The sequence below is a fragment of the Nonomuraea cavernae genome (assembly GCF_040655715.1).
Classification (GTDB): Bacteria; Actinomycetota; Actinomycetes; order Streptosporangiales; family Streptosporangiaceae; genus Nonomuraea; species Nonomuraea cavernae_A.
The window spans coordinates 1-57671 of record NZ_JBFAKL010000030.1; the positions used below are offsets into that span (position 1 = coordinate 1).

54 protein-coding genes are annotated in these 57671 nt (G+C 70.7%); 28 read left to right on the forward strand and 26 right to left on the reverse strand.

What is annotated here, in order from left to right; all coding sequences use genetic code 11:
• The coding region (locus AB0I38_RS32940; protein ID WP_358489298.1) for a helix-turn-helix domain-containing protein at positions 1-368 on the reverse strand (368 nt) is incomplete at its 3' end.
• Positions 369-648: 280 nt separating this feature from the next.
• Here AB0I38_RS32940 and AB0I38_RS32945 point away from each other — a divergent pair.
• Together AB0I38_RS32945 and AB0I38_RS32950 are read left to right on the forward strand one after the other, a co-directional pair.
• Positions 649-1053: an ArsR/SmtB family transcription factor gene (locus AB0I38_RS32945; RefSeq protein WP_358489305.1), complete on the forward strand. Its 405-nt coding sequence runs from the start codon at positions 649-651 to the stop codon at positions 1051-1053.
• Complete coding sequence (locus tag AB0I38_RS32950; protein ID WP_358489313.1) at positions 1053-1793, forward strand: cation transporter; 741 nt, start codon at positions 1053-1055, stop codon at positions 1791-1793. Before AB0I38_RS32945 ends, AB0I38_RS32950 begins: the two co-directional genes overlap by 1 nt.
• A gap of 98 nt (positions 1794-1891) precedes the next feature.
• Here AB0I38_RS32950 and AB0I38_RS32955 read toward each other — a convergent pair whose 3' ends face one another.
• The gene (locus tag AB0I38_RS32955; RefSeq protein ID WP_358489321.1) at positions 1892-2761 is read right to left on the reverse strand and encodes a TIGR03619 family F420-dependent LLM class oxidoreductase; all 870 of its coding nucleotides are present in this window, start codon (positions 2759-2761) and stop codon (positions 1892-1894) included.
• Positions 2762-3603: 842 nt separating this feature from the next.
• On the opposite strand from AB0I38_RS32955, the gene AB0I38_RS32960 reads away from it, so the two are divergent.
• Entirely contained in the window at positions 3604-4650 is a 1047-nt protein-coding gene (locus AB0I38_RS32960; protein WP_358489325.1) for a sulfite oxidase, read from the forward strand.
• A gap of 142 nt (positions 4651-4792) precedes the next feature.
• Positions 4793-6373, forward strand: a complete 1581-nt coding sequence (locus AB0I38_RS32965) for a WS/DGAT/MGAT family O-acyltransferase (RefSeq protein WP_358489330.1) — start codon at positions 4793-4795, stop codon at positions 6371-6373.
• Here AB0I38_RS32965 and AB0I38_RS32970 read toward each other — a convergent pair.
• Both AB0I38_RS32970 and AB0I38_RS32975 read right to left on the reverse strand, forming a co-directional pair.
• Entirely contained in the window at positions 6311-6856 is a 546-nt protein-coding gene (locus AB0I38_RS32970; RefSeq protein ID WP_358489334.1) for a TetR/AcrR family transcriptional regulator, read from the reverse strand. The genes AB0I38_RS32965 and AB0I38_RS32970 overlap by 63 nt on opposite strands.
• Before the next feature lie 68 nt (positions 6857-6924).
• On the reverse strand, positions 6925-7905 hold the full coding sequence (locus tag AB0I38_RS32975) for an alpha/beta hydrolase (protein ID WP_358489341.1): 981 nt from the start codon (positions 7903-7905) through the stop codon (positions 6925-6927).
• Positions 7906-7940: 35 nt separating this feature from the next.
• Between AB0I38_RS32975 and AB0I38_RS32980 the strand changes: the two genes are divergently transcribed.
• Positions 7941-8870: an aldo/keto reductase gene (locus AB0I38_RS32980; RefSeq protein ID WP_358489347.1), complete on the forward strand. Its 930-nt coding sequence runs from the start codon at positions 7941-7943 to the stop codon at positions 8868-8870.
• A gap of 115 nt (positions 8871-8985) precedes the next feature.
• Here AB0I38_RS32980 and AB0I38_RS32985 read toward each other — a convergent pair whose 3' ends face one another.
• Positions 8986-10035 (reverse strand): polyprenyl synthetase family protein, encoded by a 1050-nt coding sequence (locus tag AB0I38_RS32985; protein WP_358489352.1) that lies wholly within the window; start codon positions 10033-10035, stop codon positions 8986-8988.
• Positions 10036-10128: 93 nt separating this feature from the next.
• On the opposite strand from AB0I38_RS32985, the gene AB0I38_RS32990 reads away from it, so the two are divergent.
• The 7 genes from AB0I38_RS32990 (at position 10129) to AB0I38_RS33020 (ending at position 17814) form a co-directional block, all read left to right on the forward strand.
• On the forward strand, positions 10129-11526 hold the full coding sequence (locus tag AB0I38_RS32990) for a cytochrome P450 (protein WP_358489363.1): 1398 nt from the start codon (positions 10129-10131) through the stop codon (positions 11524-11526).
• Complete coding sequence (locus AB0I38_RS32995) at positions 11523-12389, forward strand: terpene synthase family protein (RefSeq protein ID WP_358489371.1); 867 nt, start codon at positions 11523-11525, stop codon at positions 12387-12389. The genes AB0I38_RS32990 and AB0I38_RS32995 overlap by 4 nt, the downstream gene beginning before the upstream one ends.
• An 83-nt stretch (positions 12390-12472) precedes the next feature.
• Complete coding sequence (locus AB0I38_RS33000) at positions 12473-13990, forward strand: prenyltransferase/squalene oxidase repeat-containing protein (RefSeq protein WP_358489381.1); 1518 nt, start codon at positions 12473-12475, stop codon at positions 13988-13990.
• 135 nt (positions 13991-14125) lie between these two features.
• Positions 14126-16456, forward strand: coding sequence for a sensor histidine kinase (locus AB0I38_RS33005; protein ID WP_358489386.1), 2331 nt, complete (start codon positions 14126-14128; stop codon positions 16454-16456).
• The gene (locus AB0I38_RS33010) at positions 16453-16872 is read left to right on the forward strand and encodes a roadblock/LC7 domain-containing protein (RefSeq protein ID WP_358489391.1); all 420 of its coding nucleotides are present in this window, start codon (positions 16453-16455) and stop codon (positions 16870-16872) included. The genes AB0I38_RS33005 and AB0I38_RS33010 overlap by 4 nt, the downstream gene beginning before the upstream one ends.
• Complete coding sequence (locus AB0I38_RS33015) at positions 16869-17246, forward strand: DUF742 domain-containing protein (RefSeq protein WP_358489397.1); 378 nt, start codon at positions 16869-16871, stop codon at positions 17244-17246. Before AB0I38_RS33010 ends, AB0I38_RS33015 begins: the two co-directional genes overlap by 4 nt.
• The gene (locus tag AB0I38_RS33020) at positions 17227-17814 is read left to right on the forward strand and encodes a GTP-binding protein (RefSeq protein WP_358489402.1); all 588 of its coding nucleotides are present in this window, start codon (positions 17227-17229) and stop codon (positions 17812-17814) included. The genes AB0I38_RS33015 and AB0I38_RS33020 overlap by 20 nt, the downstream gene beginning before the upstream one ends.
• A 62-nt stretch (positions 17815-17876) precedes the next feature.
• Here the strand turns inward: AB0I38_RS33020 and AB0I38_RS33025 are convergent, their stop codons facing one another.
• From AB0I38_RS33025 to AB0I38_RS33080, 12 genes are all read right to left on the reverse strand, one after another.
• Positions 17877-19487: a solute symporter family protein gene (locus AB0I38_RS33025; RefSeq protein ID WP_358489406.1), complete on the reverse strand. Its 1611-nt coding sequence runs from the start codon at positions 19485-19487 to the stop codon at positions 17877-17879.
• Positions 19484-19813 (reverse strand): DUF485 domain-containing protein, encoded by a 330-nt coding sequence (locus AB0I38_RS33030; protein WP_358489409.1) that lies wholly within the window; start codon positions 19811-19813, stop codon positions 19484-19486. The genes AB0I38_RS33025 and AB0I38_RS33030 overlap by 4 nt, the downstream gene beginning before the upstream one ends.
• A 165-nt stretch (positions 19814-19978) precedes the next feature.
• Complete coding sequence (locus AB0I38_RS33035; RefSeq protein WP_358489413.1) at positions 19979-21466, reverse strand: cation acetate symporter; 1488 nt, start codon at positions 21464-21466, stop codon at positions 19979-19981.
• Positions 21467-21491: 25 nt separating this feature from the next.
• Positions 21492-21938, reverse strand: a complete 447-nt coding sequence (locus AB0I38_RS33040; protein WP_358489417.1) for a hypothetical protein — start codon at positions 21936-21938, stop codon at positions 21492-21494.
• On the reverse strand, positions 21935-22684 hold the full coding sequence (locus AB0I38_RS33045) for a LytR/AlgR family response regulator transcription factor (RefSeq protein ID WP_358489423.1): 750 nt from the start codon (positions 22682-22684) through the stop codon (positions 21935-21937). Before AB0I38_RS33045 ends, AB0I38_RS33040 begins: the two co-directional genes overlap by 4 nt.
• 33 nt (positions 22685-22717) lie before the next feature.
• Entirely contained in the window at positions 22718-23896 is a 1179-nt protein-coding gene (locus AB0I38_RS33050) for a sensor histidine kinase (RefSeq protein ID WP_358489427.1), read from the reverse strand.
• Between the two features lie 25 nt (positions 23897-23921).
• Positions 23922-24374: an HIT family protein gene (locus tag AB0I38_RS33055; RefSeq protein ID WP_358489432.1), complete on the reverse strand. Its 453-nt coding sequence runs from the start codon at positions 24372-24374 to the stop codon at positions 23922-23924.
• 40 nt (positions 24375-24414) lie between these two features.
• Complete coding sequence (locus AB0I38_RS33060) at positions 24415-24843, reverse strand: protease inhibitor I42 family protein (RefSeq protein ID WP_358489436.1); 429 nt, start codon at positions 24841-24843, stop codon at positions 24415-24417.
• Positions 24843-25781: a YihY/virulence factor BrkB family protein gene (locus tag AB0I38_RS33065; RefSeq protein ID WP_358489441.1), complete on the reverse strand. Its 939-nt coding sequence runs from the start codon at positions 25779-25781 to the stop codon at positions 24843-24845. The genes AB0I38_RS33060 and AB0I38_RS33065 overlap by 1 nt, the downstream gene beginning before the upstream one ends.
• A 4-nt stretch (positions 25782-25785) precedes the next feature.
• Entirely contained in the window at positions 25786-26580 is a 795-nt protein-coding gene (locus AB0I38_RS33070; RefSeq protein WP_358489446.1) for a DUF3618 domain-containing protein, read from the reverse strand.
• Positions 26577-26957, reverse strand: a complete 381-nt coding sequence (locus AB0I38_RS33075) for a phage holin family protein (protein ID WP_189127023.1) — start codon at positions 26955-26957, stop codon at positions 26577-26579. Before AB0I38_RS33075 ends, AB0I38_RS33070 begins: the two co-directional genes overlap by 4 nt.
• 82 nt (positions 26958-27039) lie before the next feature.
• The gene (locus AB0I38_RS33080; protein ID WP_358489454.1) at positions 27040-27204 is read right to left on the reverse strand and encodes a hypothetical protein; all 165 of its coding nucleotides are present in this window, start codon (positions 27202-27204) and stop codon (positions 27040-27042) included.
• 118 nt (positions 27205-27322) lie between these two features.
• Here AB0I38_RS33080 and AB0I38_RS33085 point away from each other — a divergent pair, with 118 nt between their 5' ends.
• The 3 genes from AB0I38_RS33085 to AB0I38_RS33095 are packed head-to-tail and all read left to right on the forward strand — an operon-like array spanning position 27323 to position 31790.
• Positions 27323-27988, forward strand: coding sequence for a Uma2 family endonuclease (locus AB0I38_RS33085; protein WP_358489461.1), 666 nt, complete (start codon positions 27323-27325; stop codon positions 27986-27988).
• A gap of 17 nt (positions 27989-28005) precedes the next feature.
• Positions 28006-31002, forward strand: a complete 2997-nt coding sequence (locus tag AB0I38_RS33090; RefSeq protein WP_358489467.1) for a DEAD/DEAH box helicase — start codon at positions 28006-28008, stop codon at positions 31000-31002.
• Positions 31003-31004: 2 nt separating this feature from the next.
• Positions 31005-31790: an SWIM zinc finger family protein gene (locus AB0I38_RS33095; RefSeq protein ID WP_358489474.1), complete on the forward strand. Its 786-nt coding sequence runs from the start codon at positions 31005-31007 to the stop codon at positions 31788-31790.
• Positions 31791-31860: 70 nt separating this feature from the next.
• Here AB0I38_RS33095 and AB0I38_RS33100 read toward each other — a convergent pair whose 3' ends face one another.
• The 8 genes from AB0I38_RS33100 to ctaD form a co-directional block, all read right to left on the reverse strand.
• Positions 31861-32799, reverse strand: a complete 939-nt coding sequence (locus AB0I38_RS33100) for a diacylglycerol/lipid kinase family protein (protein ID WP_358489485.1) — start codon at positions 32797-32799, stop codon at positions 31861-31863.
• Positions 32800-32881: 82 nt separating this feature from the next.
• Positions 32882-35629 (reverse strand): immune inhibitor A domain-containing protein, encoded by a 2748-nt coding sequence (locus AB0I38_RS33105; protein ID WP_358489494.1) that lies wholly within the window; start codon positions 35627-35629, stop codon positions 32882-32884.
• 123 nt (positions 35630-35752) lie between these two features.
• Entirely contained in the window at positions 35753-36094 is a 342-nt protein-coding gene (gene frdD, locus AB0I38_RS33110; RefSeq protein ID WP_358489499.1) for a fumarate reductase subunit FrdD, read from the reverse strand.
• Positions 36091-36480 (reverse strand): hypothetical protein, encoded by a 390-nt coding sequence (locus AB0I38_RS33115; RefSeq protein WP_358489502.1) that lies wholly within the window; start codon positions 36478-36480, stop codon positions 36091-36093. The genes frdD and AB0I38_RS33115 overlap by 4 nt, the downstream gene beginning before the upstream one ends.
• On the reverse strand, positions 36477-37217 hold the full coding sequence (gene sdhB / locus AB0I38_RS33120) for a succinate dehydrogenase iron-sulfur subunit (protein WP_358489506.1): 741 nt from the start codon (positions 37215-37217) through the stop codon (positions 36477-36479). Before sdhB ends, AB0I38_RS33115 begins: the two co-directional genes overlap by 4 nt.
• A complete protein-coding gene (frdA, locus tag AB0I38_RS33125; RefSeq protein ID WP_358489711.1) occupies positions 37210-38934 on the reverse strand; it encodes a fumarate reductase (quinol) flavoprotein subunit in 1725 nt (574 codons plus the stop codon). The genes sdhB and frdA overlap by 8 nt, the downstream gene beginning before the upstream one ends.
• A gap of 14 nt (positions 38935-38948) precedes the next feature.
• Positions 38949-39182 (reverse strand): hypothetical protein, encoded by a 234-nt coding sequence (locus AB0I38_RS33130; protein ID WP_357680262.1) that lies wholly within the window; start codon positions 39180-39182, stop codon positions 38949-38951.
• A gap of 87 nt (positions 39183-39269) precedes the next feature.
• Complete coding sequence (ctaD, locus tag AB0I38_RS33135) at positions 39270-40937, reverse strand: aa3-type cytochrome oxidase subunit I (protein ID WP_358489511.1); 1668 nt, start codon at positions 40935-40937, stop codon at positions 39270-39272.
• A 214-nt stretch (positions 40938-41151) separates the two neighbouring features.
• On the opposite strand from ctaD, the gene AB0I38_RS33140 reads away from it, so the two are divergent.
• The gene (locus tag AB0I38_RS33140) at positions 41152-42357 is read left to right on the forward strand and encodes an aminotransferase class I/II-fold pyridoxal phosphate-dependent enzyme (protein WP_358489518.1); all 1206 of its coding nucleotides are present in this window, start codon (positions 41152-41154) and stop codon (positions 42355-42357) included.
• Positions 42358-42401: 44 nt separating this feature from the next.
• Here AB0I38_RS33140 and AB0I38_RS33145 read toward each other — a convergent pair whose 3' ends face one another.
• A complete protein-coding gene (locus tag AB0I38_RS33145; RefSeq protein WP_358489523.1) occupies positions 42402-42926 on the reverse strand; it encodes a hypothetical protein in 525 nt (174 codons plus the stop codon).
• Positions 42927-43026: 100 nt separating this feature from the next.
• Here AB0I38_RS33145 and AB0I38_RS33150 point away from each other — a divergent pair, with 100 nt between their 5' ends.
• The 12 genes from AB0I38_RS33150 to AB0I38_RS33205 all read left to right on the forward strand — a co-directional run bounded on the left by AB0I38_RS33150 (position 43027) and on the right by AB0I38_RS33205 (position 57632).
• Positions 43027-44388: an FAD-binding oxidoreductase gene (locus AB0I38_RS33150; RefSeq protein WP_358489528.1), complete on the forward strand. Its 1362-nt coding sequence runs from the start codon at positions 43027-43029 to the stop codon at positions 44386-44388.
• Positions 44389-44543: 155 nt separating this feature from the next.
• Entirely contained in the window at positions 44544-46940 is a 2397-nt protein-coding gene (locus AB0I38_RS33155; RefSeq protein WP_358489535.1) for a serine/threonine protein kinase, read from the forward strand.
• Between the two features lie 32 nt (positions 46941-46972).
• The gene (locus AB0I38_RS33160; protein ID WP_358489538.1) at positions 46973-47254 is read left to right on the forward strand and encodes a hypothetical protein; all 282 of its coding nucleotides are present in this window, start codon (positions 46973-46975) and stop codon (positions 47252-47254) included.
• 246 nt (positions 47255-47500) lie between these two features.
• Complete coding sequence (locus AB0I38_RS33165; RefSeq protein WP_358489543.1) at positions 47501-48133, forward strand: TetR/AcrR family transcriptional regulator; 633 nt, start codon at positions 47501-47503, stop codon at positions 48131-48133.
• Positions 48134-48186: 53 nt separating this feature from the next.
• Positions 48187-49719: an acyl-CoA carboxylase subunit beta gene (locus AB0I38_RS33170; RefSeq protein WP_358489715.1), complete on the forward strand. Its 1533-nt coding sequence runs from the start codon at positions 48187-48189 to the stop codon at positions 49717-49719.
• Entirely contained in the window at positions 49716-51746 is a 2031-nt protein-coding gene (locus AB0I38_RS33175; RefSeq protein WP_358489552.1) for a biotin carboxylase N-terminal domain-containing protein, read from the forward strand. The genes AB0I38_RS33170 and AB0I38_RS33175 overlap by 4 nt, the downstream gene beginning before the upstream one ends.
• On the forward strand, positions 51743-52528 hold the full coding sequence (locus AB0I38_RS33180; protein ID WP_358489557.1) for an enoyl-CoA hydratase-related protein: 786 nt from the start codon (positions 51743-51745) through the stop codon (positions 52526-52528). Before AB0I38_RS33175 ends, AB0I38_RS33180 begins: the two co-directional genes overlap by 4 nt.
• 9 nt (positions 52529-52537) lie before the next feature.
• Positions 52538-54364: an acyclic terpene utilization AtuA family protein gene (locus AB0I38_RS33185; protein ID WP_358489562.1), complete on the forward strand. Its 1827-nt coding sequence runs from the start codon at positions 52538-52540 to the stop codon at positions 54362-54364.
• A 63-nt stretch (positions 54365-54427) separates the two neighbouring features.
• The gene (locus AB0I38_RS33190) at positions 54428-55234 is read left to right on the forward strand and encodes a GNAT family N-acetyltransferase (protein ID WP_358489569.1); all 807 of its coding nucleotides are present in this window, start codon (positions 54428-54430) and stop codon (positions 55232-55234) included.
• A gap of 63 nt (positions 55235-55297) precedes the next feature.
• Positions 55298-56317, forward strand: a complete 1020-nt coding sequence (locus AB0I38_RS33195; RefSeq protein WP_358489572.1) for a phosphotransferase family protein — start codon at positions 55298-55300, stop codon at positions 56315-56317.
• A 143-nt stretch (positions 56318-56460) separates the two neighbouring features.
• Positions 56461-56721, forward strand: coding sequence for a hypothetical protein (locus AB0I38_RS33200; protein ID WP_358489577.1), 261 nt, complete (start codon positions 56461-56463; stop codon positions 56719-56721).
• Between the two features lie 59 nt (positions 56722-56780).
• Positions 56781-57632 (forward strand): helix-turn-helix domain-containing protein, encoded by an 852-nt coding sequence (locus tag AB0I38_RS33205; protein WP_358489584.1) that lies wholly within the window; start codon positions 56781-56783, stop codon positions 57630-57632.
• Positions 57633-57671 lie beyond the last annotated feature (39 nt).

The window sequence follows — 57671 nt, forward strand, 5'->3', positions numbered from 1 at the left end:
CCCACCTTGCGGGACAACCGCCGGACGTCACCAGCCTTCACCGCGACGATCCGAAACCCTTCACCCCGCCCCCGCCTGCGCCACACCGGACGCTTATGGGTCCTGCCGAAGAAGCTCGCCATCGCCTGAGCGAAGTCCTTGAGCGCCTGCTGCTGAACGATGATCGACCCTGCTCGCAGCCACTCACTCTCCGCCCGCGCCTGCGTCAACTGGCGGCACTGCTCGGCGAACCCCGGCGCGGACCTACGGCCCGGCTTCCAATGAGCGTGCTGTTCCACGGCCAGATTCCACACGAACCGCGCATGCCCGCAATGCTCCAGCAACGCCGCCTCCTGGGCAGGCGAGGGCTGAAGCCGGAAGCGGGACACGCCGACCAACCTACCGACCACCACCGACACAAACGGGAGACACAAGTGCCCGACCGTTCCACGTTTCCTCCCCGCCCTGAAGGACAGGGCATCCACGCTGTAGGTGCTTGGTGACTTTGGCGCGGTAGCGCTCTGCCAGATCGGGCGTCCCACGCGCTCCGGCGTCCACGCTCCCCGGTCGGCGACTTACCGGGCCAGCTCTCGCAGCCCCTGGCCGCCGGGCGCGAGTTTGCCGGGCACCCCCGACCTTCACATGCTTCATTCGGGCTATCATCGCCACATGGCGATTGATTTTGAGGGTGGGGTGTGCGTCCGCACCGAGGTCGCGGCCGGAATCTCCCCGGCGGCCGCGCTGTTCCACTCACTGGCCGATGAGACCCGGCTGCGCATCGTGGCCCGGCTGGCGCGCGGCGAGGCCCGCGTGGTCGACCTGACCGGTGAGCTCGGGCTGGCTCAGTCCACCGTCTCCAAACACCTGGCCTGCCTGCGCGACTGCGGCCTGGTCGACTACCGCGCCGAAGGCCGCCAGTCCTTCTACTCCCTGACCCGGCCCGAGCTGATGGACCTGCTCGCCTCAGCCGAGCACCTGCTGGGCGCCACCGGGCACGCCGTGACGCTGCGCCCCGCCCACCACCACATGCAGCGCCGTCCCGAGCGCTTGGAGCCGGACCGGCACGTGCGGTGATGGCCACGCTGAACCCGCCCGCGGCGGCCTCCGCTCGCCGCGAGTTGCTGCGGCGCCGCATCCGGCTGCTGGTCGCCGCCACCATCACGTACAACGTGATCGAAGCGGTGGTGGCCATCACCGCAGGCACCATCGCCTCCTCGGCCGCGCTCATCGGCTTCGGCCTGGACTCCATCGTCGAGGTCGCCTCCGCCGCCGCGGTCGCCTGGCAGTTCTCGGCCACCGACCACGAACGCCGCGAACGCGCCGCGCTGCGCGTCATCGCTGTCTCGTTCTTCGCCCTTGCCGTCTACGTCACCTTCGACGCCGTGCGCGCCCTGCTCGGCGCCGGTGAGGCCGCACACTCCACCCCAGGGCTGATCCTGGCAGCCCTGAGCCTGGTCATCATGCCGTTCCTGTCAGCGGCTCAGCGCCGCGCCGGGCGCGAACTCGGCTCCGCCTCAGCGGTGGCCGACTCCAAGCAGACCCTGCTGTGCACGTACCTGTCGGCTGTGCTGCTCGTGGGCCTGGCCCTCAACAGCCTGTTCGGCTGGTCGTGGGCCGACCCGATCGCCGCCCTGGTGATCGCCGCCGTCGCGGTCAAGGAAGGTCGCGACGCCTGGCACGGGGACGCCTGCTGTGCCGTTCCCACCGCCAGCACCCCGTCCGGCAGCGCCATCGCCGGAGCTGATGGGTGCGCGGACGGATGCTGCTCACCGGCACACACCACGCAGAACAACCCGCAGGAGGACACGCGATGATCGGCCGTCCGATGCCCGAGCGGATGCGGGCCGCCTACCGCAGCCGCGTACGGCTTGAGGAAACAACTGGATTCCTCGCCCCGGCTGGAGACAGGAAACTAACTGGGGAGGTGTTCGAGGAGGGCGAACCGCTGGGCGAACGCGGACAACTCCTCGCGTTGCTGGTCTGGTTCGGTGGCGGCGGCACCTATGACGATGCGGGTCACGCCTTGCGCGGCGAATTCCTCGACCTGGTCGACGGTCATGTCGATCGACCCCCATCGCGTGTATTCAAGCGTTTCCGAGCTCCGGCCGGCTTCGATGGCGGTCGATCGGGCGAGGTCCATCTGGATGGTGCGCTCGTTCGGATCGAGCGCGCCACCCGGGAAGTAACCGTCGCCGCGTCGTCCGGCGCGGCGTGCGGCCGCCCGGCTCGATCCGCCGATGTGGATCGGCAGGTGGGTGACATCGTAAGGCTTTGGGAATTGACACAGCTTGTCGAAGGCGAAGAACTCCCCGGCGAAGCTGACACCGTCTTCGCCGCCGGCCCAGAGCAGCCGCATCACGTCGATCGCCTCGTCGGCCCGACGGCCCCGGGTGCTGAAGTCAACGCCCACCGCCTGGGCCTCACCGGGCAGGGTGCCGAGCCCCACGGTCAGCAATCGCATCCGCCCCTTGGACAGCACGTCGATGGTCGCCAGACGCTTGGCGAGGACCACCGGATGGTGGTACGGCAGTAGCAGCACGCCTGTCCCGAGCAAAATCCGTCGCGTAGCCGCGGCGACGAAGCTCAGGCAATCGAGCGGGTCGAAATACGGTAGCGACGGCGGGAGCTCAAAGCGCCCAGCCATCGCACCGGGATACAGCGCGATGTGCTCGGGCAGATAGAGCGACTCGAAGCCGCAATCCTCGGCATGCTGCGCGTAGGCCACGAGCTTGTCAGGGTCGACACCGTAGTAAGGCGTGCTATAGCTGACTGCGAACTTCATCGTCATTCCTCCGGTTACTCGGCCGATGCGATGGATGGGCAGTCGCTGCTCGGCTCGCCCGGCGCTACAGAGGCATCGTGGCGGCCCGCCATGACGTGGCGACCTTCCCCATCCGCCGGTCTTGGGCACCTTAGAACCTTGTCACCGGCGTCAAGGCAACCTGCGCCTGTGCACGGCCACGGACGGATCGTCGATCCAGCACCAGGCGGGACAGGGCCACTGGCGCCTGTCGTCCTTCATGCGTACCGGGAGGCCGTGTCAGGCGCTCCGCCACGGCTACGACGCCCAGCCCGCGCTGTGTCGGAAAGTGAAGGCTTCAGCCTACGGCGGCCGGCCGCGACGTACGGGATCAGGTGCTTCAGCATCGGCGAGAAGAAAGGCGTCGAAGCCTGGCCCGCTCTGCGGTGGGCAGGCAGGACGGCGGGGCGCCGTAGAGCGGAGGCGGGTGGGCGTTCCGGCCGACTTAAGACCGTGCCAAGTACCCCCGCGCCCGCGAGAGGCCGAAGGCGAACATCACCAGACCCCGGGCAATCGTGGTCGGCCGGAACGCCCACCCGCCTCCGCGGCCACCCAGCCCAGCCCGAGCCTGTGGCCACCCAGCCCGAGCCGTGGCCACTCAGGTCAGCCCGGCCTTATGGGCCCTGGGAAGACCATGCGCCGAGCGTCCCGAGGATGAGCATGGGCTCGTCGTAAGGGATGATTCAACCCCGGTTCTCCCTGCGGCCGAGGAGGTGCGACCCGGTCAAATCTGGGCATGTCCCTTCTGGAGCGAGCGCTCGACTACACACGGTAACGATTAAATGGTTTACCAGTAGGAAATAAGGATTAAGGAGGTGACGTCAATGAAGCAAGCACTGGAGACGGTCGTCAAACCCCTGCCGGACCACCTGTTCACGCTCCTCGAGGGCAACGCGGAGATGCGCTGGGAGGCCATGGCGGGCGAGGGCTACCACACTCCCAACGACCGGTTCTTCGTCCGCAATCACACTTCCACCCCCCTCATCGACGCCGCCACCTGGCGGCTGCGTCTGCACGGGCCGGGGGTGCGGCACTCCCGCACGTACGACTACCGGCAGTTGCTGGCCATGCCCGCCCGGACCGTCGACACCGCGATCGAGTGCGCCGGCAACGGACGGCGGTTCTACGACGTCCAGCAGCACGATCCCGTCCCGGGCATCCAGTGGGGCCTCGGCGGCATCGGGGTGGCGCGATGGCGCGGGGTGCCGCTCAGCCACCTGCTCCAACACGCCGGGCTGCGACCCGACGCCGTGGACGTGGTGCCGCGCGGGCTCGACGCGCCGTTCGAGGAGTACGGGCACGTACGCCGGCCGCTGCCCGTCGGCAAGGCCATGGACGACGTGCTCGTCGCCTACGAGATGAACGGTGTGCCGCTTCCGCCCGACCACGGATTTCCGGCACGCCTGGTGGTGCCGGGATGGGTGGGAATAGCGTCCATCAAATGGCTGGGTGACATGGAAGTGACCACCGAAGAAGCCTTCACGCCGTGGAACACCGTCTTTTACCCGGAGGTCACGACCCAGCCGGTGCGAAGCGCTTTCGAAGTCGCCTGGAATGCGACGATCACCGTCGGCGGCCCGCACATCCTGCACGGCAGATCATGGTCCGGCAACGGGCGGATCGTCCGGGTCGAGATCAGCTTCGACGGCGGGCTCACCTGGCAGCAGGCCGAGCACCACGGCCACCACCTGGTCGGCGCCTGGCTGCCGTGGCACATCGGGTGGGCTCCACAGCGGCCGGGGCCGCACGTGCTCATGGCGCGGGCGACCGACGAGTCCGGCGCGACGCAACCTCTGATCACGCCACGGCAAGCTTTCGGTTATCACTTCGACGCAGTCGTGCGGCATCCCGTGCAGGTTGTCCTTGGATAGGGAATTGTTACCGATCCGGGGTGAGCTGCACGTTCGCGAATAGGGTGTCCGGGTTACCCGAATTCATCTGAAAGACTCTCGCAGAAACGCCACAGAAACCGTCTCATGTGAGCCTGACCACACGCTGAGAAAAGGAGGGAAGATGCGCCAGTTGACCGCACTCGACGCGCAGTTCCTCAACGTCGAGTCCGCGACCACCGCCGCTCACGTGGCGGGCCTGGCGATCCTCGACCCGGCCGACGGCTCGGTCAACCGTGAGACGCTCGCCGCGCTCCTGCTGGAGCGGCTCCACCTGTCACCCGCGCTGAGCCTGCGGCTGGTGCGGGTGCCGTTCGACCTCGACCGCCCCTACTGGGCGACCGACCCCGGCTTCGACATCGGCAACCACCTGTTCGAGGTCACCCTGCCGCGGCCCGGCGACGACCGGCAGCTGGCCGACGAGGTGGCCCGCATCCATGCCCGCAGGCTGGACCGCTCCCACCCGCTGTGGGAGATGCACCTGATCCACGGGCTGGCCGACGGCCTGATCGCCGTCTACACGAAGGTGCACCACGCGGCCATCGACGGCGTCTCCGGCGCCGAGACCCTCGCCACCCTCCTCGACCTCACCCCCGACACCTGCCACACCAGCGCCGGGCGCGGCCGGCGCGGCACGGCGGCCACCAAGGCCACCAAGGCGGCCAAAGCGGGCAAGGCGGGCAAGGCGCCGGTCACAGCGGTCGAGACGACGTCGCGTGGGCCGGAGGACGACCAGGAGGCGGTCGGTCCGGGCCTGGTCGAGATGCTGGCCGGCGCCGCCGTGCGAACGGCGACCCATCCCGTGCGGGCCCTGCGGGCGGCGGTCCGGGCGGCCGGCGACCTCGACGCGATCCCGCTCGCCGCGACGCTGCCCGGCGCGAAGGCCATCGCGCAGGCGGCCAGGTTCGTGACGGGAGACCGGCACCACCGGCCCGAGCTGCCCCGGCTCTCCGCCCCCCGCACGCCGTTCAACGGCCCGATCAGCGCCCGCCGCCACCTGTCGTTCGGGTCCGTGTCGCTCAAGGACGTCAAGAGCATCGCCCGCGTCCACGGCATGAGCGTCAACGACATCGTCATGGCGCTGTGCACCTCCGCCCTGCGGTCGTGGCTGATGGAGCGCGACGCGCTGCCCGAGCAGCCGCTCATCGCGGCCGTGCCCGTCGCGGTCCGCACGGCCAACGCCAAGGACCTGGTCGGCAACCAGATCTCCGCCATGGTGGCCCCGATGCCCACCGACATCGCCGATCCCCAGGCCCGGCTGCGGAAGGTGGGCTCGACCATGAACGCGGCCAAGCGCCGCTTCGTCACCGCCCCGGCCGGCTGGCTGCTGGAACTGTGCTCGTTGCTCCCCGCGCCGGTGACCAGCGTGGCGAGCCCGGCGTTGTTCCGGCTGGCATCGGCGGTGCCGCCGATCAACCTGATCATCAGCAACGTGCCCGGCCCGCAGTTTCCGCTGTATCTGTGCGGCGGGCGGATCCTCTCCTACTATCCGCTCTCGGTGCTGACCGACATGACCGGCGGCGTCAACATCACCTGCTTCTCCTACGACGGCATGCTCGACTTCGGCATCGTGGCCTGCCCGGACCGGATGGACGACGTCTGGGGCATGCTCGGCCACCTGCGGACCGCGCTCGACGAGCTGCTAGACGAGCGAGTGGGCGATGAGTTTCGCGACGGCGTCGGGATCGATCTGGTGGCCCGTTAGCTGACACAGGTTCTCCTGGTAGAGCAGCACGGCGGCGAACGTGGCCGCCGCGACCTCCAGCCTGGCCGCGTCGCCCCGGCTGCCCGGCAGGGCCAGTTCGAGCGCGAACTTGGCCCGCCTGATCAGCTCTCCGTTGAGGCGGCCGAGCCGTTCCCTGACCGAGCCGTGCGTGTCGGCCTCCCGGAACAGGATGCGCCGCATCGCCGGCGAGGCGTGCAGCGGCAGCCGGCGCGCCAGCCCGGACAGGGTGCCGGCGGGGTCGCCGGGGACGGCGTCGACCTCGCGCGACTCCTCGATCAGCGTGCGCTCGTCGACGAGCGCCACCAGCACGTCGATCTTGCGTGGGAAGTAGTGGAAGACCAGCCCCTTCGGCACCCTGGCCAGCCGGGCGATGAGCGCGGTCGGGGTGGCGTCGTATCCGCCGCCGGCGAACAGTTCCTCGGCCGCGTCCAGGATGCGCGTACGCGCGTCACCGATCACCACAGCCGCACCCTAACCGGCACCCGCCGGGCACCGCCATGCCGCGAACGGGAGACCCTCGTGACGGTCGGTCACCGGACGCCGATGGCCTCCGTCAACATGGGGTAGGCCCGGTGCAGCTCCCGCTGCCAGGAGGCGTGGTCGTGCCTGCCCTGGTGGAAGTGGGTGCGCACGGGGATGCCCAGCTCGCCGAGCCGCCCGGCGAACTCCCTGGCCGCCCGGTTGGCCAGGTCCTCGACCAGGTCGCCTTCGCCCGCGGCGACGTACAGCCGGACGCCTTTGAGCTTGCCGGCCTGGTCGTAGGGGTTGTGCGCGCGCCAGACGGCGCGTTGCCGCTCGGGGTCGCCCCAGACGCGTTTCCAGTCGGTGCCGAAGCAGCCGACCGTGGTGCCCGCCATCACGGCCTGCGGCACGCCGGGGCGCAGGATGTGCACGGCTCCGCTGAACGAGGCGGCGGCCTTGAAGGCGCCCTTGGCGGCGTACAGCATGGCGCCCTGACCGCCCATCGAGTAGCCGGCGACGGCGCGTTCGCCACCCGCCCGGTAGCGGGAGCGCAGCAGCGGCATCAGTTCCTTGAGGTGGTAGGTCTCCCAGCGGGGCGGGCCGCCGTCGCCGCCGTTCCACCAGTCGGAGTAGCTGCCGCACCTGCCGCCGTCGGGCATCACGACCATCAGGCCGGAGTTCTCGGTGAGCGCGGCGACGTCGGTCCTGGCCGTCCAGGAGGTGTGGTCGTCGAGGCCGCCGTGCAGGAGCCAGAGCGCGGGCCAGTCGCGCCGGGACTCCCATCCCCTGGGCAGCAGGAGGCGGACCTTCGTGGTGGCGTCGAGCGCCCGCGACCTGATCGTCAGCTCCATCCTGCGCTCGTCGAGCCGGTTCTCCTCGACCACCTCGGTGGCGTCCTGGGTCTGGGGCGGCGTCGAGGAGGGGGAGGCTGCCGGAACGGACGGCTCGCCTCCCCACGGGAGCACCGCGAGGAGCGCCGCCACGACGAGCACACAGAGTCCGCCGGCGACGATCGCGCCGACCAGGCATCCACGCAACCGGAGGGCCATGGAGTCTCCTTGTTGGATGCGCGGATAATAGCGCTATGAGATCGATAGGCACCACGGCCCTGTCCGTGTTCCCGATAGCCCTGGGCGCCAACGTCTTCGGCTGGACCTCCGACAAGAAGACGTCCTTCGAGGTGCTCGACGCCTACGTCGAGGGCGGCGGCAACTTCATCGACACGGCCGATTCCTACCCGTACTGGGCGACCGGCGAGTCCACATCAGAGACGATCATCGGCGAGTGGATGGTCAAGCGCGGCAACCGCGACTCCATCGTGCTCGCCACCAAGGTCGGCATGCTGGAGGGGTTCAAGGGCCTGGCGCCCGCGAACATCCGCGCCGCGGTCGAGAGCTCCCTGCGCCGGCTCCGTACCGACCGCATCGACCTTTACTGGGCGCACATCGACGACCATGACACGCCGCTGGCCGAGACGCTGGCCGCGTTCGACGCGCTGGTGCGCGAGGGCAAGATCCGCTATATCGGCGCCTCCAACTACGAGGCCGACCGGCTGGCGGCGGCGCTGAAGATCTCCGACGACGAGGGCCTGGCCCGCTACGTCGCGCTGCAACAGCAGTACAACCTGGTGGAGCGCGGCTACGAGGGTGCCCTGCGGGAGGTGACGGCCCGGGAGGGGCTGTCCAGCACGCCGTGGTCCTCGCTCGCGCGCGGCTTCCTGACCGGCAAGTACGTCCCGGGCGTCACGATCGACAGTCCCCGTGCTGGAGGGGCCGCCGGATACCTCCAGACCGAGCGGGGGCCGCGGACCATCGAGGCGCTGACCAAGGTGGCGGCCGAGCGCGGGGTCGAGCCCGCCTCGGTGGCGCTCGCCTGGCTGGCGGTCCAGCCCACGGTCGCCGCGCCGATCGCCAGTGCCCGTGACGTCACGCAGCTCCAGCCGCTCCTGGCTGCGGCCGGGCTCAAGCTCGGCGCCGAGGAGCTCCGGCTGCTCGACGAGGCCTCCCGCCCCTGACCGCGCGTGCGCGGAGACGCCCCCGATCACGCGGGTACGCGTACGGCGGCCCGCGTGCGTGAGACGCGCCCGGCTCTGCTCGGTCCAGGGCCGGGCGGGGTGTCTCACGACCAGGTCAGTGGCTTCGCTCGACGAGGGACAGGCAGAGGTCGCGTAGTTCGGTGGCGTCGGGCAGGCACTCGCCGGCGATCTCCATGGCCGTCGTGAGGTGGTGCCTCGCCTGGTCCAGGGCCGCGTCGCGACCGCCCGCCTCGGTGACGAGCCCGGCGGCGAGGCGGACCTCGTCGTCGTCCAGGGCGCCGGAGGCGAGCAGGCCGGACAGGTCGCGGGCGGCCCGCCCGGCGGGGCGGGCCTCGGCGAACGGCGCGGCCGGGGCGAGGGCGGCGAGGACGGGGAACGTCTTCTTGCCGCGACGCAGGTCGTTGTGGATGGGTTTGCCGGTGACTGCCGGGTCGCCCCAGAGGCCCAGCAGGTCGTCGACGATCTGGAAGGCGACGCCCAGCTCACGGCCCATCGTCCACAGGGGTTCCGACAGGCCGGGCGCGCCGCCCAGCGCGACGCCCGCCGCGGCGGCGGCGCCCAGCAGGCCGCCGGTCTTGCCCGCGGCCATCTGGGTGTATTCCTGGACCGTGACCTCGCCGGGGCCGGTCCACGGGCGGTTCTCGAAGGCCATGTCCTCCGTCTGGCCCCGCACCAGCTCGATCAGGGCCCGCGAGAGGTAGCGCATCGCGACGGGGTGGTCCGTCAGCTGGTCGACCGCGAGGGCCAGCAGCGAGTCGCCGGCCAGCAGCGCGGGGCCCACGCCGTAGGCCTTCCAGAGCGCCTCGCGGTGCCTGCGCCGCTCGTCGTGGTCGATGATGTCGTCGTGCACGAGCGAGAAGGCGTGCACCAGCTCCACAGCCACCGCCCCGGGCAGCGCCGCCTCCGCGGGCGCGCCGACGGCCTCGGCGCAGAGCATGGCGATGGTCGGCCGCAGGTGCTTGCCGCCGCCGACCGGCTGGGGTCCGCCGTCGACGTCGGACCACCCCAGCGCGTGGGCGGCCATCTTGGCGCCCCACGGGTGTAGTGCGGAGACCGCTTCTCGAAGGGCTGGTTCGAGCAGTCGCCGGCAGCGCGCTATCGCATCGCCGGAGGGGCTTCCCGCTACCTGATGGCTGACGTCCACGTGGTGCTCCTGCCGAAGTGCGATCTTGAATCTATACGCACGATCATGTGATAATCCACCCCAGAAACGCACTTTTGCGCGAAATATCCCGTCATGCGTGACGGACAGGTCGAAGGAGCATACGTGCCCATTGGGGGCATTTCGACACGTAAAGCTACCAATGTCCCCTTTTTAGCCTCTTTGACCAGGAACGCGCGCACGCCGATCAACGCCTTCGCCGAGGCGAGCGAGCGGGCCGGCGGCGAGATCGTCCGCCTGAACATGGGCCCGTTCCGGCCGTACCTGGTGACCCACCCCGACCACGTCCAGCACGTGCTGATCCAGAACCAGCCCAACTACGTCCGGGAAGGCATGTTCTGGGAACCGCTGGCGCCGCTGCTCGGCGAGGGCATCCTGTCGGACGGTGAGACCTGGGCGGAGAGCCGGCGGATCCTGCAGCCGCTCTTCACGGCCAGGTACGTCAACTCGCTGGCCGAGCAGATGGCTGTGATCATCAACGAGTTGATCGAGGAGACGATCACCCCCGGCCTGCCGTTCGACATCTCCAAGGGGATCTCGGCCATCGTGCACCCGACGATCGTCCGGTTGTTCTTCGGCTCGAAGATCTCCGTGGCGGACATCCAACGGCTGGTGCCGGCCTACGATGTCGCCGTCACGGCCAAGGCCATCCGGCTGCTGATGCCGTTCGTGCCGGAGAGCGTGCCGATGCCCGGCGACCGGGCGTTCCGGCGCGCGATCAAGGACATCGATGGGGTCGTCTATCCCCGGATCCGCGAGGCCAGGGTGCGGGCCCAGGAGGGCCTGGGCGAAGAAAGCACCGACGTCGTCTCGCGCCTGGTCAACGCTCGCCAGGACGTGGCGGGCGAGGAGGGCGATCGCCGGATCAGGGACGACCTGGTGGCCATGCACGGAGCCTCCACCGAGACCTCGGCCACGGCGCTGACCTGGGCATGGCTGCTCCTCGACGCCCACCCGGGCATGGCCGCGAAGGTGTACGAGGAGATCGACCGGGTGGTCGGCGGCGACCCGGTCAGCACCGCGCATCTGCCGCACATGCCGTACCTGCGGATGTTCGTCCACGAGCTGCTGCGCCTCTACCCACCGGGCTGGATCCTGCCGCGCATGGCGGCGGCCGCGGACGTGGTCGGCGGGGTCGCGATCGAGGCCGGCTCCACCGTGCTGCTCAGCCCGTACCTGACGCACCGGATGGCGGAGTTCTGGGACTCGCCGTCGGTGTTCGATCCGGACCGGTTCGCGCCGGGGTGGGAGGCGGGGCGGCACCGGTACGCCTACTGGCCGTTCGGCGCGGGCCCGCACGTGTGCCTGGGGCAGCATCTGTTCTCGATGGAGGCGCCGCTGGTGATCGCCGGCATCCTGCGCAAGTACCGGCCGGTGATGAGCCTCGACCGCCCGGTGACCCCGCGGCTGGCCTCCTCGCTGCGGCCCCCGTCCGGGCTGACGATGACCCTTGTGCCGAGGGGGCGCTCGTGAACGATCCTGGCGCGTTGCGCATCGCCGGGCGGACGTGCGCGCTCGCGGTGGCGGGCGGGCGCGAGCTGGAGCGGTGCGCGGCAAGGTACGACGGCCTGTTCCCCCGTGAGTCCTTCGACTCCGGCCTCTACGGCTCGCTGGCGATGGCGGGGGCGTTCGGCTCGCCGTGGGCGAGCGTCGCGGGGCTGCGCGTGGTCAACCGGGCGTCATTACTGGTGTTCGCGGTGGACCGGCTGTTCGACGAGGAGGCGGCCTCGTGGGACGACGTGGCGGCGCTGACGGGAACGTGCCTGGCGGCCGTGGCCGGCTCGGCACCCGTCTCCCCCGTCACCCGTTTCCTCGCCGACCTGCGCGCCGAGCTCACCACCGCACCCGCTTTCGCCGCGCTGGAGGCGGACTGGCGCGACCGGCTGGAGCGCATGCTCGCCGCGATGGCCCGCGAGTGGGAGTGGAGCCGGGGCGCGAACAAGCCCGCCCGGGAGGAGTATCTGGCCAACGCCGACAGCAGCGGCGCCCTGTTCATCGCCGTCTCGCACTGGATCTACACCGGCGAGGTCACGGCTCCCGGGGACCTGGCACGGCTGCGTCCGGCGAGCGAGACGGTGCAGCGTTACCTGCGGCTGCTCAACGACCTGGCCACGCACCGCAGGGAGTCGGCCTCCGGTGATGTCAACGCTCTCACGATCGGCATGACGGCGGACGAGGTGAGCGCGCGCATGGCGGAGCTGTCGAGCGAGGCCGCCGCGCTGATCCAGCCGGTGCGCGGCGACCATCCCCGGGCCGCCGAGTACCTCTGGTGGCAGCTCCACTACAGCGCCGGCTTCTACGGGCTGTCCGACTTCTGGGCTTCGAAAGAGCACTGAGCGAGAGCACTGAGCGAGAGCACTGAGCGAGAGCACTGAGCGAGAGCACTGAGCGAGAGCACTGAGCGAGAGAGCACTGGGCCATGAGCACTGACATCGCACGGCGTGCCGCCGATCTGATCGCCGGCCTCATGGCCACCCCGTGGGGCCAGGTGTCCCCCTCGGTGTACGAGACGGGGCGGCTGGTCACGCTGGCCCCCTGGCTCGCCGGCCATCCGGAGAGGATCGCCTTCCTGCTGGCCGAGCAGGGGGAGGACGGCTCGTGGGGCCAACCGGGCGGGTACGGTCTCGTACCGACGCTGAGCGCGACGGAGGCGTTGATGAGCGCGGCGCGCGACGGCGACCGCGAGGTGCTCCTGTCAGCCGCGAAGGCGGGGATGGAGGCACTGCGTCGCATGCTGACGCAACCGGCCGAGCTGCCTGACACCCCGGCCATCGACCTGATCGTGCCGTCGCTGGTGGCGCTCGTCGACGCGCACGGGTTCGGCGAGCCGCTGCCGCGTCCGCCCGGGCTGGACGGGGCCCGGCTGGGGCTGGTCAGGCGCATGCTGGAGTCCGGCACGAAGCCACCGCAGAAGGTGTTGCACGTGCTGGAGGCGATGATGCCGCAGCGGATGGACGGCATGCTGCCCACGCCGATCGGCACGGTCGGCGCCTCGCCGGCGGCGACGGCCGCGTGGCTCGGAGGCTCCGCGCCGCCCGATTCGGCCGACTCGGCCAGGCACCACCTGGAGGCGGTGGCCAAGCGGTTCGGCGGTCCGGTACCCGTCGGGCTGCCGATCACCGTTTTCGAGCGCGGGTGGGTGCTGAGCTGGCTGGCCAGGGCGGCCGTGCCGGTGGAGGCGCCGCCGGAGATGATCGCCGACCTGCGGGCGGCGATCGCTCCGGAAGGCGCGCCGGCGGGGGCCGGGCTGCCCGCCGACGCGGACACCACCAGCGTCGCCCTCCATGCGCTGGCCCTGCTCGGCGCGCCATGTGACCCCGCGTCGCTGCTGCTGTTCGACACGGGCACGCACTTCTGCACCTGGCAGGGCGAGGACGGCTTCTCGCCCAGCGTCAACGCGCACGTGCTGGACGCGTTCGGCCAGTACGTGCGGGCCAGGCCCGCCGCCGCCGGGCGGTACGGGCCGGTGATGGCGCGGGTGGCCGGGTGGCTGGCCGGGCGGCAGCGGCCCGACGGGAGCTGGGAGGACCGGTGGCACGCGTCGCCCTACTACGCGACGCTGGGCTGCGCGCTGGCGCTGGGCGAGTTCGGCGGACCGGAGCACGCCGACTCCGTGCTGCGTGCCCGGGAGTGGGTGTTGGCCACCCAGCGGGACGACGGGTCGTGGGGGCGGTGGACGGGCATCGCGGAGGAGACCGCGTACGCCGTACAGACCCTGTTGCTGTCAGGACCAGAGCCGGACGAGCGGTGCAAGCGGGCAGCGGGGCGCGGATACGACTATCTTCTACAGGTGGGCGATCTACCGCATTTCCCACCAATGTGGCATGACAAGGACCTATACTCACCGACAGCAATTGTGCAAGCCGCGATCCTGGCAGCCCTACACGCGACAGAACGCCATCTACAACACGAATTTAACCGGCAAAACAGGACATAGCGGCCTAATGGTGGCGTTTTGTGTTGAGGGAGTAATAGCGCATTGCTAGGGTGACCCGAGTGTCAGATTCCTGGTATGCCCCTTTTGCCGTCTTGACAAAGCATGCTTACGGCGCTTTTCCGCTGGGTGGGCCCAATGCGCTTCCGTAACGCCAGCGTCCGGTCCAAAATCACGGCCCTGATCGTGTCGCTCACCCTGTTGTGGGCGTTCGCCGCGTGGGTGACGCTGCGGGAGGGCGTCAACCTGATCGGGGCGGCCGCCGTTGACGCCCAGTTGGTCGAGCCGAGCGAGCCGTTGCTCGTCGAACTGCAGCGCGAGCGCCGCCAGACCATCGCCCGCGTGGGGGGCGGAGCCAGGATCGTCGACAAGGCACTGCGTGACCAGCGCGCGCGCACCGACGCGGCGCGCGCCGAGTTCACCACCTCCCTTGACAGCTCCAGCTTGGCGCTGGCCGCCGACGACGCGCTGATCGCGCGCGCCAGGGATGTGCTGGACGAGCTGACCAAGCTGGACACGGCCAGGAAGGCGATCGACGCGGGCCGGGGCAGCGCCTCGCAGGCCGTGGCCACCCCGTACAACGATGTGATCGACTCCCTCTACCGCATGTACGACTCGGTGGCGGCGTTCGACGACAAGGAGATCGCCAAGGACGGGCGGACCCTGTCGGAGATCAGCCGCTCGCGCGAGTGGCTGGCGCGCGAGGACGCGCTCATGGCCGGCGTCTTCGCCAGAGGCGTCTTCACCGGGGACAGCCACGCCGAGTTCATCTCCACTGCGGGCATCTTCCGCCACACGCTGGCCGAGGCCATGTCCAAGCTCCCGAAGGAGGACTGGACGGCCTTCGACCGATGGACGAAGAGCGCGCACGCCACCCGGGTCCGGGCGATGGAGCAGCAGCTCATCCAGCACGAATCCGGCACCGGCCCGCTGCCTGTCGATGCCGAGGAGTGGCGCAAGGCGACCGAGTCGACGCTGACGGACATGCAGGCGGCGACGCTCGCGGCGGGCGACCGCCTGGCGGAGCGCATCGTCCCGATCGCCGTGGGCGTCGTCATCCGCCTCCTCCTGGCCGGCGGCCTGGGCCTGCTGGCGGTCATCGCCTCGATCGTGCTGTCGATCACCACGACGCGGCAGTTGCTCGCCCAGCTCAAGAAGCTGCGCGACGCCGCACATGAGCTGTCGGACGAGCGGCTGCCGAACGTGGTCGACCGGATCGGCCACGGCGAGGTGGTGGACGTCTCCAAGGAGGTGCCCGACCTCGACTTCGGCGACGACGAGATCGGCCAGGTCGGCCAGGCGTTCAACAGCGTGCAGCACACCGCCGTCAGCGTCGCCGCCGAGCAGGCCGAGCTGCGTCGCAGCATCCGCGACATCCTGCTCAGCCTGGCCCGCCGGACGCAGGGCCTGGTGCAGCGGCAGCTCACCGTGCTGGACGTGATGGAGCGCCGGGAGACCGACCCGGAGGAGCTGAAGGAGCTCTTCCGCCTGGACCACCTGGCCATCCGGATGCGGCGCAACGCCGAGAACCTCATCGTGCTCTCCGGCTCCTCCCCTGCCCGAACCTGGCGCCGCTCGGTGCCCATGGTGGACGTGGTCCGCGGCGCGCTGGCCGAGGTCGAGGACTACACCCGCGTGACGCTCATGCCGATGGGCGAGGTCGTGCTGGTGGGCCGGGCCGTCGGCGACGTCATCCACCTGCTGGCCGAGGTGATCGAGAACGCGGTCTCGTTCTCCCCGCCCTACACCTCCGTCCAGGTCAGCGGCCAGCTCGTGGCCAACGGCTACGTCATCGAGATCGAGGACCGCGGTCTCGGCATGAAGCCCGAGGACCTGGACGCCGCCAACGAGCGCATCGCGGACCCGCCGGAGTTCCGCATCACCGGCACCGCGCGGCTCGGTCTCTACGTGGTCAGCCGGCTGGCCGAACGCCACGGGATCCAGGTGGTGCTGAAGTCCTCGCCGTACGGCGGGACCACGGTCGTCGTGCTGCTGCCGCCGGAGCTCGTGGAGCAGGACGAGGCCCCCAAGCCTCCCGACGACGTGCCGCGAGCCGGTTTGCCGCGCAGGCCGACGGCCGTCGCCACGGCGACACGTCCGGCCTCGGCCGAGAACGTCCGCACGCTCAACGTCGCCTCCTCCCGCCGGGCGCTCACGCTGCGGCCCGACGTGCCCCAGGAGCAGGCGGCGCCCGTCACCCGCGAACCGGAGCCCGAAGGGGAAAGCGATGTGAAGCCGGCCGCCGAGTTCACGCCCTCGGGCCTGCCGCTCCGGGTGCCTCAGGCCAACCTGGCGCCCGCCCTGCGTGAGGAGGCCCCTGCCGTACAGACCAGCGACGAGGAAGACGATGACGCGCGCTCACCGGAAGAGATCCGGGCCATGATGGGATCCCTCCAGTCGGGCACCCGGCTGGGCAGGACCGAAGCCGCCAAGCTCGTCGAGGACCAGCAGCCGGGAGGCTCCACGTGACACCGACTTCCGGCACGGATCTCAACTGGCTCCTCGACGACCTGATCGGCCGGGTCAAGGACGCCGAGCACGCCATCGTGCTGTCGTCCGACGGGCTGCTGATGGCCTCGTCGGCGGGGCTCGAACGAACCGACGGTGAGCACCTGTCGGCGGTCTCCTCCGGGCTGCAGAGCCTGGCGAAGGGCGTCTCCGAGCACTTCGGCGGCGGCGCGGTCAAGCAGACGGTCGTGGAGTGGCGCTCGCAGTTCCTCATCGTGACCGTCGCGGGCGACCGTGCCTGCCTGGCCGTGCTCTGCGCGCAGAACGCCGACATCGGGCTGATCGCGTACGAGATGGCCATGCTGGTGGCCCGCGTCGGCCGGTATCTCACCTCGGCGGCGCGCACCGGTGAGGCCGTCGCCGGGAGCGACCGGTGAACGGCCCGGACGAACCGGGCGACGACCACTGGATCGACCCGGAGATCATCCGGCCGTACGTCGTGACGCGCGGGCGCACCCGCCCGGCCCACGGAAGGTTCGATCTCATCTCCATGGCCCTGGCCGTCGGCCATCCGCCGGGCCCGGATGCCGGCCTCGACCCCGAGCATCTCCGCATCCTGCGACTGTGCCGGGAGCCGAAGTCGGTCGCGGAGATCGCCGCCCATCTGAACCTGCCCGCGGGCACGATCCGCGTGCTGCTCGGCGACCTGTTCGACAGGGAACTCGTATCGGCCCAGGAACCGCAATCCGAGGTGGACATGCGTGACATGAAGATGTACAGGGCGGTGCTCGATGGTCTTCGCTCGCTCTGACCGCCCGCGGATCCCGACAGCGATCAAGATCCTGATCGCCGGCGGTTTCGGCGCGGGCAAAACCACGATGGTCGGCGCGGTCTCCGAGACCCGGCCGCTGCGCACCGAGGAGGTGCTCACCGACCGGGGCGTCGGCGTCGACGACCTGACGGCGGTGGAGGCCAAGCGCACCACCACCGTGGCGATGGACTTCGGCCGCATCACCCTCAGCGACGAGTACGTCCTCTACCTGTTCGGCACCCCCGGGCAGGAGCGGTTCTGGTTCGTCTGGGACGAACTGGCCGAGGGCTCGCTGGGTGCGGTCATCCTGGCCGACACCCGCCGCCTGGCCGACTGTTTCCCTTCGATCGACTACTTCGAGCGGCGTGGCACGCCGTTCGTGGTGGCGGTCAACTGTTTCGAGGGGTCGCCGACGTTCGAGCTGGACGAGGTACGGCTGGCGCTCCAGCTCAACCCGTCGATCCCGATCATCATGTGCGACGCCAGGAAGCGCGAGTCGAGCAGAGAGGTGCTCATCGCGCTGGTGAAGCACTCCGCCCGGCTACGGGCCGAGCCCGTGAGCTCGTAGGGACCCGTGCGGAAGGGCCCGGTCGCGACGGAACGACCGGGCCCCCTCTCACCCAGCGGAGATCAGTGCTTCGTGGCCTTCTCGGCGCCGACGCCGGTGAGCGAGCGGACCTCGATCTCGGCGTACTTGGCCGCGTTGTACTCCTTGCTCAGCACGGTGCCGAGCCAACCGCACAGGAAGCCGAGCGGGATGGAGATGATGCCCGGGTTGCTGAGCGGGAACCAGGCGAAGTCGGCCGTCTTGAACAGCGACGTCGGTCCCCCGGACACCACCGGGGAGAAGATGACCAGGACGAGCGCCGAGACCAGGCCGCCGTAGATGGCGCTGACCGCGCCGGCCGTGTTGAACCTCTTCCAGAACAGGCTGTAGAGGATGGCCGGCAGGTTGCCCGAGGCGGCCACCGCGAACGCCAGCGCCACCAGGAACGCGACGTTCTGCCCCTGCGCCAGGATGCCCAGGCCGATCGAGACGGCGCCGATGACGAACGCCGAGATGCGGGCCACCAGCACCTCCTCGCGCTCGGTGGCGGTGCCGCGTTTGAACACGTGCGCGTACAGGTCGTGGGCGAAGCTGGAGGAGGAGGCGAGCGTGAGCCCGGCCACCACGGCCAGGATCGTGGCGAACGCGACCGCACCGATCAGGGCCAGCAGGATGGTGCCGCCCACGTCGCCGAGGAACGTCTCGCCGATGGCCTTGGCCAGCAGCGGCGCGGCCGTGTTGCCCGCGGCGTCGGCGGCGGCGATCGTCTTGCTGCCGACCAGGGCCGCGGCGCCGAAGCCGAGGACCAGGGTGAGCAGGTAGAACGTGCCGATGATGCCGATGCCCCAGAGCACCGACTTGCGGGCGTCCTTGGCGGTCGGGACGGTGTAGAAGCGGATCAGGATGTGCGGCAGGCCCGCGGTGCCGAGCACGAGGGCGAGGCCGAGGCTGATGAGGTCGATCTTGCCGGCCAGGCCCTGCGCCTCGGTTCCGTACTTCCCGCCGGGGCTGAGGAAGGCGTCGCCCTTGCCGCTCTGCGACGCCGCCTCGCCCAGCAGGGACGAGAGGTTGAAGCCGTAGTGCGCCAGGACCAGGATGGTGATCAGCGCCGCGCCGCCCATCAGCAGCACGGCTTTGACGATCTGCACCCAGGTGGTGCCCTTCATGCCGCCGAACACCACGTACACGATCATGAGGGCGCCCACGCCGACGATCGTCCACGCCTTGCCCGCGGGTGAGGTGATGCCGAGGAGCAGGCCGACCAGGGCGCCCGCGCCGACCATCTGGGCAAGCAGGTAGAAGATGCTGACCGTGATGGTGGAGACGCCCGCGGCGGTGCGCACCGGGCGGGGGCTCATCCGGAAGGCCAGCACGTCGGCCATGGTGAACTTGCCGGAGTTGCGCATCAGCTCGGCGACCAGCAGCAACGCGACCAGCCACGCCACCAGGAAGCCGATGGAGTAGAGGAAGCCGTCGTAGCCGGACAGGGCGATGATGCCGGCGATGCCCAGGAAGGAGGCGGCCGACATGTAGTCGCCGCCGATCGCCAGGCCGTTCTGCGCGCCGCTGAAGGAGCGGCCGCCCGCGTAGAAGTCGGCGGCGGTCTTGTTCTGCCGGCTGGCCCTGAACGTGATCACCAACGTCAGCGCGACGAAGGCGAGGAACAGGATCGTGGCCAGGAGTTCGGAGTTCACTGCGTCTTCTCCTCGACCTCGTTGCGGAGCTTGTCGGCGATGGGGTCGAGCTTCTTCTCGGCGTGCCGGGCGTAGGCCCAGGCGATCCAGAACGTCGACACGAACTGGAGCAACCCGAACAGCAGCGCCACGTTCAGGTTGCCGACGAGCTTGATGCCCATGAAGTCACGCGCCCAGCCCGACAGCACCACGTACAGCAGGTACCACACCAGGAAGGCCACGGTCATCGGGAACGTCCACCGGCGGAAGCGCCGTTTCAAATCCTGGAATTCGCTGCTCGACTGAACTTCCTCATAGACGGATGCGTCATGTTCTCTGGTTGTCATGAGTCCTCCACTGTGATGCGGATCACGCTCAAGGTAAGAGCGCAACCTATCCGCCGTGGAGAGCGGGGACGGGGTTGTTCGGCGAGTCGCAGGCGAGCGGCGGTTAGTTGCGTACGGCTTGCGATGAAAGGTGCCATCCGTACGACGAACGGTCGCCCCCGCGGGTCAGGAGGAGCGGGGCCGCCAGTCGCCACGGTCGAGGGCGAGGTTCTCCGGCGTGTGCAGCCGGACCATCGTCCTGGCCACGCCGGCCGGCACCCGGTGCGGCGTCAGGAACGACACCGCCACCATGACCGTGAAGGCGATCGGCACGGTCCAGGCGGCGGGCTGGGCGAGCAGCGCGTCGGCCAGCCCCTCGTACGGCCCGCCGACGATCGTCACCAGCACCGCCGCGCAGGCCAGCCCACCGCCCACGAACAACCCGGCCAGCGCGCCCGTGCTGCTGAGCCGCCGCCACCAGATGCCGAGCACGAGCAGCGGGCAGAACGACGACGCGGCGACGGCGAACGCCAGCCCCACCACATCGGCCACCGGGAGGGCGCGGGCCCACAGCGCCAGCGCCAGCGGCACGCTGACGGCCATCAGCGTCGCGATCCGGAACGAGCGCACCCCGCCCTTGAGCAGGTCCTGGGCGATCACCCCGGCCACCGACACGGTCAGCCCCGACGAGGTCGACAGGAACGCCGCGAACGCCCCGGCGGTGACGAGCGCCGTCAGCAGGTCGCCCAGGGTGCCGCCGACCATCCGGCCGGGCAGCGTGAGCACGACCGCGTCGGTGCGGACCAGGTCGGGCGCGTACATCCGGCCCAGCCAGCCGTACACCGCGGGCAGCAGGTAGAAGGCGCCGAGCAGCGACAGCACGACCAGCGTGGTGCGGCGGGCCGCCTGGCCGTCGGGGTTGGTGTAGAAGCGCACCAGCACGTGCGGCAGCCCCATCGTGCCCAGGAACGTGGCCAGGATCAGCGAGTAGGTCGAGTAGAGCCCGTACTCCTTGCCCCCGGCCAGCGGCACCTGCCAGGTCGCCGCGTCCGCCGCGCTCACGGCCGGCGCGCCGTCGCTCTTCCAGGCCAGCAGCAGGAACACCAGCGGCAGCGCGAGCGCGGTCAGCTTGAGCCAGTACTGGAACGCCTGCACGAACGTGATCGACCGCATGCCGCCCGACAGCACGTTGACCGCGACCACGACGGCCACCAGCAGCCCGCCCGCCCACACCGGTGCCCCGGTGATCGTCCGCAGCACCAGGCCTGCGCTCTGGAACTGCGGCATCAGGTAGAGCCAGCCGATGAGCACCACCAGCACGCTGGCCGTGCGGCGCACGGACATCGACTCCAGCCGCGCCTCGGCGAAGTCGGGCAGCGTGTAGGCGCCCGAGCGGCGCAACGGCGCCGACACCAGCACGAGCAGCACGAGGTAGCCGCCGGTCCAGCCGACGGGCAGCCAGAGCATGTCGACGCCGAACGACAGGATCAGCCCGGCCACGCCGAGGAAGGACGCGGCCGACAGGTACTCGCCGCCGATGGCCGAGGCGTTCCACAGCGGGCTGACCGTGCGGGAGGCGACGTAGAAGTCGGAGGTGGTGCGGGAGAAGCGGATGCCGAAGGCGCCGATGAGCACGGTCGCCACCATCACGGTGACCACTGCCGCCAGGCTCACCGGCCCGGCTCCGCCGGCCGCCCGCTCACGGGCGTTCGACCAGGTCGGCGAAGTGGCGCTCGTTGCGCTCGGCCTGGCGGACGTAGAGCCAGGCGCCGAGGACGAAGGCGGGGTAGATCAGGCCGGCCAGCACCGCCCACGGCAGCGGGATCCCGAGCAGGTCGGCCTCGCGCAGCTCCGGGATGGCCAGGAACAGCAGCGGCAGGCCGCCCACGACACACGCCAGCACGGTGCAGACGAACAGCGCGAGACGGAACTGGGTGCGCAGCAGCGAGCGCATGTAGACCTCGCCGAGGTGCGTCTGCTCGTCGATCTCGCGGGTGGCGGGATAGCGGGGGCGGCGCGCGGCGGCCGTGCGCGGGCTCGTCACGGTCACCCGGCGGGGGACGTCGCCGCGGCCGGACGGGACCTTGCGGGGTACGTCGGCGCGGCCGGGCGGAATCCTGCGGGCCGGCCGCGGCTCGGGGCTCACTCCGGTCTCCCCTTCCTGGCCCGGCGGACCAGCAGGTCACGCAGCTCGCGGGTGTGACGGCGGCTGACCGGTATCTCGGTCTCGCCCACCCGGACCGTACACCGCCCGGAGTCGATGTGCAGCTCCTCGATGTGCTTGACCGCGACCAGGTGGCTGCGGTGCACGCGGACGAACCCGGCCGTGGACCACCGTTCCTCCAGCGTGGCCAGCGGGATGCGCACCAGGTGGCTGCCCGCCGCGGTGTGCAGCCGGGCGTAGTCGCCCTGCGCCTCGACGTAGACGACGTCGGCGCTGGAGACGAACCGGGTCACGCCGCCCAGCTCGACCGGGATCGTGTCGGACTCCCCGGCGTCCACCGGCACGTCCGCCGAGACGGCCACCCGCCTGATCGCCTCGGCCAGCCGTTCCGGGCGCACCGGTTTGAGCAGGTAGTCCTCGGCCTTGATCTCGAACGCGTCGACGGCGTGCTCCTCGTACGCGGTGACGAACACGACCCGCGGCGGGTTGGCGAACTGCGACAGCAGCCGCCCCAGCACCACGCCGTCCAGCCCGCGCATCCTGATGTCGAGAAAGACCGCGTCGATCGGCCGGCCCTCGGCGATGGCCCGGTCGAGCAGGCGTAACGCCGCCGCCCCGTCCCTGGCCGTGGCGACCTCGCCGATGCGGGGATCGGCGCGGAGCAGGTACGACAGGTCTTCCAGGGCAGGAAGCTCGTCGTCGACCGCGAGGACCCGTAGATGTGCCATAGACAGTGATAAAACCGACAACAAAGATCGAGGTCAACGGGCAGAGACGCCGGGGTGATACTTCGGCACCCTGACGTTGACCTTCGTGCCCGCCCCGGCTCCCGTCTCGACGACCAGCCCGAAGTCGTCTCCGTACACCTGGCGGAGCCGTTCGTCCACGTTGGCCAGCCCCACCCCGCCCTCGGGGGCGATCTCGCCGGCCAGGATGCGGCGTAACCGGTCGGGGTCCATGCCGAGGCCGTCGTCCTCGACGCTGATCCGGCACTCCGCCCCGGCGTCCTCCGCGATGATCGCGATGCGGCCGACGCCGTTCTTGCTCTCCAGGCCGTGCCTGACGGCGTTCTCCACCAGCGGCTGCAGGCACAGGAACGGCACGGCGACCGGCAGCACCTCGGGGGCGATGCGGAGCGTCACCTGCAGCTGATCGCCGAACCGGGCCCGCTCCAGGATGAGGTAGCGGTCGATCGAGCGCAGCTCCTCAGCCAGCGTGGTGAACTCGCCGTGCCTGCGGAAGGAGTAGCGGGTGAAGTCGGCGAACTCCAGCAGCAGCTCGCGCGCGCGCTCGGGGTCGGTGCGGACGAACGAGGCGATGGTGGTGAGCGAGTTGTAGATGAAGTGCGGTGAGATCTGCGCGCGCAGCGCCCGCACCTCGGCCTCCATCAGCAGCGTCCGCGAGCGGTCCAGCTCGGCCAGCTCCAGCTGCGAGTCGACCCACCCGGCCACCTCCTGCGCGGCCCGGACCAGGCCCGCCGAGGCGTTCGGCCCGTAGGCGGCCAGCGCGCCGACGACCCGGTCGTCCGTGGTCAGCGGCACCACCACGGCGTGCCTGATCGGGCACTCCAGCAGGTGGCACTCGATGGCCAGCACCTGGGTGCGGCCGTCCTGCAGCGTCGCCTGGGCGTGCTCGAACGCCTGCCCGGCGTGGTGGTCGCCGGCGCCGTCGTAGACCAGCAGGCGTTCGCCGTCGGTGATGGCCAGCGCCGACGAGCCGAGCAGTGCGCGCAGGTGCCGCGACGCCCGCTCCGCCCCGTCCGCGGTCAGGCCCGCGCGCAGCGGCGGGCCGGCCAGGGAGGCGGTGTGCAAGGTCTCGAACGTGGCCCGTTCGGCCGGGCTGGTGCCCAGCTCGCGGCGGCCGCGTATGACCCGCCAGAGCACGATCGCGGGCACGCCCACGAGGACGGCCACCACCGCGACCCCGACGAGGTATTCCACGTCGCCGGAGCCTACCCGCAGGACGTCACGTCGCGCCCCCGGACAGCGCCCCGGCGATCGCGGCCGCGTAGGACCGGGCCTCCTCGTCGGAGGCGTACCTGGTGCGCGGCCAGAAGAAGCCCCGCAGGCCGTCCTTGGGGTTGCGGGGCACCACGTGCACGTGCAGGTGCGGGACGCTCTGGCTGACGCGGTTGTTCAACGCGACGAACGTGCCGCCCGCCTCCAGGCCCGCCTCCACGGCACGCGCCATCTCCTGGACCCGCTCGAAGAACGGGCCCACCTCGGTCAGGTCGGACAGCGTCTCGACATGGGCCCGTGGCACCACCAGCACGTGCCCCTTGAAGACCGGGCGGCCGTCGAGGAAGGAGACGGTCAGGTCGTCCTCGTGGACGACGAACGCGGGCCGCTCCCCCGCGATGATCTGGCAGAACGGGTCGTCGCTCACGAGGCCGCCGTCCTGGCGGCGGTTGACGTCCATGGGGCGAAGCCTCGCGGAGGCGGCACCTGGGAGCAAGGGCTCACCGGACGGTGAGCTCGAAGATCGCCTCGCCGGACAGCTGCCTGCTCTGCTCGTCGGGCGGCGCCGTGGCGGTGCCGCACCGATGGCAGTCGCGCAGCGTGATCCGGGCGCTGCCGGGCCCCTTGGTGTTGAAGACGAAGTAGGTGGTGCCGCCCGCGCCGGGCGGGTCGCCGGCGGGCCGGTGCTCCTCGCTGATGTACGAGGCCACCTTGGCGTCGGGCACCGCGACCAGGCTCCAGTCGTCGCCGGCCGACGGGTCGTCGGCGACCGCGAGGGAGAAGCGCTGTCCGACGCCCAGCTCGGCCGGGACGGTCGCGCCCTTGGCGCCCTTGACCACGGTGCCCAGGTCACTGACCGCCGATCCCCCGCCGCAGCCCGTGGCCAGCAGCGCGACCAGCACGACGGACGGCAGTACCTTTCGCGACATCACCCCGGCAGGCTATCTGGCTCCGGCTCGTCCCGTGGGACCACGTAGGGCTCCTGCCCCACGTGCCCGCCGACGGCGATGTGACGCTGCCTGACCAGTTCGGCGTCCAGCTCGGCGCCGAACAACAGCGCCATGTTCGACAGCCACAGCCAGATCAGGAAGACCACGACCGCGGCCAGCGTGCCGTACGTCTTGTTGTACGAGCCGAAGTTCGCCACGTAGAGGGCGAACCCGCCGGAGACGATCACCCAGAGCAGCACGGCCAGCAGCCCGCCCGGTGTGATCCAGCGCAGCCCCGGCTGGCGCACGTTGGGCGCCGCCCAGTAGAGCACCATGATCAGCCCCGCCGCGATGAGCGCCAGGACGGGCCACTTGAGCACGTCCCAGGCGTTCACCACGGCGCTGCCCAGCCCGAGAGCCTTCCCCGCCACGTCGGCCAGCCGGCCGGTGAGCGTGACCGCGATCGCCCCTGCCGCCAGCAGCACGGTCACCAGGATCGTGAGGCCGAGCCTGAGCGGCGTGACCTTCCAGAAGGGACGCCCCTCCTCGATGTCGTAGATGACGTTCGCCGCCCGGATGAAGGCCGCGATGTAGCCGGAGGCCGACCACAGCGCGACCGCCAGTCCCACGATCGCCAGGAGGCCCGCCGACCCGCCGGAGCGCTGGACGCCCGACACGCCCTGCGTCAGCAGGTCGCGAACCTCGGCGGGCGCCAGCACGGTGATGCTGCCGACCAGGGTGGCGGTGTCCTCACGGCCGAGCAGTCCCAGCAGCGAGACCAGCACGATCAGCGCCGGGAAGATCGACAGCACCGCGTAGTAGGTGAGCGCCGCGGCCAGGTCCGGCACCCTGTCCCGCCTGAACTCGGAGAACGTCCGCTTCAGCACGCTCCACCAGGCTCGGCGCGGCAGATCCGTGGGACCGTGCGGGGCGGTCAAGGGGTCACTTCCTCCTCTTGCGCCGCGTCATCCGGCGGAGCAGGAGCGCCACGACGACGCCGGCCGCGGCGATCGCCAGCGCCGGCCGCTTGCGCGCCTCCGCGGTGACCTTGTCCGCCGCGTCCTTCACCTGGTCGGGCGTGGCCTCGCGAACCTTGCCCGCCACCTCGGCCGCCTTCTCCTTCGCCACCACCGCCGCGTCGGACGCCCTGACCTTGGCCACGGCCGTCGCGTCGGTCGCCTTGTGCCGCGCCAGCGCGGTCGCGTCGGCCGCCCTCTCCTTGGCCATCGCGGCCGCGTCGGCCGCCTTGTGCCTGGCCGCCGCCGTGGCGTCGGCCGCCCTCACCTTGGCGGCGGCCGCGGCGTCGTTCGCGCGCGCCTTCACGTTGGCCTTGTCGGCCAGGGCCGCCACGGTCTCACCGAGCTCCTGCCGGGTGGTCCTGATCTCTTCGCGCACGCGATCCTCCTCATCGTCTCCCACCCATCGGCGTCTTCCGGCGCCACTGCGGGTGGTGGTGGTCTGGGTACCGGCCGGGCCGGCGTGGCCCCCCTGCTGGGACCTCGCCTCGATCTCGCGGGCGCGGACCGCCGCGGCCCGGTCGTCCTCGAGCGGAGCCTCGGGGATGAACGCCCCGTGCTCCTCGCGTTCCTCCTCGGCGTGCAGCGCGTTCTCCGCCGCGCCCGCCCTCGTCAGAGGCACGTTGATGGACTTGTCGTCCGTGGGCATGCCCACCCTGCTCCTGCGGGCGCCCACCTCGCCGGCGTGGTCCTCGCTGTAGCCGGGATCCGTCTCGCTCATCGCCGCACACTCTCCTTGACCGTCTCGATATCGGCCTTGACGCTCGCGATGGTCTCCGCGGGCATCGGCGAACCGGCCTGCTTGACCTTCTTCTTGCCGACCAGCCCGAGCACGCCGGCGATGGCGAACAGGACCACCGCCACGACGACGGCGGCCACCCATGCGGGCATGACCAGGGCGAGCAGCATGACGAAGGCCGCCACGAGCGTGGCCGCGCCGAAGAACGCGACCATGCCGGCTCCACCGAACAGACCCGCGCCGAATCCGGCGCGTTTGCCCTTCTCGGTCAGCTCGAACCGGGCCAGCCGCACCTCGTCTCTGACGAGCCTGGAGACCTGCTCTGACAGATCGTTGACGAGCTTGTGTGTGTCGTTCACGTGGTCGCCTCCCTCTGCTGAGGAAGGCGACTACCCAGCCAGAACGCCTTCTATCACGCGAACGGCGCGACGGCGCGGGCCGTCACCTCTTGGCGGCGCGGACCAGGAAGTCAAGCACCGACAGGATCGGCGACTTGGGCGTCTCACACCAATTGTCGGGCTGCTTCGGCTTGCTCCACGGGGACGGGAGCTCGCACGAGGGAGCCTGCGGCTTGGGCCGCTCACACCACGATCCGGGAGGATTCATACCTCAAGCCTACGACTCCGCCCCTCGCTCGCTACAGCCCGCAGCCACCCTCTCGTTGAGTCAACGAATGGTCACGCCGTGTAGTGTTCTCGATGACACGAGCGAAAGGGTGACGGCCATGGCCACCGGCATCACGCGCAGGAAAACCCGCCAGCACGACACCGTGCGGGGTCCCGAGCTGCCGCCGCCCCCCGCCCGCACGTGGGGGCCGGGATGGGGGGCATCCGGCCCGACCGAGGACGAGCTCCGCCGCGAGCGGCTATGGCAGGACCTCCTCCAGGACGGCTGGAGAGCTGAGATCGTGGGCGGAAGGATCATAGTGAGCCCCTGGGCGAAACGACGGCACGGCGTCCTGCTCGACCGCCTGGCCGACCAGCTGTATGACGTGAAGCGGAAGAACGGCTGGGAGTTCCACCAATGCTGGGCGGTGCACATTCCTCCCGAGCGTGGTGACAAGCGGCTCCCCGACCTGCTCGTCGCGCCGCCGGACTGCCCGGAGTTCGACGACAACCAGGCGTACGGCTACGGCACCCTGATGGCGGTGGAGGTGACCTCTTCCGACAGTCGCCACGATGATCTGAACATCAAGCCCGCCAAGTACGCACGGGCAGGCATACCCGTGATGCTGATCTTGGACGACTTCTCCGAACGGCCATCGGTCAGACTGCTGTGCGACCTCCTCGCAGGGGAGTATCAGACATCGGTCATCGCCGAATCCGGACAACCGGTGGAGCTGCCGGAGCCGTTCGGGATCAAGCTGGAGACAGACCTGATCTTCCGGTGAGCGGGTAGCCTGCTGCGGTGCTGGTGCTACACGCGGTCTGGGCGGGAGACGGCCTCGCGTTCTGGGCGGAGACTCCCCAGTCCCCTTCGTCCCCGGCGACCACACCCGGGACCCCGCGCCATCACCCCTTCGCCGCCCCGCTCCATACCCTCGCCGACGCTCTTGCCCGCACCGGCCTCGACGCCGAGGCTGACGCTGGGGCTGTGGGTTCTGGGCGGGTGCTGGAGCTGTTGCTGCCCGGGTCGGTCCGGGAGCCGGTCCCGTCGCCCGAGACGGGGCGGCTGTCCGAGGTGGTCAGGCCGCGCCTGCGGTTGTGGCGGGTGCCCGCCGTCGTGCCATCCACCGGCGACACCCTGCGCGTCCTCGCGGCGCACCCGGCCACCGCCACCGTCCGCCACTGGGCGGCCGTCGCCGCCTTCGCCCACGATCTGGTACGACGCGGACGCGTCATCCCCCAGCTGGTCACCGCCCCAGCAGCCGCCCCCGCCGGGAACGGCGACCCGCTCGACAGGCGGGCCGCGCCACAGGCGGGCGCGCGGGCGGTGTGGCGGCCCGTGGTGACCGGTGCGGACGCCGGCTACGCCAGGGAGCTGGCCGAGGCGATGCCGCCCGCCTGCCGCACCGCCGCGACCGAGCGCCCGTCCGGCGCGGTGCTCACCGAGGCGCTCGACGCGTTCACCGACGCGCTGGTGCGGCAGGCACTGGACGAGCCGCTGATGAGCGGGCCGAAGACGCTCGAAGAGCGCTGGCTCGCGGCGCTGACCGGCCCCGACTCCTCCTGCCCTGACGATCCTCGGCTGCGAACGGAGCTGGAGGCGTGGCGCGAAGCCGTCACCAGGGCCGAGGGCGCCACCCGCGTCTGCTTCCGCCTCGTGGAACCCCCCGTCCCCGATGCCCCTGGCGGGGGCGTGGGGTGGCGGGTGGAGCTGGCTTTGCAGGCGGCCGACGACCCGAGCCTGTACGTGCCGGCGCGCACGGTGTGGAGCGGCGAGCAGCTGACGGGCCTGCCCGGACGTCCCGAGCGGGAGCTGCTGGCCGGGCTGGGCCGCGCCGCGCGGCTGTATCCCGAGCTCGACCGGGCGTTGCGCGTGGCCGAGCCGGACGAGCTACGGCTCGACACCGCGGGCGCGTTCGCGTTCCTGCGACAGGCGGCGCCACTGCTGCAGGCGGCCGGGTTCGGGGTGCAGTTGCCACGCTGGGCGGGCCGCAGCAGGCTGGGCCTGAAGCTGACCACCCGCACCCGGTCGCAGGCGGCGGCGAGCCAGGGGTTCGGGCTGCGCGAGCTGGTCGACTTCCGGATCGACCTCGCGGTGGGCGACGAGACGATCAGTGAGGAGGAGCTGGCCGAGCTGGCCAGGCTCAAGGTGCCGCTGGTCCGCGTCCGCGGGCAGTGGGTGGAGCTCGACGACCGCCAGCTCGACGCGGCGCTGAAGGCCGTGGAGCGCGAGCGGACGGGCGAGCTGCCCGTCGCCGACCTGCTGCGGCACGTCGTGCAGGGCGACGACGAGCTGCCGCTGGTGGCGGTCGACGCCGACGGGGTGCTCGGTGACCTGCTGTCCGGCCAGGCCGAGCAGCGGTTGCGTCCGCTGGCCACGCCTCGGGGCCTCGACGCCGTGCTCAGGCCCTACCAGGAGCGCGGGCTGGCCTGGTTGAGCTTCCTGTCGGAGCTCGGCCTGGGCGGGGTGCTGGCCGACGACATGGGGCTGGGCAAGACGGTGACCACGCTGGCGCTGCTGGTGCACGAGGCGGCCGAGACGCCGACGCTGCTGGTGTGCCCGATGTCGCTGGTGGGCAACTGGCAGCGCGAGGCGGCCAGGTTCGCGCCGGCGCTGCGCGTCTACGTCCACCACGGCGGCGGGCGCGACGCGGCGGAGATCGCGGCCGCCGACCTGGTGATCACCACTTACGGCACGGCGCAGCGCGACCTGGAGGCGCTGCGGCAGGTCGAGTGGCGCCGGGTGGTGTGCGACGAGGCCCAGGCGATCAAGAACAGCGGCACCCTGCAGGCGCGTGCGGTGCGCGCCATCCCGGCCCCGACCCGGCTGGCGCTGACCGGCACACCGGTCGAGAACCACCTCGCCGAGCTGTGGTCGATCATGGAGTTCGCCAACCCTGGGCTGCTGGGCTCGCGGCAGAGGTTCAGGAGCCGGTTCCAGGAGCCGATCGAGGCGCGCCAGGACGAGCAGGCGGCGCTGGCGCTCAAGCGGGCGACCGGCCCGTTCGTGCTGCGGCGGGTCAAGACCGACAAGTCCATCATCTCCGACCTGCCGGAGAAGCTGGAGGTCAAGGAGTGGTGCCCGCTCACCCCCGAGCAGGCCTCGCTCTACCAGGCGGTCGTCGAGGACATGCTGGGCAGGATCGACGACAGCGAGGGCATCGAGCGGCGCGGCCAGGTGCTGGCGGCCATGGCCAGGCTCAAGCAGGTCTGCAACCACCCCGCCCACCTGCTCAAGGACGGCTCCCGGCTGGCCGGCCGGTCGGGCAAGCTGGCCCGGCTGGAGCAGCTGGCCGAGGAGATCCTGGCCGAGGACGAGAAGGCGCTGGTGTTCACGCAGTATTCGGAGTTCGGCACGATGCTCCAGCCCTACCTGGCGCAGCGGCTCGACCGGCCGGTGCTCTGGCTGCACGGCGGGCTGCCGAAGAAGACGCGTGACCGGCTGGTCGAGCGGTTCCAGCGGGACGAGGAGCCGATGCTGTTCCTGCTGTCGCTCAAGGCGGCGGGCGTGGGCCTCAACCTGACGGCCGCCAACCACGTGATCCACGTCGACCGCTGGTGGAACCCCGCCGTCGAGGACCAGGCGACCGACCGCGCCTTCCGCATCGGGCAGCGCAAGAACGTACAGGTCCGCAAGCTGATCTGCGCGGGCACGCTGGAGGAGCGCGTCGACGAGATGATCGAGCGCAAGAAGGCGCTCGCCGAGCGCGTGGTCGGCACCGGCGAGGACTGGCTGACCGACCTGTCCACCCAGGAGCTGCGCGAGGTGTTCAGGCTGACGGCAGAGGGGGTGGCCTGAGCATGCCGATCGGCAGGGACGGCTGGTACGAGACGACCAAGCCGATCAGCGTCGAGGGCGGCATCCAAGCGCGGACGCGGCGCGGCTCGATCGGCTCCACCTGGTGGTCGAGACGGTTCATCGACATCCTGGAGCGCGTCTGCGACAAGGGCCGCCTGACACGCGGGCGCGCCTACGCCCGCAAGGGCCAGGTTCTGTCCATCGACCTGTCCCCCGGCCTGGTCCGCGCGTCCGTCCAGGGCTCGCGACCCAAGCCCTACCGGGTCACGATCAGGATCGAGGCGTACGGCGAGGAGCGGTGGGCGTCGATCGAGGAGGCGATCGCGGCGCAGGCGGTGCACCGGGCCAAGCTGCTGGCCGGTGAGATGCCGCCGGAGATCGAGGAGGTGTTCGCCGCGCTGGGCATCGACCTGTTCCCGCGCGACCTCGACATGGATTGTTCGTGCCCCGACTGGGGTTTCCCGTGCAAGCACCTGTCGGCGGTGCTGTATCTGCTGGCGGAGTCGTTCGACGACGACCCGTTCCTGGTGCTGGCCTGGCGCGGTCGGAGCCGGGAGGAACTCCTGGGATCGCTGGCCGACGAGCCGGCGGCGGCCGACCTGTCGGGGGTGGAGGACGTGCCGTTCGCCGACCGGCTGGCCGACTTCTACGCGCCCGGCGCGACGGCGCACCGGCCGGAGCGTCGCCCGTCGGCGGCGGCGCCCGATCTGCTGCTGCGCGTCTTCCCGCCGCCCGGCGACCTGGCCCGCACGCTGACCCCCGCCTACCTGCGCCTGGGTGACTCCTAGCACGCCCGCGCGGTGGTGGTGGACGCCGGCCGTGTACGGCGGGACGTCCTCGCGCCTCGGGCGCGCCCGGTCAGCTGTCCTCGAAGGAGTCGGGGACCATCACGCGGACGCCGTTGGGCACCACGCGCAGGCGGATCGGGGTGCGCAGGCGCACCTCGCCGTCGACGTCGGCGGCCATCGGCGGGTCTGTCTCCAGCAGCATCTCGCGGCCGGTCACGAACGGGCCGCCGGCCAGGCTGCGCCAGCGGCCGGTCGTGGCGCGGGCCAGGGTCTCGACGAGCAGCCGCAGCTTCTTGCCCGAGCCGAGCTGGTAGGCGACGAGCATGCCGTTGTCGATGCTGATGTCCTTGGCCACCTGCCAGCCGCCGTGGAAGCGGCCGTTGGCGATGTTGAGCTGGTGGGTGAGGAGCTCGTGGCGCTCGCCGTCGACCGTGATGTAGGCGCGGAACGGCCGGTGGCCCGGCAGGACCGTGAGCGCGGTGAGCGGGTAGGCGGGGCGGCCGATGACGCGTTTGAGCCAGGGCTTGACCTTGCCCGCCACCTCGACCGAGACGCCGAAGCTGGCCAGGTTGGCGAACGGCCGGTCGTCGGCCATGCCGAGGTCGATGTCGGCGACCTTGCCGGTGGTGAACACCCGGATCGCGCCGGCCAGGTCGAGCGGCAGGCCGAGGCTGCGGGCGAAGTTGTTGGTGGTGCCGAGCGGCAGCACGCCGAGGGCGACGTCGCGGTCGGCGACGTGGCGGACGGCCGAGGAGAGGGTGCCGTCGCCGCCGCCCACGACCAGCAGGTCGGGGTTGGTGGCGAGGGCGGTGTCGAGCAGGTCGCGCAGCCGCTTGGGGTTGTAGACGCCGATCTCGGCCAGCGGTTCGATGCCGAGCGCGTGGATCTGGTCGATCACCTCGAAGTAGTGGCGCCGGCCGCGCCGGGAGCGAGTGTTGACCACCACCGCCACCCGGCGGTCCGTGCGGATCGCCTCGGTGTGCTCGGCCTTGGTACGCAGTTCGCTCATGGTCATCAATCGTAGGCGTAGAAGCCGGTGCCTGAGGTCGCCTCAGGGCCGCCGGGAGGGGGGTCCCGGCGGCCCCGGAGGGTCACTTCTTGGGCGGAGTCACCTGGATGACCGCGGCCAGGTTGCCCGGCAGCGGCGAGACCAGCTGGAACTGGACGCCCAGGGCCTTGCCCTCGTCGCCGGGGTTGCCGGTGCCGAGGATGTGCCCGTCGCCGAGATCCGTGCCGTACAGCTCGGTGGCGGGGGTGCCGTCGAGGTTCACGACGCGGGTGGTGTACAGCTGGTCGTTCTTGGACGGGACCACGACGGAGGCGTCGAAGTCACGGTAGAAGAGCGACCCGTTCTGCACCTCGAGACCCGGGTACCAGGTCTTGGCGTCGGTGAACTGCGAGACGCCCTTGAGCGCCTTGATCTCGGTGCAGTACTCGCTGAACGGCTCGCCGGGCGCCTCCAGGCACTCCTTGAGCGGGTAGGTCTTGCCGAAGGAGAACGCCGCGTTGGACGTCTGCGTACGGCCTTCCATGTTCTTGTTCCTGGACGGGTCCTTCGTGGCGGCGGCGCCGTCACGGCGCAGCGGCTCGAAGTGGGAGTCGACCAGGAGCAGGGTGCCCTTGCTGCCGATGCTCGGCGGCAGGTTGAGGTTGGGGACGATCACGTTGTTGGTGTAGGTCGAGTCGCGGTACCAGACCAGCAGGCCGGGGGCGTTGTACTTGACCTTCTCCACCTTCCACGCGCCGTCACGCGAGTACGTGGTGTCGTAGGCGTACTGCAGGCCCTTGTCGAACCCGTCGAAGTTGCGCCACTCGGCGAGGTAGAAGCGGGAGATCTCGCGCGAGCCGTTGTTGGTCGTCCAGCCCTGGCCGCTGGTGTTGGTGAACGTGCCGCCGGAGGCGTGCCAGCCGTTCGCGCCGCCCTCGACGTCGTCGCTCCACACGGCGGTGCCGCCGTTGGTGAGCGCGAAGTCGTCGGCGTGCCAGCCGCGCGGGGTGAAGGCGGCGTCGGTGTTGTAGACGAGCCGCAGCTTGACCGTCTGGCCGGCGAACGGGGTCAGGTTGACGTAGTCGTGCCGCCAGCCCGGGGTGTCGCCGGTGAGGCCGTACTTCTTGTCGCCGAACGTCTTGAGGTTCTTGTTCGGGTCCGGGTAGTCGTCCGGCGTGGTGACCTCGGTGCCGGCCTCGTCGAAGACCTTCTGCTGGGCCCAGGTCTGGCCGTTGTCGGTGGACACCTCGACGAAGCCGAAGTCCCAGTCGGACTCGATCTCGTAGTTGTTCCACATCCAGAACCGGACGTCGGTCCCGGCGGGCACCTGCACGTCGCGGACCAGGGAGACGTTGGCCCACTCCTGGTCCATGCCGGACCACCAGGCGTTGGCGCCGCTGTGCGGGTCGATCATCTTCAGCGGCTCGGACGCCAGGTTGACCCGGACTCCGTCCTGGGTGAGCTTGGGCGTGCGCGAGGACTGGCCGACGGTGACGAGACCCTTGCGGTCCCCCGGGTCGAAGACCTTGGGGTTGGCCCAGCCGAGCACCCACTTGTCCCACAGGCCCATGTGGGTGGGCATCGACTGGAAGATCGGCCCGGAGTGCGAGCCGCTCGACATCAGGTCCCAGAAGTCCACGGCGGAGCTGCCGGAGCCGGAGGTGTCGTACAGGTCGGGCAGGCCGAGGTCGTGGCCGTACTCGTGGGCGAAGACGCCGACGCCGGAGTCCTCGGGCTGCACGATGTAGTTGGAGATCTTCTTGTCGGTGCCGGGCACCTGGTAGCCGCCGGCGACCGCGCTGGAGTGCGCCCAGATGGCGTAGGTGCCCTCGGCGCCGCCGTCGGCGGACTTGTCCTTGCCGGCGTGCACGAGCACGAGGTGGTCGATGACACCGTCGGGCTCGGCGAAGTTGCCGTCGCCGTCGGCGTCGGAGACGTCCTCGAGGTCGTAGTCGGCCCAGGGGAAGTCGGGCTGGGTCTGGGCGAGTACGTTGACCGCGTCGATGGCCAGTTGCCCGGCGCCGAGCGGGTTGTCGGGGTGGCCGGACATGTCCTGGGGATTGCCGCCGCAGGCGGCGGCGCCGTACCACGCCTCGGAGTGCGGGGCCTTGATCCAGCCGACGGCCGAGCCGGTGACGGAGTATGCGCCCTTGGACATCTCCTCGTACATCTTCTTCAGCGTGAAGCCGGAGATGTCGATGCCGGGCTTGCCGTCGCGCGGGTCCTTCAGGTCGGGACGCACGCGCTCGGTGATGCCCTGGTCGGTGTAAAGCATCTTGTTGAAGTGGGCGGTGCTGAAGTCCTTGACCCAGAAGGAGTTGTTGTCCTTGTTCGGCAGCGTGGCCGGGTCGGGGATCGTGTTGTGCAGCGGGCCGTTCATCCTGGTGCCGGGAGGCTCGACGAGGCAGTCGTCCGGCGGGCTGTCGACGGTGCGCAGCCGGTTGAAGCCGGAGAAGTCGTCGTTCGCGCTCTCGTTGAACTCGACCAGCACGGTCAGGAGCTTGGCGGTCTTGGCCTGCTTGGCGTTCTTGAAGATGAACTCAGCCGGGTTGCGGCCGGTCTTGATCGCCTGGTTCTCGCGTTGCGCCAGGACCCGGGCGGTGACCGGGTTGCCGCTGGCGAACTTGCGATCGATCTTCTGAGCCGGAGTGAGGGACCGGGCGTTCTTGCCGGGCAGGCGCGGATCGCCGGGGTCCGGCTCGACCCTCGGCGGGGCGTAGTTGATGTAGTAGTCGGACGCGCTCGGCTCGTACGTCGCGACGGAGGCCTGAGCCGCCGGAGGGGCGGTGAGTGCGGCTCCGAGGAGGGCGGCCGCCGGGAGTGTGGCTAACAGGCGCTTTCTTCTGTGCACCGGGAACCCTCTCTGCCCGGCATCGCCGGGCGCATGGCCATGAGGTATTGCCATGCGGGACGGTAGAGGGTGAGTAAAGGCACCGTAAAGAGGAAAGTTGAAATGTAATGATTTCAGGACATTTCACAACAGCACAATGACGGCGGTCACCCCGCCCGCGACGGCCGCGCCGTAGCAGAGCAGCGCGATCACCAGGTCGAAGCGGGCGATGCCCAGCAACTCCGCACTGGTGAACCTGATCCGGTGCGCGGCGTGGAACAGGCAGAGCACCACGACGACGACCAGCGCGAGCCGGACCAGCAGGTGGTCCAGGAGCCCGGTCAGGTGGCCGGCGGACGGCCAGTCGACCACGCCCAGCGGCATCAGCACGCCGAACAGCAGCACCAGCACGGGCAGCGCCAGCGCCGCCACCACCCCGCCGCCGCTGAAGAGCAGCCACAGGTACGGCTCCAGGGTCCGCTTCACGGCGACCTCAGCACGAAGTAGGCGATCAGCCCGGAGATCACCAGCCAGGCCGAGTGGTTGCCGCCCTGGATCATCCAGGCGGGCACCCGCCAGCCGTCCAGCCTGACCACGGTGGCCTTGGGCGCCAGGTTGAGGAACGTGACGGCGTGGAAGGCGGTCGCGGCCAGCGCCACCACGTTCAGGGCGATCATCCAGGGCCGGGCGGCCAGCGCGGCGAACTCCCGCGTGGTCCCGCCCAGCACGGCGTCGGCGAGCAGCAGCAGGAAGACCACCGACCAGGCCACGAACACGCTCGTCAGCTCGCGCAGCACGAACACCGTGTGGGAGCGGGTCCGGGCGAACCACAGCCTGTCCCGGGGCGGCCGGTACGGCGCCTGGGCCGTCATCGCCTGCTCCAGGGCAGCACCGAGCGCAGCGCGGCGGTCACCTTGTAGCGCTGGATGGCCTCGGCCGGGTCCACGTGCTTGGGGCACACCCGCGTGCAGTCCCCCACGAACACGCACCCCCACACCGCCTCGTCCAGGTTGAGCACGTCGAACCGGTCGCCCATGTCGCGCGAGTCGAGGTTGTAGCGCTGCGCCAGCGCGATGGCCGCCGGGCCGAGGAAGTCGGGGTCCAGCACGTAGACGGGACAGGCCGAGTAGCACAGCAGGCAGTTGATGCACATGCTGTACTGCTTGTAGGCGTCGAGCTGCGCGGGCGTCTGCGCGTACTCCGCGGTCAGCGGCGGCTCCTCGCCCTCCCTGATCAGCCAGGGGCGCACCGACGAGAGCTTGGCCAGGAAGTCGTCGATGTCCACGACCAGGTCCCTGATCACCGGGAAGCCCTTCAGCGGCTCGATCCTGATGGGGCCGTCGCCGTACTCGGTGAGGAACGACCCGCAGGTCAGCCGGGGCTCGCCGTTGACGTTCATGCCGCACGAGCCGCAGATGCCCATCCGGCACGACCAGCGGAACGACAGGGTGCCGTCGAGCCGGTCCTTGACGTAGGCGAGCCCGTCGAGCACCGCCCAGTCGTCCATCAGCGGCACGTCGTAGCCCTGGAAGACCGGCTCGCTGTCCTGTTCCGGACGGTAGCGGGCGACCTCCAGCCTGATCGTGGCCGGTTGCTCGGTATCAGTCACGGCCGTAGACCCTTTCGCCAGGAGGCCAGCGGGTGATCGTCACGGGCAGCAGGCCGACCGACGGGGCGCCGTCGGGCGCGCGGTGCACCAGCGAGTGCGCCAGGTAGGTCTGGTCGTCCCTGGCCGGGAAGTCGGTGCGCTGGTGGGCGCCGCGCGACTCCTGTCTGTTCAGCGCGCAGGCCACGACGGTCCGCGCCACGTCGAGCATGGCGCACAGCTCCTGCAGGTTGATCAGCTCGGTGTTGAACGTCGTGCTGGTGTCGTCGACGCGTGCCTCCTCGGCGCGCTCGCGCAGGCCGGCCAGTGTGTCCACGGCCTTGGTGAGCTCGTCGCCGGTGCGGTAGATGCCGGCCGCGTCTTCGAGCGCGTGCTGCATCCGCTCACGCAGGTCGGCGATCCGCTCCCCCGTGCGCGACCCCTCGCGCGCCCGCGCCAGCCGCCGCGCCTCGTCGTCTCCCTGACTCCGTACGGCGGGCGGCTCGCTCTCACGGTGGGCGCGGGCGAACTCCGCGGCGGCGACGCCGGCCCGGCGGCCGAAGACCAGGATCTCCGGCAGCGAGTTGGAGCCGAGCCGGTTGGCGCCGTTGATGCTCACGCAGGCCGTCTCACCTGCGGCGAACAGCCCGGCGATCGTGGTGGCGCCGTCGAGGTCGGTGTGGACCCCGCCCATCATGTAGTGCACGACCGGGCGGACCGGGATGAGGTCGGTGGCCGGGTCGAGGTTCTGGTAGCTGCGGCACAGTTCGCGGACGAACGGGATGCGGGCGTCGATCTTCGCCTCGCCCAGGTGGCGCAGGTCCAGGTAGACCACCGGACCGTACGGGGTGTCGACCGTGCGGCCCTTCTCCTGCTCGTGGACGAACGCCTGGGACAGGCGGTCGCGCGGGCCGAGCTCCATGCCGCGCAGCCTGGGGGTGGGCGTCGGACGGCCGAGGTCGTAGTCCTGCAGGTAGCGGTAGCCGTCCTTGTTGATCAGCCAGCCGCCCTCCGCGCGGGCCGCCTCGGTGATGAGGATGCCGGTGAACGGCAGGCCGGTCGGGTGGTACTGGACGAACTCCATGTCCTTCAGCGGGGCGCCCGCCCGGTAGGCCAGGGCCATGCCGTCGCCGGTCTTGATCGCGGCGTTGGTGGTGAACGGGAAGACCCGGCCGCCGCCGCCGGTGGCCAGGATGACGGTCCGGGCGGCGATGGTCTCGACGCGGCCGGTCCTGATGTCGACGGCCACGACGCCGTGGACGCGGCCGTCATCGACGACGAGCGTGGTGACGTACCACTCGTCGTACCTGATGATGTCCTGATATTTCAGGGTTGTTTGGAACAGGGTGTGCAGGAGGTGGAAACCGGTCTTGTCGGCGGCGTACCAGGTGCGCATCCGCTTCATGCCCCCGAACGGGCGGACCGCGACCCGGCCGTCGGCCTCCCGGCTCCACGGGCAGCCCCAGTGCTCCAGCTGGATCAGCTCCCGGGGCGCCTCGGCCACGAACGCCTCGACCGCGTCCTGGTCGCACAGCCAGTCGCCGCCCGAGATCGTGTCGTAGCAGTGCTCGTCGAGCGTGTCGCCCACGCCGATCACGGCCGCCGCGCCGCCCTCGGCGGAGACCGTGTGGCTGCGCATCGGGTAGACCTTCGACACGACCGCCACCTTCAGCGCCGGGTCCGTCTCGGCGACCGCGATGGCCGCGCGCAGACCCGCTCCACCCCCTCCGACGATGAGCACATCGATCAACTGGATCACTTCCCGCGGTCGGGTTCGCTCTGGTCTCGTACGCGCTTGCCGTCGTGGCGGACGGCGGACAGGTGGATGCTGCCGTCGTGGTACTCGTGCCGGATCCGGCGGCAGCCGCAGTCGAAGAACTGGTCGCGGATCACCAGGCCGTAGCCGTCGTCGTCGAACAGACGTTCACCGCCGGACTTCTTCCCGCAGGGGGCCGTCTCGGGGGCGAAGGGGGTCTTCGTGCCTGTCATCGCCGATCTCCTTAGATGGCGAACTTTGGCGAAAATTTGGCGAAACGTCACCTCCACACAAGCACCGTGACCTTCGCCGGGAAAGGGTCAGCCGGGCGTTTCCTTCGGCTTCTTCGGCTCCTTCGGCTCGTGGGGGTAGTGCAGGTCGAAGGCGGGCCGTTCGGAGCGGATGGGCGGCATCGAGGTGAAGTTGTGCCGGGGCGGCGGGCAGGACGTGGCCCACTCCAGCGAGTTGCAGTAGCCCCACGGGTCGTCGAGCGTGACCTTGGGCGCGTGGCGGGCCGTCTTCCAGACGTTGTAGAGGAACGGCAGCGTCGAGGCGCCGAGCAGGAACGCCCCCACCGACGAGATCTCGTTGAGGCTGGTGAACCCGTCGCCCGGACTGTAGTCGGCGTAGCGGCGCGGCATGCCGATCGCGCCCAGCCAGTGCTGCACCAGGAAGGTGGTGTGGAAGCCGGCGAACAGCGTCCAGAAGTGCACCTTGCCGAGCCGGTCGTCGAGCATCTTGCCGGTCATCTTGGGCCACCAGAAGTAGAACCCGGCGAACATCGCGAACACCACGGTGCCGAAGACCACGTAGTGGAAGTGGGCGACGACGAAGTAGGTGTCGCTGATGTGGAAGTCGAGCGGCGGCGAGGCCAGGATCACCCCGGTGAGCCCGCCGAGCAGGAACGTCACCAGGAAGCCGATGGAGAACAGCATGGGAGTCTCGAAGCTGAGATGGCCCCGCCACATGGTGCCGATCCAGTTGAAGAACTTCACGCCCGTCGGCACCGCGATGAGGAACGTCATGAACGAGAAGAAGGGCAGCAGCACCTGCCCGGTGGGGAACATGTGGTGCGCCCACACCGTCATCGACAGCCCGGCGATGGCGATGGTCGCCCCGACCAGGCCGATGTAACCGAAGATCGGCTTACGGCTGAAGACCGGGATGACCTCGGTGATGATGCCGAAGAACGGCAGCGCGATGATGTAGACCTCGGGATGGCCGAAGAACCAGAACAGATGCTGCCAGAGCAGCGGCCCGCCGTTCTCCGCCAGGAAGACCTGCGTGCCGAGTTTGCGGTCCGACTCGAGCACCAGCAGCGCGGCGGCCAGCACCGGGAAGGCCATCAGCACGAGCATGCTGGTCAGCAGCGTGTTCCAGGTGAACAGCGGTAACCGGAACATCGTCATGCCGGGCGCGCGCATCCCGATGATCGTGGTGACGAAGTTGACCGACCCGAGGATCGTGCCGAGACCCGACAGCGCCAGCCCCATGATCCACAGATCGCCCCCGATGCCGGGCGAGTAGGTGGCCGAGGCGAGCGGCGTGTAGGCGAACCAGCCGAAGTCGGCCGCCCCGCCCGGCGCGGCGAACCCGCCCAGCGCGATCAGCCCGCCGAACAGGAACAGCCAGTACGCGACCGCGTTCAGCCGGGGGAAGGCGACGTCGGGAGCGCCGATCTGCAGCGGCATCACCACGTTGGCGAACCCGGCGAACAGCGGGGTCGCGAACAGCAGCAGCATGATCGTGCCGTGCATGGTGAACAGCTGGTTGTACTGCTGCTGGTCGACCAGCTGCATGCCCGGCTGGGCCAGCTCGCCCCGGATCACCATCGCCATGACGCCGGCCACGAGGAAGAACACGAACGACGTGATCAGGTACAGGTATCCGATGACCTTGTGGTCGGTCGTCGACAGCCAGGAGGCGATCACGGTCCCGGTGCGACGCCGCCTGACCTGCTCGATCGAGGTCTCGCGAACAGTCGTCACGGCTTGCTCCCTCCAACTGGAGTGGTGGCCTGCCCCGATTCCCTCCCATTTCACGCCAACGATCGCCGCACGGGAAGCGGTTCGGCGACATTGCTCGTGCCGCGATGCGCCTGGCGCGTGCCATCGGGGCCGTCCAGATCGCGAAACCGGTTCCAGGGCCGCGGGCCGCGTCTTCTATCCTTCGTATCCGTACCGATCGGAGGAGAAAGATCTCGTGAACGCCCAGCGCGACTACGCCGACCTCGTCCAGCGTGGCCTCTCGCTCGACCTGACCCGCGGCAAGCCGTCCCCGCGCCAGCTCGATCTCTCCAACGACCTGCTCCGGCTGCCGGCCTCCTACCGGGCGGCCGACGGGACCGACGGCCGCAACTATGGCAACCTGCAGGGCCTGCCCGAGCTGCGCGAGCTGTTCGCGCCGCTGCTCCAGGTGCCGGCCGCGCAGCTGGTCGTGGGCGGCAACGCCAGCCTGGCCATGATGCACGACACGGTCGTGCACGCCCTGCTCTCCACCGTCCCCGGCGCCGTCCGCCGCTGGGTGGAGGAGCCGGAGATCACGTTCCTCTGCCCGGTGCCCGGCTACGACCGGCACTTCACCATCTGCGAGCGGCTCGGGATCACGATGGTGGCGGTCCCGATGGGCGCCGACGGCCCCGACATGGACGTGGTCGAGCGGCTCGTCGCCGACGACGCGAGCGTCAAGGGCATCTGGTGCGTGCCCAAGTACAGCAACCCGTCCGGCATCGTCTACAGCGACGAGACCGTGCGCCGGCTGGCCGCCATGGAGACCGCCGCGCCCGATTTCCGGATCTTCTGGGACAACGCCTACGCGGTCCACCACCTCACCGACACGCCCGCCGAGCTCGCCGACCTGCTCGCGCTCTGCGCCGAGCACGGCCACGCCGACCGGGCGTTCGTCTACGGCTCCACGTCCAAGGTGACGCTGGCGGGCTCCGGTGTGGCCTTCTTCGGCTCCTCGCCGGACAACGTCGCGTGGTTCCTGGCCAACACCGGCAAGCAGTCGATCGGCCCCGACAAGCTCAACCAGCTGCGCCACGTGGAGTTCCTGCGCGACGCCGAGGGCGTGGCCGCGCACATGCGGCGGCACGCCGAGCTGATCTGGCCCAAGTTCGAGCTGGTCGACCGGGTTCTGGCCAAGGAGCTGGGCGGGCTCGCCACCTGGACCAGCCCGCAGGGCGGCTACTTCATCAGCCTGGAGGTGCCGCACGCCGGCGAGGTCGTGGCGAAGGCCAAGGCCGCGGGCATCGCGCTCACCCCGGCCGGCGCCACCCACCCCTACGGCACCGACCCCGGCGACAGCACGATCCGGATCGCGCCGACCTACCCCGACCTGGAGGAACTGGAGCAGGCCATCGCCGGGCTCGCGGTGTGCGTGCGTCTCGTCGCGGAGGAGCGGGGCTGACGGCTGCTCCTCGCGCCCGCCCTCCCGTCACACCGGGAGGGCGGTCAGACGCGGGTACGCCGGAAGCCGAAGATGTACTCTCTGGTCTCGCTCGGGTGGAACGAGACATCCACCCCCGGCTCGAAGGCGACGTTGTCACGCCGGCAGTAGTAGAGGCGCTGCCACACGCCGAACGCCTGCTCCCTGGCCGGGGCCTCGGCCAGGTCCCGCTTGCGCGCGCCGTACGAACCGACCACCTGCAACACGCCGAACAGCCAGAACACCCCGGTCAGGCAGAACGGCGCGAGCAGCACCTCGCCCCAGCCGGTGTCCTTGCCCATCGCGATCACCAGCGAGACGACCAGGTGAGCCAGGGCGGCGATGATGAGCAGCACCCAGCCCTGGTTGCGGACCCACGGCGTGTAGTGACGGCTCGGGAACGACAGCCAGACCGCGAGCTGCGTGCGGCTCATCAGGCGCTTGGAGGCGCCCAGTGAGGCCGCCGTGGGCAGGTCGGCGATGTCGCGCTCGCCGGGCAACCGGACGCGCCCGATCCGGTACGTGGTGCCCTCGGCCACGGTCCCCGGCACGGAAGCGACCTGGTCAGCATGGGCGCACATCGGGCACATCACTTTCACCCGGGCAGTCTGGCCTTAAGCACCGGTCCACGCAAACCATAGGCTTCTATCTGTGAGACCGATTGAAGCCTTGGCGAACACTCTGCCCGAGGGCCGGGTCCTGACCGACCCCGACGTGACCGACTCCTACGCCCGTGACCGCACGTTCGTCGAGCCCGGCCAGCCCTTGGGAGTGGTGCTCGCCACCTCCCGTGACGACGTGGTCACCACGCTGCGGTGGGCCACGGAGCACCGGGTGCCCGTGGTGCCGCGCGGCGCGGGCACGGGCCTGGCCGGGGCCGCGACGGCGACGGACGGCGCGATCGTCCTGTCGCTGGCCAGGATGACCGCGATCAGGGAGCTCTCCCCCGCCGACGAGATCGCCGTGGTCGAGCCCGGCGTGATCACCGCCGACCTCGACCGGGCGGCCAGGGAGCACGGGCTCATGTACGCGCCGGATCCGTCGTCGTACGAGATCTCCACCATCGGCGGCAACCTGGCGACCAACGCGGGCGGGCTGCGCTGCGTGAAGTACGGCGTGACCCGCGACTCGGCGCTCGGCCTGGAGGTCGTGCTGGCCGACGGGCGAATCCTCGACACCGGTCGGCGCACCATGAAGGGCGTCACGGGTTACGACCTGACCGGGCTGTTCGTCGGCTCCGAGGGCACGCTCGGCGTGATCACCGCGGCCACGGTGCGGCTGCGCCCGGCGCCGGCCGCGCCGCCCGCGACGTTCGCCGCCGAGTTCGGCTCGCTCCGCGACGCGGGCGCGGCCGTTTCGGCGATCATGGCGGCCGGCTGCCAGCCGTCGCTGATGGAGCTGCTCGACCGCGCCACGCTGGAGGCGATCGACGACTGGCGCAACATCGGCCTGGAGCCCGGCACGAACGCCATGCTGATCGGCCAGTCCGACGCGTCCGACTCCGCGGCCGCGGTGCGGCGGATGGAGGAGCTCTGCGTGGACAACGGCGCGTCGTTCGTGGCCGTCTCCTCCAGCCCGCAGGAGACCGAGGAGCTGATCGGCCTGCGCAGGATGGCGTATCAGGCCAAGGAGCGCCTGGGCGCGTGTCTGGTGGAAGACGTGTGCGTGCCCCGCTCGGTGCTGCCCGACATGATCACCGCGATCGAGGCGGCCGCGGCCCGGCACGGCGTGAAGATCTGCACGGTAGCCCACGCCGGCGACGGCAACCTGCACCCGGTCTTCATCTTCGAGCACGGGACGACCGAGCCGCCCCCCGAGGTCTGGGCCGCGGCCGACGAGGTCTTCACGCACGCCCTGAAGCTCGGCGGCACGCTGACCGGCGAGCACGGCGTCGGGCTGCTCAAGCAGCGGTGGCTGGCACTGGAGTCCGGGCCGCTCACCCAGGAGGTGCAGCGGGGCATCAAGGCGGTGTTCGACCCGCTGGGTCTGCTCAATCCGGGCAAGGCCATCTGAGTCCGGTCCTACCTGCGGCTGTATCAGTTTCGAAACGCTGACATCCGTCATTAAAACGTGAAAGATTTGGCACGGTCCGGCCACGCACCAATCGTCACGCTGGTAGCGTTTCGCCGCAGCTGTTGATTTGTCATGTGTGGTCTTGGGGGTCCGACGTGAATCAGTACCAGCCGTTGGCGTCGGACGACCCGCGGCGGCTGGGGGCCTACGACCTCCTCGCCCGGCTGGGCGAAGGCGGCCAGGGGGTCGTCTACCTCGGCAGGAGCGATTCCGGCGAGCAGGTCGCGGTCAAGCTGCTGCATCACGCCTCCGTGGCCGACCCCGAGGCGCGTAGCCGCTTCCTGCGCGAGGTCGCCGTCGCGCAGCGGGTCGCCCGGTTCTGCACGGCCCCCGTGCTCAACGCCGACCTGGAGGGCAGCCGGCCGTACATCGTCAGCGAGTTCGTGCCCGGCCCGTCGCTGCGCGAGCTGGTCATCAACGAGGGCCCCCGCCGGGGGGCCGCCCTCGAACGGCTGGCGATCAGCACCGCGACCGCGCTGGCCGCGATCCACCGGGCCGGCATCCTGCACCGCGACTTCAAGCCCGCGAACGTGCTCATGGGCCCCGAGGGCCCCGTCGTGATCGACTTCGGCATCGCCCGCGCCCTGGACTCGCCCGGCGCGACCGCCACCGGCATGGCCATGGGGACGCCGTCCTACCTGGCGCCCGAGCAGCTGAGCGGCGCCAGCGTGTCGGGGGCGGCCGACGTCTTCGCCTGGGGCGTCACCATGGTGTACGCCGCCACCGGCAAGCCCGCCTTCGGCTCCGACTCGATCCCCGTGGTGATGCACCGGATCCTGCACGAGCCGCCGCAGCTCGGCGGGATGGAAGGGGCGCTGGCCGAGGTCGTCGAGGCGGCCCTGTCCAAGGACCCTTCGCACCGGCCCACGGCGGACGAGCTGATCATCCGCCTCACCGGCCAGCCCTTCCCCTCCGCCGCCCTCTCCGGCCCCCAGGGCCTTCCCGCACAGCCCGGCCCCCAGCCCGGCATGGGCCCACAGCCCGGCATGAGTCCACAGCCCGGCATGGGCCCGCAGCCTGGCATGAATCCTCAGCCTGGCGTGGGTCCTCAGCCCTTTGGACCGGGCCAGCCCGGCGTGAGCCCTCAGCCGATCGGCTCGGGCGCTCAGCCCGTTCCGGGGCAGCCCGGAGGCGCGCACGGCGCAGGTGGCCGGCCGGGGCCGCATGCCCACCCGGGTCAGCCGGTCCACCCTGGTCAGCCGGCCCACCCTGGCCAGCCGTCCGCGCCTGATGGCTCCCTGGCCTCGTGGATGCAATCCGGGGACAGGCCTCAGCCTGGCCAGGCAGGCCCCTTCGGCCACCCTGCCGCTCCGAACGGCCCGAACGGCCCGGTCGGCCCCATGGCCGCGGGCCCTTCCACGCCCAACGGCCCACAGGCCGCCGGAGGCTGGCCGGGCATGAGCGGCCAACCGGGTATGGGCGGCCAGCAGCCCCACTTCGGCCCCGCCCCGGGCGGCGACCAGGCGTCCGGACAGGCACCGGCAGCACAGGCACCTGGCCACGCCCCCGCATCGCACCAGGCACCCGGACAGGCACAGGCTCACCAGACCTCCGGCCACACCCACGCGGCGCACCAGGGGCCAGGCCACGCCACCGCGGCTCAGCAGCCTGCCGGGTATGGTCCTGGGCCCGGGCAGGCGGGAGCCGGTGGGCAGGCGGCCGGTCCGAAGCAGAAAGACCGGTCGGCGGCCAAGCAGCGCCGTACGCTGACGTTCGCCCTGACGGGAGCCGCGGCGGCTGCCGTGCTGGTCGTGGTGGGAGCGGTCGTGGTGCAGGCCAACAGCCGGTCCGGGATCGTGCCGGTGGGCAACACCTCACAGGCCACGGACGACGCCGGCGACGGTCAGCCGGCCGAGCCGCTGGGCGACGAGCCGACCCCCGAGGTGCCGATCGTCGACACCCTCCCCACCCCGAGCCTCGACGAGCCCACGAAGACGAGGAAGACCAGGGCGCCGGCCACCGCCGCGCCCGACCCGGTCACCGTGTACCAGACGGTCAAGCCCACCACCAAGAAGCCGAGCCCCACCCCGAAGGTCACGAAGACCAAGAAGCCCTCGGACATGGTGGACCCGGACGCCGAGCCCACCGATGCTCCGACGGTCGGCCCGACCGTGCAGCTGACGAAGTCCCGCAAGGCGCCACCGCCCACCAAGGTGACCCCCAAGCCGAACCCGTACACCCCCGCCAAGGTCTGCGGCTCCGGCTACAAGGTGATCAACAAGCGGGCCCTGGGCGACGGCGCGACCGTCTATCTGCTCTACAACACCGCCGCGGGCAAGAACTGCGTGGTGACCATGTCCAAGCTGCTGTATCCGGGCAAGGTCCAGATGAACGCCGTCCTCCAGGTCAAGGGCGGCTCCAGCGCCAAGGACCCGGGCAAGTTCAGCGCCTACGCCGGTCCGGTCCGGCTGGCGGCCAAGAAGAAGTGCGTCATCTGGGGCGGCTCGTGGGGCTCCCACTCCTGGAAGTCCGGCTGGAGCCACTGCACCTGACAGACCCTCGCCTGTGACCGTCGCTGTTCCTCGTGACCGAGCATCGTCTTTCAACATGGGACTACTTGCCCGGCATTGTCGCCTTCGGCAAGATCAGGCCCATCATGAGTGATTTCGCGGACTTACTGCCGCTGGTTTTCATCGCCATCATCTGGGCCGTGCTCGCGTCTGTGATTGAGAGCGTGAGCAGGCACACCAGGCGCGGCAGACCGCGTAGAGAGCAGCGTGGCGCGCTTTCCTCGGTGGCCGTCGCAGGGCTTGTCGTAGGAGGTGTTCTGATCGTCTATCTGGGCCTCACCGACGGTTCACGCTGAAGGTGTCAGTGCCCGGCCCACTCTGACCTCGCCCTCGATAGCCGATAAAGAATCGCGACTGCTGCCAGGTAGGTGCCGCGAATGATCGACGGCTCAGGGGGAGCGCGAACGGACCTCTTGCCCCACTCCTGGAAGTCCGGCTGGAGCCACTGCAGCTGACCCTGAGGCCGTGGCTGGGCGGCCCTTCGTGACCGGTGTCGCGGAGGGCCTTCCGCGTTCCCGGTACGGGCGAGTAACGTAGTTGACGTGATCGTCAAGTCTGAGGCGCTGACAGCTCGTGGCCGGCGGACGAGGGCCGCGCTGGTGCAGGCCGGGCGGGAGGCGTTCGACGAGCACGGGTACGAGGCGGCGCGCATCGACGACGTCTGTGCCCGGGCCGGGGTGTCGCACGGGACGTTCTACACCTACTTCGATTCCAAGGAGTCGCTGTTCGGTGAGGTCGCCGGGGCCGTGGTGGGCGAGATGTTCACCGCGAGCATCGTCGGCCCGGCCGCGCCCGGCGACCCCTACGCCCGGATCGAGGCCGCCAACCGGCTCTATCTGCGCGCCTGGGCGGCCAACTCGCGGCTGGTCAGGATGCTGGAGCAGGCGGCGCTGACCGAAGAAGGCTTCCGCGGCCTGCTGCTGGAGCTGCGCGAGGTGTTCGTGCGCCGGGGCGCCGACGGGCTGCGGCGGCTGCAGGAGCAGGGGCTGGCCGATCCCACCCTCGATCCCAGGCTCACCGCGATCATGCTCGGTGGCATGGTCGAGCACTTCGCGCACGTCTGGCTCGACCTGGGTGAGCGGGCCGACGAGCGGACGGCGGTCGACCTGCTGACGAAGCTCTGGGCGCGGGCCATCGGCCTGACGCCGGTGTCAACTACGGAGGCGAGCCAGTGATCAGGAGCGAGCTCGACCCGACGACGGCCGACCATCTCGGGCGGCGGGCGGCGATGCTGGCCAAACTGGCCGACCTCGACGCCGAGCACGCCAAGGCGGTCGCGGGCGGCGGGGCGAAGTACGTCGAGCGGCACCGCGCGCGGGGCAAACTGCTGGCCAGGGAGCGCGTCGAGCTGCTCGTCGACCCCGACTCACCGTTCCTGGAGCTGTCGCCGCTCGCGGCGTGGGGCAGCGACTTCCCGGTGGGCGCCAGCGTGGTCACCGGCATCGGCGTGGTGGAGGGCGTCGAGTGCCTGATCTCGGCGAGCGATCCCACGGTCAGGGGCGGCGCGTCCAACCCGTGGACGCTGCGGAAGTCGCTGCGGGCCTCCGACATCGCGCTGCGCAACCGGCTGCCGTTCATCAACCTGGTGGAGAGCGGCGGGGCGGACCTGCCGACGCAGAAGGAGATCTTCATCCCGGGCGGCCGGATATTTCGTGATCTGACGCGGATGTCCGCTGCCGGGATCCCCACGATCGCGCTCGTGTTCGGCAATTCCACCGCCGGCGGCGCGTACGTGCCCGGCATGAGCGACCACGTGGTGATGGTGCGCGAACGGGCCAAGGTGTTCCTGGGCGGCCCGCCGCTGGTCAAGATGGCGACCGGCGAGGAGTCCGACGACGAGTCGCTGGGCGGCGCCGAGATGCACGCGCGCACCAGCGGCCTGGCCGACTACCTGGCCCTGGACGAGCACGACGCGCTGCGGATCGGACGGCGGATCGTACGCTCGCTCAACTGGCGCAAGCGCGGCGTGGAGCCGCTGCCCGTGCGCGAGCCCGTCTACCCGGCGGAGGAGCTGCTGGGCATCGTCCCCGAAGACCTGAAGATCCCGTTCGACCCCCGCGAGGTGATCGCGCGGATCGTGGACGGGAGCGAGTTCGAGGAGTTCAAGCCGGTCTACGGGACGTCCCTGGTCACCGGGTGGGCCACCCTGCACGGCTATCCGGTGGGCATCCTGGCCAACGCGCGGGGCGTGCTGTTCAGCGAGGAGTCGCAGAAGGCGACCCAGTTCATCCAGCTGGCCGGCCAGTCGCGCACGCCGCTGCTGTTCCTGCAGAACACGACGGGCTACATGGTCGGCAAGGAGTACGAACAGGGCGGCATCATCAAGCACGGCGCGATGATGATCAACGCCGTCTCCAACTCGACGGTGCCGCACCTGACCGTGGTGATGGGGGCCTCCTACGGAGCGGGCAACTACGGGATGTGCGGGCGGGCCTACGATCCGCGCTTCCTGTTCAGCTGGCCCAGCGCGAAGTCGGCCGTGATGGGGCCCGCGCAGCTGGCCGGAGTGCTGTCGATCGTCGGGCGGGCCTCGGCCCAGGCCCGGGGGCAGGTCTACGACGAGGAGGCCGACGCGGCGATGCGGGCGATGGTGGAGGCGCAGATCGAGGCGGAGTCGCTGCCCTTCTTCCTGTCCGGGCGGCTCTACGACGACGGGGTGATCGATCCCCGCGACACCCGGACGGTGCTGGGGATGTGCCTGTCGGCGATCAACAGCGCCCCGGTGCCGGAGGCGGCGGGATTCGGGGTGTTCCGGCCGTGACCACTCCCAAGACCGCTCCTGCCGCCATCACGCGCCTGCTGGTGGCCAACCGGGGAGAGATCGCCCGGCGGATCTTCCGCACCTGCCGCGCGCTCGGCATCGAGACCGTGGCCGTGCACTCCGACGCCGACGCCGCCGCGCCGCACGTGGCCGAGGCCGACTACGCGGTGCGTCTCGATGGCGTGCTGCCCGCCGAGACGTACCTCGACATCCCGAGGATCATGGCGGCCTGCCGGGCCGCCGGGGCCGACGCGGTGCACCCGGGCTACGGGTTCCTGTCGGAGAACGCCGCCTTCGCGCAGGCGGTGCTGGACGCGGGGCTGGTGTGGGTGGGGCCGCCGCCCTCGGCGATCGCCGCGATGGGTTCGAAGATCGAGGCGAAGCGGCTGATGAGCGAGGCGGGAGTGCCCGTCCTGCCGTCGCTGGTGGCCGAGGGGCCGGCCGGCGCGCGGAACTGGGAGTATCCCGTGCTGGTGAAGGCGTCCGCCGGAGGCGGCGGGCGCGGCATGCGCGTGGTGCGGGCGGCCGCCGATCTCGAACGGGAGGTCGCGTCCGCGCGGCGCGAGGCCGAGGCCGCGTTCGGCGACGGGTCGGTGTTCGTGGAGCCGCTGCTCGAACGGGCCCGGCACGTGGAGGTGCAGATCCTCGCCGACCGGCACGGGCACGTCTGGGCGCTCGGCGAGCGCGAGTGCAGCATCCAGCGCCGGCACCAGAAGATCGTGGAGGAGTGCCCGTCGCCGGGGATCGGCGACGAGACGCGGGCCCTGCTGCTGGACGCCGCGATCAGGGCCGCCCGGACGATCGGGTACGTGGGCGCCGGCACCGTGGAGTTCCTGGTGCGGGGCGACCGGGTGGCGTTCCTGGAGATGAACACCCGGCTCCAGGTGGAGCACCCCGTCACCGAGCTGGTCTATGGGGTCGATCTCGTCCGGCTGCAGTTGGAGGTCGCCGAGGGGGCCGCGCTGCCGGACGGGCCGCCGGAGCCGCGCGGGCACGCGATCGAGGTCCGGCTGTACGCCGAGGACCACGACCACCTGCCCCAGACAGGGGTACTGCGGCGCTTCGAGATCCCGGGTGACGTCCGCGTCGACTCGGGGGTGGAGTCGGGCTCGGTGGTCTCGCCGTACTACGACGCGATGCTCGCCAAGGTGATCGCGTACGGGGCCGGGCGCGGCGAGGCGGTGCGGAAGCTGGCGACGGCCCTGCGGCGCGCGAAGCTGCACGGCGTCACCACGAACCGGGAGCTGCTGGTAAGCATCCTGAAAAATCCTGAATTTCGGGCGGGCAACACGCACACCGGCTTCCTCGACGAGCACCGGGAGGCGCCGGCCGAGGGACGGCCCGAGATCCCACGATCCGCGAGGCCGGTGACGACCGAACCGACCGCGCCCGCCGCGCCCGCCGAGCCGGCCGAGCAACCCCAGCACGCCGAGCCGGTCGGGCCGCCCATGCTGTCGGTTCTGGCCGCCGCGCTCGCCCTGGCCGCCGCCAACCGCAGCCGGGCCACGGTCCTGGGCAGCCTGCCCGGCGGCTGGCGCAACGTCCGGTCGCAGCCGCACCTCGCCAGGTTCGAGGAGGCCGAGGTCGCCTACCAGCCGCTTCCGGACGGCGTCACGGTCGTCACCGCCGAGTCGCACCTGGTCGTCCTGGAGCACGACGGCGTCCGGCACACCTTCGACGTCGCCCAGTACCAGCGCCCGCAAGACGGCCGGTACGACGACAAGGTGTACGTCGACTCCCCCGCCGGGTCCGTCGAGCTGACCCCGGTGCCGAGGCTGCCCGAGCCGGTCGCGCACGTCGCCCCGGGATCCCTGCTCGCGCCCATGCCCGGTAGCGTGCTGCGCGTCGAGGTCGAGCCGGGTGACCATGTCGTCAAGGGGCAGCCGGTGCTCGTCCTTGAGGCGATGAAGATGGAGCACCGGATAGCCGCGCCGTCGGACGGGGTCGTCTCCGACGTACGCGTCGAGAAGGGCCGGCAGGTCGAGGCGGGAGAGGTGCTGGCGATCATCCAGGAGAGGGAGCTATGACACGGCTGGTGCACCAGGAGCTCGTGAACGGCGTCGCGACGATCACGCTCGACTCGCCGCCCAACCGCAACGCGCTGTCCGTGCGGCTGCTGAGCGACCTGAAGGACCGGCTGGGCTGGGCGCTGGCCGAGCCCGAGGCGCGGGTCATCGTGCTGACCGGCGCCGGCAAGGTCTTCTGCTCCGGCGCCGATCTGAAGGAGCAGCGGTCAGACCCGGCCTCGGGTGAGGCGCGGGCGCCGGTGACCGCGTCGTTCCCCGAGATCCTCACGCTCATCTGGGAGAGCCCGAAGCCGGTCATCTGCCGGCTCAACGGCACGGCCCGCGCGGGCGGGCTCGGCCTGGTCGCCGCGTGCGACCTGTCGATAGCGCCGCTGACCGCCTCGTTCGCCTTCACCGAGGTGCGTCTGGGCGTGGTGCCCGCGATGATCGCGGTGCCCGTGCTGCGCCGGCTGGACTCCAGGGCGGCGGCCGAATACCTCCTGACCGGCGAGGTGTTCGACGCCGCCAGGGCCGTGGAGATCGGGCTGCTGACGCGGGCCGTGCCCGAGGAGGAGCTCGACGCGACGGTCGCCCGCTACGCCGAGCTGCTGGCCAGGGGCGGTCCCGAGGCGCTCGCCATCACGAAGAGGCTGATCAGGGACCTTCCGGAGGTGCCCTTCGAGGAGGGGCTGCGGCAGATGGCGGAGCTGTCGGCCGAGCGCTTCACCTCCGAGGAGGGCCAGGAGGGCATCGCGGCCTTCATGCAGAAGCGTCCCCCGACGTGGGTCCCCCCGGCCCGGTGAGGAGCAGTCATGTCCACCATCGCGGCCGGTGACCGGGGATCGGCGCGGGCGCCGTTGCGCGTCGCCAACTGCAGCGGCTTCTACGGCGACCGGCTGTCGGCCGCGCGTGAGCAGGTGGAGGGCGGCCCGATCGACGTGCTCACCGGCGACTGGCTGGCCGAGCTGACCATGCTCATCCTGGCCGGCAACCGCCTCAAGGGGCGTCCCGGATACGCGACGACGTTCCTGAGGCAGCTCGAAGACGTCCTGGGGACGTGTCTCGACCGGGGCATCAAAATCGTGGCCAACGCCGGCGGGCTGGACCCGGCCGGATGCGCGCAGGCCGTGCGCGAGCTGGCCGCCGGACTGGGCCTGTCGCCCAGGATCGCCCACGTGACCGGCGACGATCTCACCGGCCGCGACCTCGACCTGGTCAACGCCGACACGGGTGAGCGGCTGAGCGCCACCCCGCTCACCGCCAACGCCTATCTGGGCGGGCGCCCGATCGCGACCGCCCTGTCGGCGGGCGCCGACGTCGTGGTGACCGGCCGCGTGACCGACGCCGCCCTGGTGACGGGTCCCGGCATCTGGTGGTACGGCTGGCAGCCCGGCGACCTCGACGCCCTGGCCGGCTCGGTCGTGGCGGGCCACGTCATCGAGTGCGGCTGCCAGGCCACGGGCGGCAACTACGCCTTCTTCCAGGACGTGCCCGACCTCGCGCACTGCGGCTTCCCCGTCGCCGAGTTGCACGCCGACGGCTCCTCGGTCATCACCAAGCATCCCGGCACCGGCGGCCTGGTCTCGACCGGCACGGTCACGGCCCAGTTGATGTACGAGATCGCCGGCCCCCGCTACCTGGGCCCGGACGTGACGGCCAGGTTCGACACGATCATCCTGTCCGACGACGGCCCCGACCGCGTCCGGATCTCCGGCGTGCGCGGTGAGCCGCCGCCCGGCACCCTCAAGGTCGCGGTCAACCACCTGGGCGGCTACCGCAACACGATGACCCTGGTGCTCACTGGGCTCGACCTCCCGGCCAAGGCCCGGCTGGCTGAGGAGGCCATCTGGGCCAGGGTGCCGCGCGACTCGTTCGACCAGGTCGACGTCACGCTCACCGACTCGGGGCTGCTGCGGATCACCGTCATGGACGCCGACCGGCGCCGGGCCGGCCGCGCCTTCTCCGCCGCCGTGGTGGAGACGGGGCTGGCCAGCTATCCGGGCTTCTACGGCCTCAACCCGCCGGGCGACGCGTCGCCGTACGGGGTCTACTGGCCGGTGCTCGTCCCGGCGGGCGAGGTCGAGCCCGAGGTCTTCCTGGACGGTGAGCCGCTCCTCTCCGCCGTCCAGGTCCCCGACGCTGCTCCCGCCGCCAGTGCGTCCGACCGCCCGGCACCTGACGCGGCTCCCGCCACCGGGACGTCCGGCGGCCCGGTACCGCCGCCGGACGCGGAGCTTCCGAGCCCGCCGGCCGGCCGGACCCTCGACGTGCCGCCCGGTCAGACCGTCTTCATCCCGCGCGGCCGTACGGTCGAGGTGCCACTGGGGCGGGTCGCCGGGGCCCGCTCGGGCGACAAGGGCGGCAACGCCAACCTGGGCGTCTGGGTGCGCACGACCGAGCAGTACACCTGGCTGGCCGGTCACCTCACCGCCGACCGGCTGCGGGAGCTGCTGCCCGGCCTGTCCGGGCACCGGATCGACCGCTACGAGTTCCCCAACCTCAACGCCCTGAACTTCGTCGTCCACGGCCTGCTCGGCCGGGGCGTGGCGGCCAGCCCCCGGATGGACCCTCAGGCCAAGGCCCTGGGCGAGGAGCTGCGTGCCCGGCCCGTCGCCCTGCCGGAGGAACTGCTGCCGTAAAGGCCGCCGTACCTGGACAAATCTGTTTGAACGGGCCGGGACGGATGCTGCAGGATGGCGCGCATGAACATCCGCCGCCTCACCTCCGACGACCTCGGCGACTGCGCCCGCCTGGCCAAGGACCGCGACTGGCCGCCCGAGCGGCACAAGTGGGCGCTGCTGTTCGAGGTCGGCGAGGGCTACGGCATCGACGCCGACGACGGCGACGGGCTGGCGGCGACCAACGTCATGACCCGCTACGGCGACGACCACGCCGTGATCAGCATGGTGCTGACCGCGTCCCGCTACGCCCGGCGGGGGCTGGGCCGCGCGCTGATGGAGCACGTGCTGGAGCGGGCGGGCGACCGGACCGTCTCGCTGCACGCGACCGAGAACGGCCGTCCCCTGTACGAACAGCTCGGTTTCCGCACGGTGAGCCGGGTCGGCATGCGCACCGGTGTCTTCCGGGGCGAGCCGTCGGGCGCGACGCGTCCGGCCACCGAGGACGACCTCGGCGAGATCCTGTCACTGGACGCCGAGGTGTTCGGCACCGACCGGTCGCGGCTGCTGCGCCGGATGTTCGGTTTCGGGGAGCAGGTGCGGATCGCCGACGGCGGTTTCGGTCACTGCTGGCGCAACGACCACAACGTGGTCATCGGCCCCGTCGTGGCCCGCGACCTGGCGACCGCCCAGGCGCTGATCGGTGATCTGGCGCTGCACGCCGGCGGCACGGTGCGGATGGACCTCGATCTGGCGCAGGAGGAGCTGGCCGGGTGGGCCGGGCGGCACGGCATGGGCGACCCGTGGGAGGTCTCGCTCATGGTGCGCGACGGCGACCCGCCGGGCGACCGGAGCCGTCAGTTCCTGCCGTTCATGCAAGCTCTGGGTTGACCGTGTCGGCGCGGCTCTCGTAGGGTCGCGACTAGAATATCATTCGGTCCTGTAAGGACGGCCATGACCTCCACCCACATCGACGTCAACGCCATCGACCTCGACGGGCTCGGCGCGTGGATGGACGCCCAGGGCCTGCCCGGCGGCCCGATCACCGGCACGGCTCCGGTCGCGGGCGGCACCCAGAACGTCATGGTCCGCTTCGAGCGCGGCGGCAGCCCCTACATCCTGCGCAGGCCCCCTCAGCACGCCCGGCGCAAGAGCAACGAGGTGCTGCGCCGCGAGGCGCGGTTGCTCGCGGCGCTGCGCGACACGCGGGTGCCCGCGCCGCGGCTGGTCGCCGCGCAGACCGAGCACGAGCCGGTCTTCTACCTGATGGAGCCGGTCGACGGGTTCAACCCCTCGCTCGGGCTGCCCGACCCGCACGCCTCCGACCCGGCCATCAGGCACCGGATGGGGCTGGAGGCCGCGGCGGCGCTGGCCGAGCTGGGCCGGATCGACCCCGGCGTGCTGCCCGGCTTCGGCCGGCCGGACGGCTTCCTCGACCGGCAGGTGCCGCGCTGGCTGGGCGAGCTCGACTCCTACAACCGGCTCGACGGCTATCCCGGCCCCGACATCCCCCACCTGACCGAGACGGCAGGCTGGCTGGAACGCCACCGCCCGGCGACGTTCACCCCGGGCGTCATGCACGGCGACTACCACTTCGCCAACCTGATGTTCGCCCACGACAGCCCCCGGGTGGCCGCGATCGTCGACTGGGAGATGTCCACGATCGGCGATCCGCTGCTCGACCTCGGCTGGCTGGTGGCCATGTGGCCCGCCAACGACGGTCACGTCCCGGGGCTGCCCTCGCCCCGGGAGATCGTCGACTGCTACGGCGCCCTGTCCGACCGCGACGTGTCCGCCCTCGACTGGTACGCCGTCCTCGCGTGCTTCAAGCTCGGCATCGTTCTGGAGGGCACCCATGCGCGCGCCTTCGCCGGCCAGGCGCCCAAGGAGATCGGCGACCTGCTGCACGCCACCACGCTCACCCTGTTCGGCCGGGCCCGGCAGATCATGGACGGGCTGCTCGACGAGGGCTGACCGCACCGGGCGTGCGGTCGACCAGATCAGTCAGAATCCAGAAAACTCACCATATATGCCGATTTTTCATGAAACGATCACGTATGCCCTGAGAAGCCGTACAATTGCGCGCAATTGCAGTTTTTATCGGGGAAGGACTGTCCATGCGTATGCGGTTCCTCGGCTCCACCTCGGAGGCGGGCGCCTGCCCCACTCTGTACGAAACCGACCGCGGCACCATCGTCGTACAGGGACTTCGGCTCACCGACCCCCAGGCACTCGCCGACCTGCGCGACGTGCTCGACGGTGAGACCGCGGTCGAAGTGCCCCGCGAGCTCATCACCGAGATCGCCCGCCGGGTGCTGCCCGGCGGCTCGGCGACCACGGAGCCCGACTCTCCCTCCGCACCTACCGCGAGCGGTTGATCACAATTGCGCGACTGCCCCTGGCATGATCCACCCAAGCAGGTCTAGCCTCTTGGCGCGTGACGTCCTTTCAGCAGGCGCGCATCGACCTCGGCAGCCAGCTCCGGCAGCTGCGCGAGACCGCACATCTGTCGGGAAAGGAGCTTGCCGAGAGACTGCGCTGGCAGCCCTCCAAGGTCTCCCGGCTGGAGAACGCCAGGCAGACTCCGACCGAAGACGACGTCGTCGTGTGGGCGCAGGCCGTGCACGCGGCCCCCGAGACGACCGACACCCTGATCAGGCAGGCGATCGCGCTGCTGGAGCGGCACGACGGCTGGAAGCAACGCCACCGCAGCGGCCTGGCCGCCATCCAGGAGGACGTCCGCGACCTCGAGTCGAAGACCAAGCTCTTCAGGGTGTTCGAGCCCAACATCGTGGTCGGGCTGCTGCAGACGGCGGAGTACGCCAGGCACGTGTTCCACAAGGTGAAGCGCCTCTACAGCGCACCCGACCAGATCGACGCGGCGGTCCGGATCCGGATGCAGCGTCAGGAGATCCTCTACGACCGCAACCGCTCGTTCAGGTTCATGGTGTACGAATCGGCCCTGCGCACCCGGCTCACCCCGATCGACGTCATGCGGGGCCAGTTCGACCGGCTGCTCGCGGTCAGCACGCTGCCCAACGTGGAGTTCGGGGTCATCCCGTTCGGCGCGGAGCTGCCGGCCTCGCCGATCAACGGCTTCTGGATCTTCAACGAGGCCCTGGTCATCGTCGGCACCATGACGAAGGATCTGATCCTGCGCGACCCCGACGACATCGCTTTCTACGCTCGGGCTTTCGACGACTACGCGAAGGCGGCACAGTTCGACGAAGCTGGACGAGATGTCATCATCCGCATTCTTGACGAATATCGGAAACAATCGACACATTAATCCTCGCAATTGCTTGCCCGCCACCGCAAGATCGTGCAA

Bases quoted from the DNA above. Each gene is read 5' to 3' on its own strand.
- AB0I38_RS33045 (WP_358489423.1), bottom strand. From the start codon at position 22,684: ATGGCACATCTACGGGTCCTCGCGGTCGACGACGAGCTTCCTGCCCTG.
- AB0I38_RS32955 (WP_358489321.1), bottom strand. From the start codon at position 2,761: ATGAAGTTCGCAGTCAGCTATAGCACGCCTTACTACGGTGTCGACCCT.
- AB0I38_RS32945 (WP_358489305.1), top strand. From the start codon at position 649: ATGGCGATTGATTTTGAGGGTGGGGTGTGCGTCCGCACCGAGGTCGCG.
- AB0I38_RS32950 (WP_358489313.1), top strand. From the start codon at position 1,053: ATGGCCACGCTGAACCCGCCCGCGGCGGCCTCCGCTCGCCGCGAGTTG.
- AB0I38_RS33190 (WP_358489569.1), top strand. From the start codon at position 54,428: ATGAACATCCGCCGCCTCACCTCCGACGACCTCGGCGACTGCGCCCGC.
- AB0I38_RS33180 (WP_358489557.1), top strand. From the start codon at position 51,743: ATGACACGGCTGGTGCACCAGGAGCTCGTGAACGGCGTCGCGACGATC.
- AB0I38_RS32980 (WP_358489347.1), top strand. From the start codon at position 7,941: ATGAGATCGATAGGCACCACGGCCCTGTCCGTGTTCCCGATAGCCCTG.
- AB0I38_RS32975 (WP_358489341.1), bottom strand. From the start codon at position 7,905: ATGGCCCTCCGGTTGCGTGGATGCCTGGTCGGCGCGATCGTCGCCGGC.
- AB0I38_RS32965 (WP_358489330.1), top strand. From the start codon at position 4,793: ATGCGCCAGTTGACCGCACTCGACGCGCAGTTCCTCAACGTCGAGTCC.
- AB0I38_RS33115 (WP_358489502.1), bottom strand. From the start codon at position 36,480: ATGACGGCCCAGGCGCCGTACCGGCCGCCCCGGGACAGGCTGTGGTTC.
- AB0I38_RS33200 (WP_358489577.1), top strand. From the start codon at position 56,461: ATGCGTATGCGGTTCCTCGGCTCCACCTCGGAGGCGGGCGCCTGCCCC.
- AB0I38_RS33085 (WP_358489461.1), top strand. From the start codon at position 27,323: ATGGCCACCGGCATCACGCGCAGGAAAACCCGCCAGCACGACACCGTG.
- AB0I38_RS33195 (WP_358489572.1), top strand. From the start codon at position 55,298: ATGACCTCCACCCACATCGACGTCAACGCCATCGACCTCGACGGGCTC.
- AB0I38_RS33060 (WP_358489436.1), bottom strand. From the start codon at position 24,843: ATGTCGCGAAAGGTACTGCCGTCCGTCGTGCTGGTCGCGCTGCTGGCC.
- AB0I38_RS32960 (WP_358489325.1), top strand. From the start codon at position 3,604: ATGAAGCAAGCACTGGAGACGGTCGTCAAACCCCTGCCGGACCACCTG.
- AB0I38_RS33055 (WP_358489432.1), bottom strand. From the start codon at position 24,374: ATGGACGTCAACCGCCGCCAGGACGGCGGCCTCGTGAGCGACGACCCG.
- AB0I38_RS33070 (WP_358489446.1), bottom strand. From the start codon at position 26,580: ATGAGCGAGACGGATCCCGGCTACAGCGAGGACCACGCCGGCGAGGTG.
- AB0I38_RS33080 (WP_358489454.1), bottom strand. From the start codon at position 27,204: ATGAATCCTCCCGGATCGTGGTGTGAGCGGCCCAAGCCGCAGGCTCCC.
- AB0I38_RS33000 (WP_358489381.1), top strand. From the start codon at position 12,473: ATGAGCACTGACATCGCACGGCGTGCCGCCGATCTGATCGCCGGCCTC.
- AB0I38_RS33100 (WP_358489485.1), bottom strand. From the start codon at position 32,799: ATGAGCGAACTGCGTACCAAGGCCGAGCACACCGAGGCGATCCGCACG.
- AB0I38_RS33130 (WP_357680262.1), bottom strand. From the start codon at position 39,182: ATGACAGGCACGAAGACCCCCTTCGCCCCCGAGACGGCCCCCTGCGGG.
- AB0I38_RS33170 (WP_358489715.1), top strand. From the start codon at position 48,187: ATGCTGGCCAAACTGGCCGACCTCGACGCCGAGCACGCCAAGGCGGTC.
- AB0I38_RS33185 (WP_358489562.1), top strand. From the start codon at position 52,538: ATGTCCACCATCGCGGCCGGTGACCGGGGATCGGCGCGGGCGCCGTTG.
- AB0I38_RS33095 (WP_358489474.1), top strand. From the start codon at position 31,005: ATGCCGATCGGCAGGGACGGCTGGTACGAGACGACCAAGCCGATCAGC.
- AB0I38_RS32990 (WP_358489363.1), top strand. From the start codon at position 10,129: ATGCGTGACGGACAGGTCGAAGGAGCATACGTGCCCATTGGGGGCATT.
- AB0I38_RS33005 (WP_358489386.1), top strand. From the start codon at position 14,126: ATGCGCTTCCGTAACGCCAGCGTCCGGTCCAAAATCACGGCCCTGATC.
- AB0I38_RS33020 (WP_358489402.1), top strand. From the start codon at position 17,227: ATGGTCTTCGCTCGCTCTGACCGCCCGCGGATCCCGACAGCGATCAAG.
- AB0I38_RS33030 (WP_358489409.1), bottom strand. From the start codon at position 19,813: ATGACAACCAGAGAACATGACGCATCCGTCTATGAGGAAGTTCAGTCG.